Consider the following 49433-nt stretch of genomic DNA (forward strand, 5'->3'; position numbering starts at 1 on the left):
GTGCGTGACCACGAGCGCAACGCACGCCACCACGAAGCCTTCGTTTATCTGGCAATGATCGGCCATAGCGCTCGCCATCTGGCGTCTCAAAACTAGTGATTATGAAGTTTTAACGGACAGGCTCTTAAATCCTCTGGGTACCCGGTGCCTCTGTGATTCACCTTCTGCATGGCTACGGCTGAGGCAACTCCGCCCTCTGGCCGCACCGCAACGGCAAGGTGCAGCCGAAAGCCATGCGCACCAGCCACCAAATCAAACGCCTCAGCCACGCGCCATATCAACGTCCCGGATCAGGCGACGGCGAGCGGGAGGCGTTGATGACACGACAGATGCCATACGAGCCGTTGCCTGCATCCGTTTTGTTGTTCGTTAACTCCGCCATAGGCGTGCCAACCGACAGCCGATGCTCTTACGGACCGGGCGGTGGCGGGGCAGGGGGTGCAGGTGGCGGTGGGGATGACGGATTCTCCAGCAGGCTTTGATTCATGTAGAGGGGCAGCTTCTCGGGCTAGCGGGGGAACATCTCCATGAGCTTCACGAGATTGAGGAAGAGCATGAGCTGCAGATTTTCGCGGGCCTGTTTCTTGCCTTGCTCGGTCGTGGTCTTCACGCCGGTGGAGGTCTCGCTGGCGTTATAGACGGCGACCCAGGCGTTCAGCGATTCTTCCTGAAGTGACCCATGCTGCGCCCGGAATTCGCAGGGGCTCAACGGGAACGGGACAAATCAACCGCCAGGGGTCCGGCAGGTCCAGGCACCAGCCCGCTGGCCTTGAGATCCTCATCGCTGACCGCAATGTCAGGCATGGTAAAGCCTGTCCATTGACCGAACCGCCATTCCCTGCCGTCTTCGATCATGCCGCTGCTATTCATGAGCAAGGCGCCTTCCTTGAGGGTGGCAAACGGCGCATCGTCCTTCAGACTGCGGTTCGAGCGGAGTTTCAAGGTATTGGCTGACCAGGCACCTTCCGGGATTTGTTTGAGAACCCGCCAGCTTCCGTTGTTCAAGTCTTCGAGGAACGTCTTTCCCGAGCGTTGGTTTTTCTGCACCATCCAGCCAGCCAGCGTCACGTTGTACCAGGCAGGGTCTTTGCCATTCTGCACCACTTGCACCGCCTGTGGGTTGGCTTGCGCCTTCGGCAGCAGAATGCCGCAGGGCTTTCCTTCGCCATCATGCAGGTACACGGGATGCTTGAGAACCACGCTTGGCGTCTGCAGCAGTGGCTCTCGAAACCCATTGGGCGTCAGAACCACTTGGTCCCATTCGCCATCAGCTCGAAAAATAGTGGGCACCTGCTTGCCTCCGGTGCGGGTCGCGACCGTGCGTCGAACATGATTCAGGAGGGTGTCCACCGTCGCACCAGGCGTCCTCAGCCCGTCCAGCAGCGCTGCGGCAAACGGCCCATGCGCCGCCATCTTGCCGAAGTCGTGTGAATATTTCCCCTGGCCGGTCGCCAGGGCAATGCAGACTCTGTCCGAGAGCGGATAACTCGTGGACTTTTGTTGCGAAGCTCCGCCGTAGGACGGGCTGTTGCGGCACCCGTCCACCAGGAACAAAAAGCGCTGGCCTTTCAAGGCGCGCACTCGCTCGATGCAGCGCCTGAGTGGAAAAGCTTTGTCTTCGAAATCCTCGGCCGAGGTGATGCGGGCTTTGGCCGGCAGCAAAAACAGCTCGCCCGCATGCTCGACGCTATGTCCGGCAAAATAGAAGACCACCAGGTCCAGTGACGTCTCTTTGTAATCCCCGAGCCGCTCCAGACATTTGGCCATGCCGTCGTGGTCCAGATCCTCCACCTGCGAATTGATCACGGTGAACTGCCGCTGTTTCAATGCCTCGGCCACGGCCACGGCATCTCCAGGGGCGTTTTGGAGATTCTGCGTCGCCGGATAACTGCCATTGCCCATCACCAGAGCGATCCTGTTCGCGGCCTGGAGCGTTCCACCAGCGGCACAGCCCAGCAGCAGCAGCCAGACCAGCCGCCGCCACAGCGCACAATCATGCCACCTGAGCCTCATAACTGCTGCGGATTAGCGGGATACGGTGTGGCAGGCGCGGGATACAGCGGCACATGGGCCGGCGGGTAGGCCACCGGTGTGCCGGGGACCATCGCAGGCGGGATCTCCTGCCAGGACGGCAGCAAGAACTCGTTGGCGATGCTTTGAGCCATCATCTCGCGCTGCTGCTGCTGGACATAACCGCGCCCGGTGTTGAACAGATCACTTACTAGCAGGATCCCCAGATTTTTCACGTAGTCGGTCAAATCGCGATGATCGCTCAGGCTGTTGTAATGGGTGCGGAAGTCGTCCTGCGACTGCTGGGCCGACTGCATGGCGCTTTCAGCGGAAGGACTCAACGCGGCCATCCCTGCCACATAATCAGAAGCCACCGCCTGTCCCGCCGTTTGCCATTTGAAGCGTGCCTGGTCATACAGTGTTTGGGAATCGTTGCTAAAGTTCACCGGCAGATCGTTCCGCGATTTGATCGTGGAGACCATCAGCTTCATTTCATACTGGGCCTTCCGCACCTGGCTCATGTGCTGACTTAACGCCGGATTTGGGGTCGCCGTGGGCGACCATGACCCCGGAGATGAAATGAGGGAGTTCGGAGCAGTCACACAAGCGGAGAGGAATGTGAGCAGCAGCACACCAGTAGAGAAGGGCCAAACGAGTGATTTAATCATGCTTGATAATAAGTTATATTTGATAATTAACATATTGGCGCAGTGGCTTGCAATAAGAATCTGCCTGCCTGCGCAGGCACCTGGCCGCTCGTAACCTGGCCTGACCTGGCCGTGGCTCCTCGCTTCTCGCGGCTGAGGAGCCACTAATCCTCTCTTCTGCAGGCCAGAATTTGGGTGTCAGACGCTTCTTCGCGTCTTCAACGCTTCACTTCTCCGCCACTCCAAGTCTCGCTTGCGGCGTCATCACCGCTGACGAGAATGCCCTCAAGCACCAGCCGCCTAGCCGGTAATCCAAGGATGATTCTCCCCTCTGCTTCATGTCCTCCACGCCTCACTCCCAGGAAGCACAGGTTAATGCCATCCTCGATGCCTTCGCCAATGCCGCCGAGCACATCGTACCTGCACAAGCTCTCGCTGACGCACACGATCACCAGCAGGCGCTCATTCCGCATCTTCAGCAGGCCGTGGCCCAGGCTCACGCGCTCTCTGCCGCTGGCCGCCTGCAAGCCGAGGGCGACTGGCGGCTGCCCTCCTTTGCACTGCATCTTCTCGCCGCCTGGCGCGTACCGGGCACCTATGACCTCCTATGGAAGAGCCTCATGCTCGACGACCGCTATGACAGCCGCTGGCTCATGTCCGATGCCTACATGGAATGGCCGCATCTCCTGATCACCACCTTCGACGGTGACGTGGGCCGGCTCTTTCGCATCCTGTGGCAAAACGATCCTCCTTGGAACAGCGACCTGCGCGACTGCTGCACCATGGTGCTCGCCAGTGCCCACCACCATCACCTCGGTGATCGGGTCGCCATTGAGGCCGGCTTCGCCAAGATGCTCGACACCTGCGACGACGAGATGGTCCTGGGCACGCTCATGCTTTTCATCGCCCGTCTCAAACTTGCGCCACTGCTGCCTCGGCTTTGGCAGGTGCTCAAGACCCGTCGTGGCCGGCAGGCCATGAGCAGGCTGGATGTTGAAGAAGCGCTGGCCTCTCCGTGGAGGGAGGGTTTTGCTGTTTCCAACCCGACCCCTAATCCGATCAACCACCCACGGGAGGACCTGCTCGCCATCATCCGTGGCTGGCAGTACTTCAAACCGCCCTTGAAGCATGCAACCAAGGACAGGGAGAAGAGCCACACGTATCAGTACGAGAAGCGCGTGCATGACTTCACCTCTCGCCCCGGCGGTTTCATTCTGCCCAAACGCACCCTCCCCTGTGATTGCGACAGCGGTCTGCCCTATGGGGCCTGCTGCGGTCAAAAGTAAGCGGCGGAAGACGGTGAAACTTGGTTGTTTTCGCTGTGACTCAGCTCCTTCAACCGCTCCCCTCGCTCAAGGTTCTGAACTCCCCATTTCCAACGCTCCACTTCTCCGCCACTCCAAGTCTCCTCGTCTCGAATAACTGGCAGGGGAATGGTTGGGCAGGGAAATTTGTGTTCTGGCACATTCCTCTGCCCGAAATTCCACTGCCAAAATCAAGGCCACGCTGGTTCGCCCTGCTACTATACATCACATTCCGTGAAACGGAGGATTGGCCGCAGATTCAGGAAAACCGCAGATTACCAGACAAAAAACAATCGGTGGTTTCCCTGAATCTGCGGCAAAAACGCCCATCTTGATGACTTCAGGCCCAGGAGGAGAAAGGAAGGTTTGGAGGAGCATCGGCGGGAGTATGGGCGGAAGGAACGAGGACCAGATGATGGGCCGTGCGGAGCTGATTGCGACTTCTCACTTTTTACGTCTGACTTCCCACCGCTGGAGCTGCGAGAGCGGGTAGATCGAGGACGAGTTCGAGTAGGAGGACGACCCGCCCGCATCGCTGCGCGAAGCGTTGCGGGCAGGGGACGAAAGGTGGCCGCGCGGTGCTGGATTGGACTCTATGCGCTTGGATCTGCGCTCTCTGCCTGTACGCTGCCGCGCTTCAGCATCACCGCGAGCAGGGCAATGTCCGCCGGGTTCACGCCTTGGGCTCTCGCGGCTTGGCCGAGGGTGGCGGGGCGGAGGGCGGTGAGGCGGTGTTTGGCTTCGGTTTTGAGGCCGGGGATGGCGTGGTAGTCGAAGTCGGCGGGGATCAGCTTTTCCTCCATGCGGGAGGTTTTGGCGACCATGTCTTCCTGGCGGGTGATGTAGCCGGCGTATTTGACGTCGTTCTCAACCAAGGACCAGACCTCGGGGGTGAACTGGGCGTGGATCTCGACGGGCAGGGCAGCGGGCGTGTTTTCGGGCCGACGCAGCCATTTTTCCAGGGTGATGCCGTCGAGCCGGGCTTCCTGGAGAAGGAGGCGGGCGGCGGCGAGTTGGGCGATTTTTTCCTCGGTGTGCCGGACGCGGAAAGGGGAGGCGAGGCCGATGGCGGCGGCGAGGGGGGTGAGGCGGAGGTCGCAGTTGTCCTGGCGGAGGAGGAGGCGGTATTCGGCGCGGGAGGTGAAGAGGCGGTAGGGCTCGGTGGTGCCTTTGGTGACGAGGTCGTCGATCATGACGGCGAGGTAGGCCTGGCTACGCTGGAGCAGGAAAGGGGGGCGGCCCTGGGCCTTGAGGGCGGCATTGGCCCCGGCGATGAGGCCCTGCCCGGCAGCCTCCTCGTAGCCGGAGGTGCCATTGATCTGCCCGGCGAAGTAGAGGCCAGCAATACGCTTCGTTTCGAGAGTGGGGTGGAGTTGGGTGGGCGGGCAGTAGTCGTACTCCACGGCATAGCCGGGACGAACGATCTCGGCGTTTTCGAGGCCGGGGATGGACCGGATGAAGTCATACTGGACCTCGAAGGGCAGGGAGGTGGAGACGCCGTTGACGTAGAATTCGCGGGTGTGGCGGCCCTCGGGTTCGAGGAAGATCTGGTGCCGGTCCTTCTCGGCAAAGCGCACCACCTTGTCCTCCACCGAGGGGCAGTAGCGCGGGCCGACACCCTCGATCTTGCCCGAATACATCGCCGACTTGTGGATATTGGCCCGGATGATGTCGTGCGTCTGGGGGGTCGTGTAGGTGATCCAGCAGGGAATTTGTTCCACGTGGAACTTTTCGGGGGTCCAGGAGTTCAGGGTGAACTGGTTCGGGCCGGTCGTCGGAAGACTTGGAGAGGGGGAGACTGGGAGACTTGGAGAAGGGGAGAGGCCTTCGGATTCGTCCTCGGGGAGGACGCCGGAGAGGTAGCTGAAGCGCGGGGCAGGTTCGTCGCCGGGCTGGAGTTCGCACTTGGAGAAGTCGATGCTGCGGCTGTTGAGGCGGCAAGGGGTGCCGGTTTTGAAGCGCTGCACGTCGAAACCGAGGTGCCGGAGGCTGTCGGACAAGGTGGAGATGGCGTCGCCCATGCGGCCGCCGGCTTGGTTCTGCTGGCCGACGTGGAGGAGTCCGCGCATGAATGTACCGCTGGAGATGACGACGGCTTTGGCCCGGTAGATCATGCCAAGGGAGGTGCGGATGCCGATGATGGCATCGTTTTCGACCAAAAGTTCGGCGGCGTTGCCCTGATGGAGGTCGAGGTTGGGCTGGTTCTCGATCAGCCACTTCATACGGAACTGGTAGGCCTTCTTGTCGCACTGGGCGCGGGGGGCCTGGACGCTGGGGCCTTTGCGGGCGTTCAACATGCGGAACTGGATGCCGGTGGCGTCGGTGTTCAGGCCCATGACGCCGCCGAGGGCGTCGATCTCCCGCACGACATGCCCTTTGGCCAGACCACCGATGGCCGGGTTGCAGGACATCTGGGAAATGGTATCCAGATTTTGGGTGAGGATGGCCGTCTGGCAACCCAGCCGGGCCGCCGCCATCGCTGCCTCCACTCCAGCATGACCGGCACCGCAGACAATGACATCGTAGTGCTTGGGGAAGGTGTAGAGGCTCTCAGACATGGGGGCGCGAGGATAGCATACGGCGCCAATTGTTCCATGTGGAACGCGGATTGCCTGGAGGGCCTGAACAATCCTTTGCGTCCGTGGGGACGTTGGCTAGAATGAATTTTTCCACTCTGCCTGAACATGTCTAAAGCTAAAATCCCCGTCGCTGCGCACGCCGCCGATCCCATCAATCAGAAGCTCACCGCCGCCGACAAAGTGGGACTTTATCGCCAGATGGTGCGCATCCGCCGTTTCGAGCAGGTGTCACTCCAGCACTACCAAGCGGGGCGCATGGGCGGTTTCCTCCACCTTTACATCGGCCAGGAATCCGTCGCCGTGGGCACGGTTTCGGTGATGGGACCGAACGATCATGTGATCACCGCGTATCGCGACCACGCACACGCTTTGGCCGTGGGCATGGGCATGAACGAGTGCATGGCGGAACTCTTCGGCAAGGCCACCGGCTGCTCACGCGGCAAGGGCGGCTCGATGCACTACTTCGCGCCAGATAAAAACTACTGGGGTGGGCACGGCATCGTGGCCGGTCAGACACCGCTGGGTCTTGGACTCGCCTACGGTTTGAAGTACCGTGGCCTCAAAGGTGCGGCGCTCTGTTTCCTCGGTGATGGTGCGGTGAACCAAGGTGCCTTCCATGAATCTCTCAATCTCGCCGAACTCTGGGATCTGCCGGTGATCTACGTGATCGAAAACAACGGCTACTCGATGGGCACGAGCCAGCAGCGCTCGTCCGCCTACACCGACTTCCTCGCCAAGCGTGCCGAAGGCTACGGCATGGCTTGGGAGCAGTTCAGCGGCGAGGATGTCTATGCCGTGCGTGCAGGCGTGAGCAAAGCCATCGAACGAGCGCATAACGAATCGAAGCCCAGCATCATCGAAATCGCCACTTATCGTTGGGAAGGCCATTCCGTGGCTGACGCGAACAAGTTCAAGTACCGCACCAAAGAAGAAGTCGAGAAGTTCCAAAACGATCACGACCCGATCCAGGTGTGGAAGCGCAATCTCCTCAACGAAGACGTCGCCACCGAGGAGGAGTTGAAGAAGATCGACAAGGAAGCGCAGAAAGAGGCCGAAGACTCCGCCGAGTTTGCCAAAGCCAGCCCCTATCCAGAGCCGGAGACCATCTTTGAAGATGTGTACTGGGAAGTGGACAACAAGACCGAAGCCGGCCAGACCGGACGGCACTTCTTCAACGACTGAGCCGAGCCGCCAAGTCAGCTCAACTCACTCATTAAGAATCATTTAGGCGGCATCTACTTTGCGACCGCCGTGGAGGTAGTCGTATCAGCCTGAGTGCTCAGGATGACCGCATGCTTGTCATAGGTCGCCTTGGCTCCCACCAGTTGAGTGACGTAATTCAGCGCCTCCGTCAGCGGGACATTGGTGAGCGACAGGCTGAGCTTGCGCTGCGCCAGCTCCTCGCCCTTCACGATCACATTCGGCGTCACCTTGCCACCGCTGGCATTTTTCGACAACACCCGCAGGCCTTCGAGCGCTTCGGTGAGCGTCACGTCCGCCATTTCCACCTTCGGCAGCAGCACGGCGGCATACTGAGTCTTGAGCGTGTTCTCCTCCGGTTTGTGATGCGCCCGAATGTAGGCCAGCATGTTCGCCGTCTCTGTGTGTTTCGGATTCGCCGCCGCCACACGGGAGAGCAGTTGAAATGCGTTGGCCATGTCGCCGCGGTAATAGGCCGCGCGTCCCTGCTGATAGACTGCATTCAGATCTTCCGCCTTGGCCACAAAGGCCGCTACCAACATCAAACAGGCAGTCGTCATCACCACGACCGCCGTCGAAACCCTGCACCTGATCAAATTTATTTTCATGGGTGAATTTCATCAAATCCCGGCACGCATGTCAAGGCTGCGGCATTCGGTGTGCTTGATGAAGTGCGCATCCTGCTCCATCGGTGAACATGCCGCCGCCAAAAAAACCCACCGCCAGCCAGGTGAATGTGCTCCTTGGCAGCGATGAAGCTCGAGTGAAGGAATCTGCGCTGATGCTGGTGCGCAGCCTCACACCACCGGACGCAGGTGACTTCAGCAACGACATCATCGATGGCACGGCGGACAATGCCGAACACGCCGGCACCATCTGCTCCAATGTCTGCATGGCACTGCAAATGTTGCCCTTCTTCGGCGGCACGAAAGTGGTGTGGCTCAAGAACGCCAACTTCCTAGCCGACTCCGGTCCTGGTCGCGGTCAGGATGCGGTGAACGGCTTCGAGCGCATCCTTGATGTCGTCGAATCCGGCCTCGGCAGCGATGTGCGCTTCGTCATTAGCGCCACTGGTATCGACAAACGTCGCAGCGCTTACAAGCGCATCTCCAAGATCGCCAACTTTGAAATCTTCGACAAGCCCGACACCTCGAGAGCGGGTTGGGAAGGACCGGTGCTTGCCGTCGCCTCACGCAAAGCGAAGGAACTCGGCATCACCTTTGAAAGTGGGGCGCTCGAACTGCTTGTGCAGATGGCCGGCGATGACACACGGCAGATGGAGAACGAACTCGAAAAGATTGATCTTTACCTCGGTGAGCGTCGCCGCGCCGGACTCAAGACTGTGCAAGGACTCGTCTCCATGAGCCGTGCCGGTGTGCTGTGGGATCTCGGCAATGCCATTGGCAAACGTGATCTGCCGCGTGCGCTCGAACTGCTCGGCACGCTGATGTATCAAGGCCAGAACGCCATCGGGCTGCTGCTCGCCGCCATCGTGCCGCGCGTGCGCAGCCTCCTGCTCATCAAAGACCTCGGCTCACGCTACAAGCTCAACAAATTCAACTACGCCGGCTTCTGCACCTCGCTCGAAGGTCTGCCATCGTCCGCTACGTCGCACCTGCCACGTAAGAAAGACGGCACCGGCTTCAACGCCTACCCGATGTTTCTCGCCATTCCTGAGACTGGCAACTTCTCGCTCGAAGAACTGCATACCGCGTTCAAAGCCTGCCTCACTGCAAACACCAAGCTCGTCACCTCCTCGCTCGATCCCAAGCTCGTGCTCGAACGTCTCCTCGTCGGTATGCTCGCGAAGCAATCCCGCTGATCTCACCATGACGACCTCCGCCATCCTCACCTGTCTCGCCATCGGCATCGTCAGCGGTGTCATCGCTGCGCTGTGTGGTGTCGGCGGCGGTGTGGTGATGGTTCCTGCGTTCGTGTTCTTGCTCAAATTGCCGCAGAAGATGGCCGTCGCGACTTCACTGGCCATCATAATTCCCACGGCACTCATGGCCACAACGCAGAACGCACGCTCTGGCCTCGTCGATTGGAAAATCGCCGCCATCACCTCGATCTCCGCGTCGCTCTTTGCCTACTTCGGCGCTGGCTGGCTCAAGACGATGAGCAACGAAACACTCACGCGCATCTTCGGCACCGTGCTCGTCGTCTTCGGCCTGCGCATGCTGCTGCAAGGCAAGGCGTGAGCCTCACCACACCAGCGCATCGAGTAAAACCGTCGCCACCATTCCCAGGGCGACGATCAAGCGCAGCACTAGACCCACGCCCGTGCCCAGCAGCGATCCCCAGGCTGACTTGGCAGCCGGTTGCAGTCGCTTCTTGGCAAAGACCAGTTCAAACGCAATCCCGCCGATCAGTGGACCCAGAATCAAACCAAACGGCACAAAGAACATGCCTACAATGCCGCCGATGAACACCCCCGCGATGCCCCAACGGCTCGCACCAAACCAGCGCGCACCCAGCGCACCGCTCACGAAATCGATCACATAAGACAGCACGAGCCCGAGCGACAAAAGCACAAAGCCCCAGGCGCTCAGCGCGGATTCAGGACGCAGCAGCGTGTGAATGATGCCTGCAGCGAAGATGAGCAGCGGCCCCGGTAGAAACGGCACCACCGAACCGATGATGCCGATGATCAGCAGACAAATCGTCAGCGACCACACACCCAGTATGTCCCACGGCATCGCCGTGAAAAACTGCGCCGTCGCATTCCACGCGTTGGTGAGCCATTCAGTCATGCAGCAGGCAGGGTTCGTTCGTCATTAGGATTTACTCATTCGTCATTTTCAGACGTCGCACCACCTGGTTTTGGATTCGACCGGCTCGCGCGAACTCTGCGGCCACTTCAATCCTTCACGCGGCCAGCCGAGATAAATCAGAGCCATGCAGCGATCTTCGGGACCGATTTGCAGCCACTCCGCAAACTGCTGCGTCGCCAGCAATGGCGGCGTTGACCAATAGCAGCCCAAGCCGGCCGCTGTGGCCGACAGCATCAGATTTTGCAACGCACAGGCCACCGCTTCGATCTCTTCAACCTCAGGAATCTTGACACCACCACGTCGTACCATCACACCCGCGATCACCACCGGCGCGATGAGTGGATTCACACCCATCTTCTTCATCTTGTCCTCACGGAACTCCTGCGGCGGCGATGTTTCGCGATAGATCCGCTGCATCGCTTCCGCCAATCGCGCACGGCCCGCACCTTGATGCACCACAAACTTCCACGGCTCCGTCAATCCATGGGTCGGTGCCCACGTCGCATCTTCGAGCACCTGCATGAGCAACGAACGCTCCACCATTCGCGACGAATCCATGTCCACCGGCTTGATGGAGCGGCGGTGACGAATGAGCGCGCTGAGTTGCGAATGCGTGGCGATGTCAGTCATGAACACGCGACCCTTACACCATCGGCAGCCGTTTGCTCAAGAGGAGTGTGACCGCCACATATCACCAACCTAATCCCACGGCAGCTCACCAGGTTTGCGCCGTTTCCACAGACCATTGGCGGCAATGCCTGCCACCGCCACCAGCAGCATGATGACCACAATCAAGGTCTCCATGTTCCAGATACCGCTGAGCGGCTTCACGAGATCGGTGAAAAAACTCTTCACACTGTGGAAAAAATCAATCAGTGCAGAGAACATGCTGATGAGGGTTTCCATGCCGCAAGGTTGGGATGTACCGCCCTTCGTTCAAAACCTTCGCAGTGACGATTCACTCACTGACTTTTCGGTAACATTGGCTCACGCCCTCCTACGCCGCCCACCCCTCGAATTTTCGCTGGCGCAACCCCCGTGACCGGTTACTATCCGCGACTCTCGATTGAGATGGTGGCCGTAGTTCAACGGTAGAGCCCCAGATTGTGATTCTGGTTGTTGCGGGTTCGAATCCCGTCGGTCACCCCACTTTTAACACTGGAGCACAACGGCGGTTGATGGCTGCAAGTTGATGGTTGTAAGCCTGATGCAGCAGGCGGTACTGGTCTGCGGTGCCTCCTGTTCCGTCCATCAACAATCAACCAGCCACTATCAACTGAGGTTTGCAGATTCAATGGACGACTCGCTGGAAACCATTCTCGGACACACCTTTCGCGATCCCGCGCTGCTCCAGCTCGCGCTCACGCACGGCAGCATCGGCTACGAAGCCCAGCGCGCCCAGGCTGACAATCAGCGCCTCGAATTCCTCGGTGACGCCGTGCTGCAGCTCACGCTCTCCCATCTGCTCTTCCAACGACTGCCGCAGGCCGATGAAGGCGTGCTCACTCAGGCCCGCGCCCAGCTCGTCTCCACCAAGGCCCTTGCGCGCATCGCCCGCCGCATTAGTCTCGGCACCCATCTGCGCATGGGCCGTGGCGAAGAGGCCAACGGCGGCCGTGATCGCGAATCTACCCTCGCGGATGCCCTCGAAGCCATCGCCGGTGCCATTCATCTCGACGCCGGCAGCGATGCCGCACAGCGCTTCGCATCTCGTCTCTTTGCGGAAGACCTCGATGCCCTCAGCCACGGCCCGCTGGACACCAATCCCAAAGGCCAGCTCCAGGAACTCGTGCAAGCCGTCGGCACCACGTCACCCGTCTATCAGATCATCGGCGAAGAAGGCCCCGATCACGCCAAGAACTTCATCGCTGCCGTCGTGTGGCAGGGTGCCGAACTCGGGCGCGGCAGCGGTCGCAGCAAAAAAGAGGCCGAGGTGCAGGCCGCCCAAGCCGCGCTCGACCATCCCAACCTCCAAAAACAACTGCGAACAACCCGTGAACAGCCGAGCCAACAAAACAGCAAGCTCTGAGAGCAGCCGTGCAAAACCCCGGTTGTTCCTCCCCGCTCACAATTCCTGCCGAAAACATTCACACCCGCAGTGCCCGTGGAACCCGCACAATCAAAGGGTGGAACCCACTTGTTGCGCTTGTTCGCACTCCTTACGGATATGAAGATTTAGGCAACTCGACTCATCCCAATCATAAGAGATGAGAACAACTGCGTTTTCGCAATCAACATTGCTCTCGACATCAAGTTCCAAGTGCTTCTAAAATGTCGGAGATAAACGCGCTGGAACACAAACCGATACATTTGTTTTCCGACGTACTGTACGGCCAAGAAACGGAACCCTGAGAGATGAAAGCCAGTTCAGCTACGCCTTCCGCCCCTTCGTTCCTGTGGCGTGCAGCAACGCTCCTTGGCCTTTGGCTCCTGATCTTTGGTGCCATCATTGCCATCACACCTTTGCATATGGAAGGTGGGTATAACGTTACCTATGAAAAGCTGAAAGCGACCCTGTGCGCACCGTTTCTCGGATGGTTTGGCATGGCTGCATTTCTTGGCGGACATCGCCCTTCTTATGTTCCCGCTATTATTTCACTTTTGATTATCCTTGGTTCGACACTCTTGATGCTGTTTCGCTGCCGCACGACTCGAACATTCTGGATATTGACAGCGGTCCACATCATCATCGTCACTGTCTCCAGCATCGGATTCAGTCAGGTGACTCGATATTGGAACGAGAACCCTTGAAGAGATCGCTTTGCAGCGATGATCTAACACGACACTACAACGGATGCAGGCAACGGCACGCTGTCGCCTAATCCGGGACGTTAAATACCGCTCACCAGTGCCAGCCTGAACCGCCCATCATACTTGCCGCTGCTGTGCGTGTTGCAGCAATGCAGGCAGGCCGTGGGCCGACGGAACTTGCGGACGCGCGCCACCTGCACCTGACACGCGGGACACACATACGTGAGCTTGCGAGCGACTTCTTTGCGCGGCAGCGGCAGACGATGATGCGCCTTCTCTCCCGCAATGCCCAGATCCGCACACGCAAGCCGCCATTCATGACCATGTGGCTCAATACGGCGGCGTCCTGAACGATGGTAGGCGATGAGATGCGCGAGTTCGTGCTTCAACGTGCGGTCCACCTGGCCTTCAAACTCGCGCAGTCGCGGATTCAACTCGATGGCCCAGCTCGGATAGCGCGCATAGCCCGCCGTGCTGCGCAGCCGGGCATTCCACGTCACCGTGACGAGCTTTGCACCGCCGGGAAGATCCAGCGTCAGCAGCATGGCACGCGTCTGCTCTTCTAAGACCGCATCACGGCCATCCAACGCGGCTTCTTCTGCAGGTGCAGGCGTTTCTTCGACTTCGAGATCACGCACCGAGCGAAACGGCACCCAGCGTGGCAGCGCGGCGAAATCGAAGTTGAGCTGGGAGAGTCCGAACATGCGTCACTTCGGTTTTTTGACCTGCACCTTGTGCTCCTGCTCACCGAGCGCGAAAATCATGTCCGGCGCGACGCTTTCGAGAATGAACACGTTTGCGCCGATGGTGCTGCGTGCGCCGATGACCGTGTCGCCACCGACAATCGTGGCGTTCGCATACACGGTGACGTGATCTTCCAGCGTGGGATGGCGCTTCTTGCCACGCAGTGCCTGTCCGGCCGCCAGCGAGCGTGCCACGAGGCCCACGCCTTGATACAGCTTCACATGATGCCCGAGCTGCGCCGTCTCGCCGATCACCACGCCAGTGCCATGGTCGATAAAAAAATGCGTACCGATCTCTGCGCCGGGATGGATGTCGATGCCCGTGCGTCCATGCGCCCACTCCGTCATCATGCGCGGAATCAGCGGCACGTTCTCTTGGTAGAGCAAATGGGCCGTGCGCTGGATCGCAATGGCTTCAAGGCCAGGATACGCGAGAATGATTTCCTCAAAGCTGCGTGCGGCAGGATCACCCTCAAACGCGGCCTCGACATCGGTTTGCAGCAGCGCACGTACCTGAGGCAGCGCCAGCATGAAGCGGCATACCAGACCTTCGCTCTCGGCCGGTTCCGTGTTGCCGTTCAGCCGCACGGTGCGGCGTACTTCCAGGTTCAATCGCTGGCGGATGCCCGCGACGAGTTCATGCGTCATGAGCTGAAGTTCGTCCGATGACACCGCCTCCTCGGAGAAAAAGCCGGGAAACAGCAGTTGCAGCAAATCCTCGCACAGCGACGCAATCGCCTGCTTCGACGGCAGGTTCCCGCAATCGACATGGTTGATCCCGCCGACCTCGTCATACGAGGTCATGAGGCTTTTAACGATCTCTTCCTGGCGGCAGTCCTTCAATGTGCGTCAGCGATAACGCGGCGTGGCGTGGATTCAAGCGCGGGCCTCGCATAAACCGTTGTTGCGCATGGGTGAGGTTGTTCGTAACCAAGCGCGCGCAATGTGAACAACATGCTTCCGTCCCTCAATCAGCTCAAACTTCCCGATCCCTGGCAGCATCAGGCGGTGAATTTGTTGCGCACGGGCTGTGATGTCGTCGTCAGTGCGCCCACCGGAGCCGGAAAGACCTACATCTTCGAGCTGCTGCATCAAGGCCGCCATTTGACCGGCCCGGCGATCTACACCGTGCCGACGCGTGCTCTTGCGAACGACAAATACGCCGAGTGGAAGGAAGCGAAGTGGAATGTCGGCATCGCCACCGGCGACATCGCCGAAAATGTCGATGCGCCCGTCGTTGTCGCCACTTTGGAGACACAACTCGAACGCCTCGTGCGCGGCGAAGGCCCCGCGCTGCTCGTCATCGATGAGTACCAGATGATTTCCGACAACGCCCGTGGCGCGAACTACGAAGCCGCCATCGCACTCGCACCTGCGCACACACGCTTGCTCCTTCTCAGCGGCTCCGTGGCGAATCCCGAGGACATCGTGGCCTGGATGCAACGCTTGGGCCGCAAAGCCGAAGTCGTTGCCACGCGTGAACGTCCTGTACCGCTCGAAGAAGTGGCCCATGAGGCTTTGCCGCAGCGCACTCGTCAATTCGATCACTACTGGCCGCGTTTCGCCGCTGCCGTGATGCTCGCCGATCTCGCGCCGCTGCTCATCTTCGCGCCACGCCGCAAAGAAGCCGAATCCATCGCCCGCCGACTCGCCAACGATCTCCCGCAAGGCGATCCACTCGAACTCACGCCCGAGCAGCGCTCCGTGTGTGGCAAAGATCTCGCTACGTTGATCGAGCGCCGCATCGCCTTCCATCACAGCGGCCTCTCGTATGCGGCACGTGCCGGAATCATCGAGCCATTGGCCAAAGCGGGTCAACTGCGTGTCATCGTCGCGACGATGGGACTCGCTGCGGGCATCAACTTCTCCGTGCGCAGTGTCCACGTCGCCGCCACGACATATCACGACGGCACCAGCGAGCACAAACTCGCTCCCGACGAACTGCTGCAAATGTATGGCCGCGCCGGACGCCGTGGTCTCGATGACAAAGGCCACGTCATCACCTCACGCGACAGCCCCTCGCTCTCCGACGCACGTCCTGCGCGCCTGCACCGCAGCGCCTTGCTCCCTTGGCCGATCTTTGTGCGCGTGATGAAGCACGCTGCCTTGAAACAAGAAAATCCCTTCGATGCCGCCACCCGCTTCGCCGAGCGCATGTTCGCCAAAGTGCCGCCGCTGCTGGGTTTGGAGGCCAACGATTCATCCGTGCAGCCAGTGGAGATGAAAGCGTTGTTCGGTCTCGAAGCCACCGAGCGACAAATCTTGAACTCTCGCGGCGAATGGGAACGCAAACACCGCCACGCGCTTCAACGCGTGCCGCTTTCACGTGTTTGGATTACCAGCACGACTCAAATCGGCTCCGCGCTTACCATTCCTAGCTTCGCCGCGAAGTTCGCGCATGGCATCGGCCGCGTTGGCAAGATCAGACGCGAGAACGCAACGATCTATGGCGTCGAAATCAGCCTCGGCACGCCCGTGGACGAGCCAGCAGGCCACATCCGGCCCACGAAGACGATTCGCCGCCTGTTGAAGCTGCCGCGCAAAGCCGAAACCATCGCACTCGAAGAAATCACCATCCTGCATGCCGGTGAACTCGGCGCAGCGATCATTGAGACCGTGGATGACATCATCAAAGATGTCGCGCCTGAGTTCATCGGCACCGTGCAGAAAGAAAACCTCGTCTTCGCCTGCTTCGATCTCTCGCACATCGAAGTCATGGCCTACGAAGACAGTCACCAGCGGCTCCTCTTTGCGCCACAAGAGCGCGGCATCGTCGTGCGCAACGCCACCGGTGTCCATATGACCGAAACCGCCACGACCGACCGTGAACCGCGTGTCGGCTCACCCATTCACGCCTGGCGCACACTCGCCCTCATCGACGCCGCTGGCGTGCCGACACGTCGCGGCGAAATCTTCAGCTTCTTCCAGCACGGCGAAGGCCTCGCCATCTGCGCCGCGCTCGAAGACGAGAGCTATCACGCCGACGAACTCGTGAACCATCTCGCGAACCTCCGCAGCGGCTCCAAATTTGATCTCCCGCACGCCGCCGGCTCCGAACGCCTAGCTGCCGTGTGCCGTGGCACCTACGGCTTCATCAATCACCACGGCTATCTCGAAAACGGCCTCCCCACCGATTACGGCGAAGGCGCCGCCGAACTCCTCGACGCGTTGCTGCATCCCGAACGTCCCGGGTCGCACGATCTCCGTGCCGGCATCGCCGAAGGTGATATTTCGAGAGCCTATGTCGAATGGCTCAGTCTCCTGCGTCACATCACGCACGCTCCCGCTCACCCTTGGCGGCGCTGGACCGAGTTGAAGGAAGCAGCCAAGCAAACCCTCAAGCACCACACCAAAACACTCCGCCACTTCTTCCACCTCGACCTCCCGCCGCTGACGAACAAGCAACGGCATGGCAAGGTGCGGCATTATTTGATGGCGAAGTGATCGCCCAGCCATCTTTGTGCTGCGGACCGCCGCAACCGTGTGCTAGCTTTTCGCGTGACTCGTTTTGTCTTCGCCGCCGCACTTCTGCTCACGCTCGCCGCCTGCGGGCGTTCGCGGCCGCGTGCGGATCTCGTGTTCATCAATGGTGCCGAGCCGGAGAGCATTGATCCGGCCATTGTGACTGATCAGGTCGGCATGCGCATCGCGTCGGCGTTGTTTGAAGGGCTGTGCCGCATTGATGAGGCCGGCAAACCGCAGCCCGGCATGGCGGAGCGCTGGGACATGTCGCCTGATCGCAAGACTTACACCTTCCATCTGCGTTCGAATGCCACCTGGAGCGATGGCGTGCCACTCACGACGCAGGACTTCGTCTATTCGTGGCAGCGCGTGCTCAGTCCCGAGTTCGGGGCCGATTACGCCGGGCAGCTTTACGTCATCAAAAACGCCCGTGCTTTTCATGAAGGCACGCTCAAGGACTTCGCGCAGGTCGGTGTTGCCGCGCTCGATGATCACACGCTGCGAGTCGAACTCGAAAATCCCACGCCCTACTTCATCGACCTCTGCGCCTTCACCGTGTTTAATCCGGTGCCGCAGCGCATCATCGAGAAACACGGCACCGCGTGGATCAAACCGGGCGCTCTCATCGGCAACGGCTCCTACACGCTCGAAGACTGGCTGCTCGATGACCGCATCGTGCTGCGTCGCAACGAACGCTACTGGGATGCCGCGAACGTGCCGATGAAGAGCATCGAAATCCTGCCGATTTCCGAACCGAACACCGCGATCAATTACTTCCTCACCGGCCAGGCCGACCTCATCATGGACAAGGGCATGGTGCCCACCTCGCTCACGGCGAAGCTCAAGCAGCAGCCGTACTTCCACACCGGCCCGTTCCTCGGCAGCTACTTCACGCGCTTCAACGTCAACCGTGCACCATTCACCGATCCGCAGATACGCCTCGCCTTCTCGCTGGCGATTGATCGCAAACGTGTCACCGAAAAAATCACCCAACTCGGTGAACGCAATGCCTTCAGCCTCACGCCGCCCGGTGCCGGCCAAAACTACCAGCCACCACCCGGTCCCGAGTTCGATCCAAAGCGTGCACAGCAGCTTCTCGCCGCCGCCGGTTATCCCGGCGGCAAAGGCTTCCCACGCGTCGAATACCTCTACTTTCCGAAACCGGTCGAACGCAACATCGCTGTCGAACTGCAGGCCATGTGGCAGGAGCATCTCGGTGTCAGTGTCGATCTCGTGAAGCAGGAGTGGAAGATTTACCTCGCGTCGATGAAGGAGAAAAACTACCACCTCTGCCGCAGCAGTTGGGTGGGCGACTACAACGACCCTGGCACGTTTTTGGAGATGTTCCTCTCCACCAGCGGCAACAACCGCACCGGCTGGGCCAATGCGAAGTACGACGAACTCATCGCCGCTGCTGCCAGCGAACCCGATCTCAACCAACGCAACACGCTCTTCCAGCAGGCGGAGAAACTCCTCGTCACCGACGAAGCCGCCATCCTCCCCATTTACCACTATGTCGGCGTCCAATTCTACCACGCCGACCGCCTCACCGGCGTGCAAGCGAACATGATCGACGATCATCCCTTCCGCTGCATGCGGTGGAAAAAGTAGCCTTGTTGCTGTGCAACAAGGTCAGAGCCAGTTGCGCAGCAACTGGCCGCTGGCCTCAAGAAGATGCCTCACGCATGCAGCACCAGCGAGCTACGGCTCAGCTCCACAAAGTCCCCCTGGACTAGCATTTGCAAAATGCCCAACCAGTTTGCTTGCAGCAGCCGAACCAACTGGTCGTTCGGAATGTTTCCGGTGGTGATGAACAGCAGCTTGGCGGGTTCACCATGCATGAGGAAGCTGTCCACGAAGTCGCGGTCCTTCGTGACAACAATCCGCTGATCCGCAGCGGCGATGCGCCGAATTTCGCTGTCCGTGGTCAGATTGCCAGCAGGCAGATCAAGGGTGTGGATGGCATCAGCACCTAGCGCTGTCATTGCACGCGCCAGCCGTCGCGCATCCACCACGAATTTCATGCCAGCACAGGTTCGATCCGCTTCGTGCGCGTCAGTCTGGCTGACCAGGCGATGGCCGCGCGCAGGTCATCAGCTTCCAGGTCCTCGTAATCGGCCAGAATTTCCTCATTGGTCATGCCGCTACTGAGTAGTTCCAGCACAAACTCCACCGGATAGCGCAGACCGCGAATGCACGGCTTGCCATGACATATATCTGGCGCGGAGGTGATGCGGGAAAGCAGCAGTCGGTCACTCATGCCAGCAAACTATCACACCCAGCCCGCAGGAACAACATCAGCTTCGCTACCACGCCGACCGCCTCACCGGCGTGCAGCCCAACATGATCGACGATCATCCCTTCCGCTGCATGCGGTGGAAAAAGTAGCCTTGTTGCTGTGCAACAAGGTCAGAGCCAGTTGCGCAGCAACTGGCCTACTTCACCATCACTTCCGGCAGCAGCTCGCGCACGCGGAGCTGCAAATCACGGATTGTCGTGCATTGCACCTCGTCCTCGCCGGAGAACGTCGCATGCTCGGTGTAGTCGCCCTGCCATGGGCGGCGGAAGACGTGCAGCTCGCGGTCGTTCACATCCAGCACCCAGTATTCGGCGATCTCGGCTTTCGCATAGGTCTGGCGCTTCGTGTTGAGGTCATACTCCAGCGATGAATCGGAAATCTCGATGATGAGCAGCACGTCATCGGGACCGGGATGCGACAGCGTGTAGCCATCCTTGCGTTTCTCGACCACGGCGATGTCTGGCTGCGGCTCGTTGTGGCGGTTGATGCGGATCGGATTTTGACAGCGCACGCGCAACGCTTTGCCGACTTTCTCCCGAATGACCTCGTGAACTTCATCGGTGAATCCAGAGTGAAAAGGTCCAGGCGGCAGCATATCGACAATCTCCCCGTTGATGAGTTCCATGCGGCGCGTCTCACCCGGATCACGCTCGTTGAAGAGACGGTACAGTTCCTCCACCGTCGCCTGATGGCGCATGGGGGACGTGGGTTGCGGCAGTGGAGCGAGGACGGCCATGACGTGCGGATATTACCGGTCTGCATGGCGGAGTGCAAGCACTGCCATGCTCCAGTTGCGCAGCAACTGGACTACTTTGCTACGCCCGCCACGGCGATGCCGATTTCCACGGTCGGCTCCGTCGCATCGTTCATCGGCGGTTCGGTGAAGGCACCGCCGTTCGACTTGAGATCGTTGCCGACGGACCAGATCAGGCCGCGTGCGAGGCTGTATTGCAATGGTGCGCCGGTGTAGGGATCGACCGGCAGATCGAGCAGGAAATTGAAGGTGCGGAGCTGTTCCAAGGTGCCGGGTAGCGTTTTCTTTTCGGCAATGCAGCGGCGTACGGCGAACAGGGTGATGATCAGATTCCCCCGCGCACGCGCCAGCCCCAGGAACGCTGGCAGACGCGTGTACTGTTTCGAGCGTTGAAGGAAATACATCCGCCCGGCAGAGTTTGGCTGGTAGGAAGTCTCGGCTGCGGGAGTGTTTTTGAGCCGAACATCGGAAGTGAGCGCCAGCGGCGCCTTCATCTCATCCTTCAACTGCCGGAACGCGGCGGCAAAGTGTTGCAGAGTTTCATTCGGCTTGAAGAACAAACGTCCAGGCCGCCGCAACTGCACACCGCCGGGCATCGTGTCGAGCAGTTCACCGCTCTTGGGGCCGAGAATCAGTTTCTTCTCATGCACGTAGAACGCATTCAGCGCACGCTCCAGCATCTCGACGCTGGGCTGGCAGACGTTGAACTGGCGCTGAAATTGACGCAGCGTCGCTTCGGGCAGTTTCGTCTGCCGCAGCAGATCAGCGAGTGTTTGCGCGGCAAAGGCCTGTGCTTCCAGGGAGCGCTCATAGCACGAAGGCCAGGCCCAGACCTGCTCCAGGCGCCAGCCGAGTTCGGCGAGATCAATCGCCGCCGTAAACGCCTCCTCCTCCTGCATGCGCCGCGAAAGATAGGCTGCCTCCGCCTGCTTCAAACGCAGCGCCTGATGCCAGCGCGGATCGCTGCAAGTGTCCGTGACATGCCACGCTGCATGCGTTGGATGCCAATCGGCGTCTTCGAGCAGATCACGCAGATTATCGAGCGCGGCCCCGTTCGCCTGCACGATGCGCGACAGCGTGGGCGTGTCCCACAGCCACGGCGGCTTGCCATACAAGGTCGTGTTCTCGAAGGGCGCGATGGACTCCAGGAACTTCCGCAGCTTTTCCGGCGTCTGAATGGTCTGCGCCTGATCCACGGGTCGCTTCAGCAGCAGATCCTCATCCGCACCCAAAGCCGGATCATCCAGATACTGCCAGACGATGAACACAAACGCGAGCAGCCCCATGCTCAAGATGACCAGCGTGAACCAAGAAGCTTCGCGCTCGCGCGGCACACGCAGCCGCCGCGGTGGGGTCACCAGTCGTGACGGCGGTGCCACGTTGGGCAGCGCTGCCACCTGGTAGATGATTTCGGCAGGCGACGTCGGCACCATGGGCTTTGCTTTTGCTGCCGCCGCTCGGCGTGGTGGCGCAGGCTCCTGTTCTTCGTCCTGTATGAGCCGCTGTTTTTTCGCCGCTGGCGCATCCCGCCATTCGTGATCCAGATCCCACGGAGAATGCCACGCGCCACCGCCGTCGCCGTTGTGCGCGGGCTTGTCGGCGGGTGTTTCTGGCGGCGTATGGGGCCGGATCATGTGGCGCAGTATGAATGCACTCCTGCCTCACGGCAAACCATGTCATGGCTTCGCGTCACGCAGTTGCTTCGCCTTGCCGCCGAAATACGGATAGGTGTCCCACACATTCGTCGCGGGATCGACACGCGGATCATGGGTCTCGTGCATCCATGCCTCGACCCGGGCTCCAAGGGCGGTTTTGACCGGCTTGAGGTGCGGATCAGCCGCCAGATTCACGAGTTGCTCCGGATCGCTCTTCAAATCATACAACTCCTCGGCGGGTCGTTTCCCGAAGCTCAGCTCAAACAGAGCCTGCATCACCGGCTCTTGCGCATGTTCCATCAACGCCTTGGTGCGCGTGCCATCGATGTCACCATACGGCCCAACGGCAAAGTACAGCTCAGGATCGCCTGCGGGCCAGCGTTCCGGCCGCAGATTGCGCAGATACAAATAGTCGGCCGTGCGGATGCCGCGCACCGGATAGCTCAGATTGCCCTTCCGCACATTGGCATGTCGTTCACGCTCGATGAAGACGTGGTCGCGCTGCACGGCGGAAGGTTGGCCCGTCAGCACATCCACAAAGCTGCGACCCGTCATCTCCGGCCACGCCTTGAGTCCGGCAAGTTCGAGAAACGTCGGCGCAAAGTCCGTCAGCGAGATGAAATCAGCGCTCACCGCCCCCGGCTTGACCTTTCCCGGCCAGCGCACCGCCAGCGGGACATGCGTGCCGTCGTCATAGCAATGCGCGAGGCCGTGCGGCATCTGCCAGCCGTTGTCGCTGGTGTAAATGATCACCGTGTTCTCCAGGTCACCGCTTTTTTCCAACGCTGAGATCACTTCACCAAACGCCGCATCCATCAACTCCACCTGCGCGAGATAATCCGCGATTTCTTCGCGCACCACGGGCACGTCCGGCAGGCATTTGGGCACCCGCACCTGTGCCGAATCAATGCCGCGTGCTTTGCCGGTGCCTGCGCGCCATTGATGCAGCGCCGTGTGCGTCGAGCCGAACCAGAAAAAGAACGGCTGGCCCTGCTTGCGTTCGTTCATGAAGGCGGGGAAGCCTTCGAACTGCGCGCCCGCCGGATTCACCTCGCGGCCGAAGTCTTTGAAGTTTCCTGGCGACCAGCCTTTGCCCGTGAACCCGACCTGATAGCCCGCTTCGCTCAGCGCATCGCCGAAGACGCGAAACTTCGCGGGGAATTTACTCCAAAGACTCGCCGCATCCTCAAGCTGATGCGCCGCCCGCCCCGTGACGATGCATGACCGCGTCGGCGAGCATGACGGCACTGGGCAGAAGGCGTGTGTGAACCGCATGCCCTCGTGACAGACGCGATCAAACACCGGTGTGCGCACCACGAGATCGCCGTTGGCACCCGCATGAGCATAGGACCAGTTGTCAGCGATGAGCAGCAGCACATTCGGCGGTGCGGCTAGCAGCGATGATGAGACCAGCGTGAGAAACAGGAGCGGGCGAAGCATGCCCGTTGAAACGTGCCGCTTCCGCCGAACTCTCAGCGCTCCGCCATGAAGCGATACCCGCCCAGCGGATGCGATTGCACGCTCACCCGCCATTCCTCACCGAGGCCGAGCGCCTGGCGCAGCTCATCGCCACGAAAGCCGGCACGGATGCTCGCTTGCATGTCGTGACGCTGGACATGGTTCAATTCGGCGATCTCACAAAACAACCGGCCCATGATCGCGTGAATCCGCCATCGCGCTGGTTCAACGGCCACGAAGAGGCGTGTGACCGGTGAAATGCGTGAACCAAGCGTCCGCAGCTGCTCCGTCATGAAGTGATGCAGAAACAAATTCGCGATCACGATCTCGGACTCCGGCAGAGCCTGCGTCAAAACATCGCCGCAGCTCCACTGCGCCTCGTGCGGCCAATGTTTCGGTCTTGGGGCCAGATCCATCGCTTGCAGTGCTTCTGCGCGGCACAAACCAGCGTTCAGCAGCCGCAGTGACAGCTCACCATCGCCCGCGCCGAGTTCGGTGATGCGCCAGCCGGTTTCGCCATGTCTGCGGATCATGCGCTCGATCCAGCGATGATTGCCCATGATGCCGTTCACCAGCAGCATCTCCTCGCGCGCACGGATCGCAGCAGGATCGTTATGCGGCAGTGTGTCGAGCAGTTCGGGCTGAAGAAGGCGCTTCATGGCTGGTAGCGGTTGAATGGCAGACTCTGCATCGCAAACCACGGCGGCACATGATCTGACCGCAGGATGCTGCGTATGATGAAGTCACGCAGCAGGCTGCGCATCACGCCACGCCAGACGCCGAGGCCCATGCCCCACTCAGCGCGGCGTGCGGCGGTGCGTGCGGCGGTTTGACGGCAGTGTTCATACTGCTTGAACCAGCGTTCCGCGTTTTCACCATGGCGCAGGATGGCATGCAGCATGGCCGCCGCGAATTCGGCATCGGCAAAGCCGGTGTTCATGCCCTGGCCGCCGATGGGGCTCATCACATGCGCCGCATCGCCACACAGCAGCACATGGCCCAGATGGAGCCGTTCGCAATCCAGCCGCCATGGCGAAAACGCGCTGGCATTGAGCTGATCGGCCGCGTTGAGCAGCATTCCCGTGCGCTGGCGCACCTGCGGCACCAAATCGGTTTCGTCGTTCGTTTGCACGATCCAGCGCCGCTGTCCTTCCGGCAGCGGAAAACTCTCCACCGCGCCGGCTGCGGTGAAAAACAGATGCGCGTCATCCTGCATCGCGGTGCGGTCGATGAAATCGCCCATGACGAACTGGCAGCCGTACTCGCGCCGCCGCGTGCGGATGCCCAGCAGCTCACGCACGCGGCTGTGAGCGCCATCGCAGGCCACCACGAACGCCGCATGAAATTCGGCCTCTGCGGTCCGCACTATGACGCCATCCGCTTGTGATGAGAGCGCGGCGCATTCGATGCCACGCATCAATTTTACCGTGGGCTGTTGCATCAGCGCCTCCTCCAGCAGCCGCATGGTCTGCCGCTGCGGCAGCGAGAGGATGAAACGATGCGCTCCGGCAATGTCACGAAACGACACACCGCCAAGCCGTCCCGTGTGACCATGCACAAAACAGTCACGGATGCAGACACCGCTTTGCACAAAGCTCTGCGCCAGTCCCACCGTCGCGAGAATCTCCAGTGATGGCGGTGTGATGCCGATAGCCTGCGACTGCTGTGGCAGTTCCGTGCGTTGCTCCAACACCAGCACATTCAATCCACGCTGGCCGAGCAGCAGCGCGAGCAGCAAGCCCACCGGCCCGGCACCGATGATGATGACATCGTGTTTCATCGCAGAGGTTCGAGGCAGGCGGGCATAGGCGACGAGTTAACGGCGTCAGGCGCAACTGCGCGCGAGGATCAACGCCACATTCGCACCGCCGAAACCACTGGAGTTGCTCATGGCGACGCGTGGCGCTGCATCCACGCGCGTGGTGATGATCGAGACGCCTTCACACGCCGGATCGAGCTGCTGAATCTTCGCGGAAGCAGGCATGAAGCCTTCGCGCAGTGCCAAACAGCAAATGCCGGCCTCCAAAGCACCGGCGAGACTCAAACCATGCCCCGTGAGCGCCTTCGTGCTGCTCACTCGCGGCCTGGCTGCGCCGGTGAAAACCGCTTTGATCGCGTTCAATTCAGCGATGTCGCCCGCACTCGTCGCGGTGGCATGCGCATTAATGTAATCGACCTCTGAAGCATCGAGACCGGCATCTTGGAGGGCATTCGTCATGGCACGTGCCAGTCCGTCACCAGTGGGATCAGGCGCGACGACATCGTAGCCATCGGAAGCCTGCCCCCAGCCTTTGACCTCGGCATAAACCGTCGCGCCGCGAGCGGCGGCATGTTCCGCCTCTTCGAGCACGAGCACCGCACTGCCGCCAGTGATGACAAAACCATCACGGCTCACATCAAACGGCCGCGGTGCCAGCGCCGGGTCCGTGTGCGAACTCAGCGCCCGCAGTGAGGCAAACGGCAGGATGTTGTACGGATGACAATCCTCCGCACCGACCACGAACATGATTTTCTGCCGCCCCAGCCGGATCAAATCACACGCACTGCCCAGCGCATGCGCCGAGGACGCGCACGCGCTGCTAAACCCGACGGCGGCACCTTTGATCGCAAAGCGTGCCGTTAAATTGAGATGCAACGAGTTCGGCATGCACGTCACCACGGACTGAGCCGAGATGCGTGCGGGTCCGCGACTGAGCAGCGAATCCATCGTCACATGCGTCAGCCATGCCGAGCCTGCCGAAGCACAATACAAGCCGGTTTGTGGCGTTGAAACGAGCGCAGGATCGAGTTTGGCATCGCTGATGGCCTCTGCCATCGCGGCGATGGCGAAGACGGCGTTGGGAACCATGGTGCGCAGTTGCGCGCGGCTGATCTCGACGTTGGCGGGGAAAGTCCAGTCGAGTGGATCGGTGGTGGGAAACGCAAAACCCTTCACGGTGCCCGCCAGCTTCACGCGATCATTCGCGGCGGCGAGTTCCGGCATGAATTCGATGCCACAGCGGCTCTCGCGAAGGCTTTCCAGCACCGCCGCACGGTTGTTGCCAATGCTGGAGATGAATCCAAGTCCAGTGACGACGACGCGGTTCATGCGGCGAACTTGGTGCGCAAAAAGGCCTTCAACTGACCGAGTGTGCGGATGTCGTTCATTTCCTGATTGGCCACCGTGATGCCCAGCACTTCCTCCGCCGTCATCACGACTTCGATCATGCCGAAGGAATCCATGCCGATGTCTTCAATCAGGCGCGAGTCATCGGTGGCAGCGGCCACGCCTTCCGGCTTTGGATTCGCCGCATCACGCGCCAGCACGCCGAGGATGATGGCGGGCAGTTCATCCAAATTCCGCGACTCCTCAAAACGCAATGCGGCGTTCAGCGTCTCTGCGCTGCAACGTTTGAGGGACTTGGTGATTTCCTCGACCCGGGTTTCGCTGATCGGCATGGGGCGATTTAATCAATTCTGCGGCTGAAGCAACCTTGGCGCAGCATCAGGCGCACACGGCAGCCTGTTCAGATGTCCGGGCTTTCTGGGTGGCGGAAATCGCCGCACCGCAGCGTTCGAACACGGCGGTTTCCACGGTGAGTCCAGGACCGAAAGCGATGGCGCAGGTCATGGCACGATCAGTTTCGGCTTCTTCAAGCAAACCTTTGAGCACAAACAGCACCGTCGGGCTGCTCATGTTGCCGTAATCACGCAACACCCGGCGCGACATCTCCAAGGCATCGTCCGGCAGTTCCAGATGCTGCTCCACCTGCTCCAGAATGGCACGACCACCGGGATGCACCGCCCATTCGTCGATGTCATCGAGTTCCATCTCACGCTTGGCGAAAATGCCGACGAGCATCGCGCGGATGTTGCTGCCGATGAGATCGGGCACATAGGCGGAGAGCACCATGTTGAAGCCGTTGTCACCGATGTCCCAGGCCATGTGTGCCTCACTGGCGGGCACCAGTGCCGAGTGAAAGCCCTGCACCCGATAATACGGCCGGTCGCCTGACGGTTCGCGCGCACTGATGAGCGCCGCCGCCGCGCCATCGGCGAACAGCGCGTTCGCTACGATGCTTTCGGGCTTGTCGCTCACTTGCAGATGCAACGAGCAAAGCTCCAGGCACATGACCAGCACCACGGCCTGCGGATTCGCCTCACAGAACTGCGCCGCCATGCGCATGGCCGGAAACGCCGCGTAGCAGCCCATGAAGCCGATGGTGTAGCGCTCCACGCTCTCATTGAGCCCCAGATCGCGAATGATGTGATAATCCGGCCCTGGATTCGCGAAGCCGGTGCATGACGCGAACACGACATGCGTGATGTCACCCTTCGCAAACTGCGGGCACTCGGCGAGCGTCTTGCGAGCGAGCTTCACCGCGAGTTCGCGCGCGGCCTTGGCATACAGCGCGTTGCGCTGGCCGGTGGTGGGCGAATTGATCGTGCCGTCCGGCAGCGTGCGAAACAGCTCGCCATCGTCCTTCAAGAAGTCATCGCTCGCGCTGTAGCGCGTCTCGATGCCGGTGCGCTCGTAAATCATTTCGACCATGCGTTTCGCCCGTGGCTCGGTGACCCAGCCCTTCATGCGGCCGCAGGCGAACTCGTTGCTGTAAAGAAACGGCGGTGTGGCGGTGGCGATGTGATGAATGTAGGCAGGCATGAAATGGTTTACGCCGAATCGGTGCGCAAAGCCATGCAAACCCCATACCTCCATGCTGGAAACCTTTTGCGCCGTCACGGCCCGGCGGCTACACTCCGCGCATGATCAGCGTCCTCGACACCCACGAAGCGCGGCAGACGGTGTTTCCCGTCAGCGTGGCGTTTTACCATGAAGCCGGGCGGCTCGGCCTCATCGGCGAGGAGGTGGAGTTGCTGGAAGGTGTGCTTTTCAAAAAAATGGCCAAATCACCACTGCACCAATCCCTCGCCCGCAAATTGCAACGCTTGCTGGAAAGCCTGCTGCCATCAGGTTTTTTTGTGGATCGCGAATGTCCGATCACCTGCTCACGGTCAGAACCAGAGCCTGATGTGGCCGTGTTTGCGGGAACCATCGAAGACTACGAGCACGCACACCCCACCACGGCCGAACTCGTCATCGAGATCGCCATCAGCACGCAGCAGCGGGATCGCAGCAAGGCGGCGATCTATTCTGAAGCAGGTGTGAAGGAATACTGGCTCATCGAACCGGAGAGCCGTTCCGTCGTGTTGTATCAGGCTCCTGGCGTGGCCGGCTACGGCAGTCAGACCACTTTCACCGCCGCTCAAGAAATGCGCAGCAGCCTGTTCCCGGAGTTTGCGCTGCGGCTCGAAACACTGCTGGTGTGATGGCTCACGCCCGCCGCTGGAAATCCATCGCCCTGCGTCTCTGGCGCGTGGCGTTGCTGGCGGCGGCGGTGTTCGCGATCCGGCGTTCGCAGCAGCCTGAGGCGGTGGAACTCACGGTGGAGCGGGTGCGTGACTTTTTTCCCGCAGCGGCCGTTTTGATGCCGCAAAGTGGCATGCAGGCGGTGAAGGATGCTTCTGGCATCACGCTCGGGCATGTGATGCAGACTTCGCCGGAGGCGGATGACATCATCGGCTACTCGGGGCCGACGAACACGCTCATCGCGCTCGATGCACGCGGCAAGGTGCTCGGCCTGCGCATCCTGCACAGCAGCGACACGACCGATCATGTGGCTGAGGTGGTGGGCGAGCGTGCGTTCTTCAAGCAGTTCACTAACAAAAAGGCCGCTGAGATAGCAAACATGCCTGTCGATGCTGTTTCGGGCGCGACTTTGACCAGCAGCGCGATTGTGGAAGGTGTTCTGCGACGTCTGGGCAAGAGCGCGACGACTTCGCTGCGCTTTCCAGACGCGCTCACACTTGATGAAGTGCAGAAGCTGGAGCCGAAGGCCGCGAAGCTGCGCGAATCGAAAGCGCATCCGGGTTCGCAGGAGGTTCTGGATGCCAAGGATCAAGTGATCGCGCTGGCGGTGCGCACGGCACCGGCTTCGGACGGTGTGGTCGGCTACAAAGGGCCCTGCGACACCTTCATGCTGATGGATGCGACGGGTTCGACACTGCGCGGCATCGCCTTGCGGCGCAGCTACGATAACGAAGCCTATGTCGGCTACGTCACGGGTGATGCGGCGTTTTTGCAGACGTTTGATGGCATGGCGACCGAGAAGATCGCGAACATCGACTTCAATGCAGCGGGCATCGAAGGTGTTTCCGGTGCCACGCAGACGAGCTATGGCGTGGCGGAAGGTGTGCGCGTGCGGGCGCAGGCTTTGTTGAAGGAGAGAGAAGCGAAACGAGGCTGGTGGAGCCTGATTCGCTGGCGCTGGCAGGACACGGGGCATGTGATCGTCATTCTGGCGGCGTTCGTGATGGCGTTCACCTCGCTGCGGGGTCGTGCGTGGTGCCGGCATCTGCATCATGCGCTGCTGGTGATCTACGGCGGCTTCGTGGCGGGTGAACTGCTCTCGCAAGGACTGCTGGCCGGCTGGGCGGCGTATGGCATGCCGTGGCGTAATGTGCATGGCCTAGTGTTGTTGGCCGCAGTGGCGCTGCTGGGGCCGATTTTCACCAGCAAGCAGCTCTACTGCCATCACATCTGCCCGCATGGTGCGTTGCAGCAGTTGTTGGCAAAGCGGTTGCCGTTTCAATGGTCGCCACCGCGTTGGCTGGAAGCGCTGCTGTCGAAACTGCCGTTCGTGCTGCTCGCCTTCGTGCTGTTCAGCGTGGCGTTTGGCCTGCGGGTCGATTTGAACGCGCTGGAGCCATTCGATGCCTATCTGTTCCGTGTCGCGGGTTGGGCGAGCATCGTGCTCGCGGTGGTGGGTTTGGCGTGGTCGTTGATCACGCCACTGGCATACTGCCGCTACGGCTGCCCGACGGGTGCCTTGTTCAAGCTGCTGCGTTTCACCGGTGATGCAGATCGACTTGGCATGCGCGACTGGCTGGCGGCGGCGTGTGTTGTTGGTGTTCTTCTCTTTACTCACCCCTGAAAACTGAATACGGAAGACCATTCATGTCACTCATCCCCGGTTTAGAGTCCAAGTTCGGTCGTTTCGCCATCCCCGGCCTCGTGCAGGTCATCGCGATGTTTCAGTTGCTGGTGCTGGCGATGGTGATGTTCATGTCACCGGAGGGAGCGACGGCGTATTTGATGTTTCTCGATCTAAACCCAGCACGCGTGATGCAGGGCGAGGTCTGGCGGCTGATTACGCATGTGTTCATCCCCGGCAATTTCTCGCTCATCTGGGCGCTGATCGGCACGCTGTTCATGATGTGGATCGGCCGCAGCTTGGACGCGGCTTGGGGAGCGTTCCGAGTGAACCTGTATATTTTCGGCTGGATGTTCGTGGTCACGCTCGGTGCACTGGTGTTTGGCTGGCCGGCACCGGGCATGTTTCTTTATCAATCGCTGCTGTTCGCCTTCGCCACGCTATTTCCGAACGAGGAAATCTATTTGTACATGATCCTGCCGATCAAAATGAAGTGGGTGGCCTTTCTCGCCGCAGGCATGACGGTCTTCTTGGTGATGCGCGATCCTTCGATGCTGCTGCCAGTGCTGGCAGGGCATCTCAATTATCTCATCGCGTTCGGGCCGGGGTTTGTGAGCGAAAGGGCCAAGCAGGCACGCGTGCTGGCACGCCGCACCCGCTTTGAATCCGCGCAACTGCCGCAGGGCACGTTTTTTCATCAGTGCTCGGTCTGCAAAAAGACGGAGCTGGATGATTCGCATCTGGAATTCCGCGTGCTGGATTCAGGCGATGAAATTTGCAGCGTGTGCCGGGCAAAACGCGGCTGAGGCGTGCTTTAGAGGCGCTTGGCCTGTTGCAGCAACTCTTTGGCCCAGGCGGTGTCGGCGTCATTGAGCGGCGGCTCAGGCGGCAGCGAGTAATCGGTCTGCCAGTAGCCGCCGGTGCGGTAGCAGCGGTCAATGAGCGGTTGGAGATCGAGCACGACATCCGCGTCGGTGGGGCGCAGTGGGATGCGGATGGCCCGGAGGCGCTCACGCAGCGGCAGGTAATAGACCTCGCGGGCGGAGGGCTTCGCATCACGCACGACGCAGATGATGCCGCGGGCGCTGTCGCCTGGCGGGCGCACTTGATCCGGCGGCAGCGCTACGCTGTGTCGGCCACCACGGAGGAGGTCGATCTCAACGAGATTCACGTGGCTGTTCAAGTAGGTGCGCTGGCGGGCGTGGTAGTTCTCCTGGTCCCAGCCTTTGTTGGTGGGACTGAGCAGCTCGATCACCGTGACGAGCCGACCGCTACGGTCGCGGATTTCGATCCAGCGCGGCGTTTCAGCATCGACGTGCACGATTTTCGGCTCTGCGGTCCTCACCCCGCCCGGTGCCAGCTCAGGCGTCCACTGCGGCGGAACGCCGTGCTTCCAGGTTTCGCTGACGGCTGGCTGTTGAATGAGCGCTCGCAAATCGAGCGGCAGAGACTCCGAAATCACGTCGCTGATTGACACGGTCATTGAACCACGCACATCAGACCAGTCGGCTTCCATCCACGGGTCGATGCCTGGAAAGGGATTGTCGCAGCTTGTCATGCGCTGATTCTATCGCAGCAGCGGCATGCTGGCAAAAGTCATGTTTGGCAGCGGCCTGGGCTGCAAGTAGCCTGTGCCAATGCCTGCTGCCGACCCACTCGCCGACGACTTCCTGGAGTTCATGGAGGTGGAGCGCCGTTCGTCGGAACGCACGCTGGCAAACTACGAACTGGCGCTGCGGCAGTGCCGTGAGTGGCGCACGCCGTTCAAAGGCTGGAGCGAACTCACGGCGGATGACTTCCGCGCCTATTTGTTCGACCTCATGAAGAAAGAACGCGGTCGTGCGACGATCCGGCTGCAATTCGCGGCGATGCGCAGTTTTTTCAAATGGCTGACGCGGCGGCGTGGTTGGAAGGCGAATCCGCTGCTGGAGGTACAGCTGCCGAAGCGTGAGAAAAAACTGCCCGTGGTGCTCACGGTGACGCAAATCGAGACGATGCTGACGCTGCCGCTGACGCTGGAAAAAACCAAACGTGACGCGGTGTGGGCGCCTGAACGTGACGCGGCGATCCTGGAGCTGTTTTACAGCACCGGCATGCGTTTGAGCGAGCTGACGGCGCTGAACGTGGCGGACATCGACACCTACACCGAAACAGTGCGCGTGTTCGGCAAAGGGAAGAAGGAGCGGCTCTGCCCGGTGGGCAGCAAGGCGCTGGAGGCGGTGCAGCGTTATCGTGCGAAGGCTGGCGTGCATGACGGTGCGTTGTTTCTCAGCAAGCTGCGCAAACGCATCAGCATTCAGGGCGTGGATGATGTGGTGAACAAATACTGGCGTGCGTCAGGCCTGCCGGTGCATCTCACACCGCACAAGTTCCGCCACAGCTTTGCCACGCATCTGCTGAACAACGGTGCCGATCTGCGCAGCGTGCAGGAGCTGCTGGGCCATGCGAGTCTTTCGACGACGCAGATTTACACGCACGTCTCGACGCAGCGAATGAAGGAGGTCTATGAGGCTTCACACCCACGGGCGTGAGTCTGAGTTGATGGTGAATGGTTGATAGTTGATGGCCAGAGTAGCAACCTACGGGCGCTGCCCTCAGCCTCAGGCTATCAACCATCAACTCTAAACCATCAACTAAGTGCGGCGCTCACTTCGCCTTCACCCACGTCGCAATCGGCGTCGCCGTATGAGCGGGCGCTTCATCGAGGGCGAAGGTGATGCAGAGGCTCTGCGGGCCTTTCGCCTCGGCGAGGGCGACTTTGAGGATGTTTACTTTCTCCTTCACCAGATCACGCGCTTGTTCGCTGGCGGCCTCAGGAGGCTGGCCGGTGCTGAAGGTGGCTCCGGCAGGCGAAACGATCGTGGCCACGAGGGTTTTGCCCCCTTGGGCGAGTTTGGCCGTGGCACCCTCGGTGGTGATCTCCGCCTTGGTCTGCATGCTCCAGGTCAGCGTCTTGCTGTTCTTCACCTGCAAATCATCCTGGATCACTAGATACGGCTTGGCACCACGCACCACCATCACCCCGCGATGCACGTCCTTCGCGAACTTGTTGTAGGCTTTGGTCATATCGACCGCTGCCACGCCGCGTTCAGGCGTGGAGGCGTTGATCAGCACGCCGGCTTTCGCTTCCAGGTCCTGGTTGTCATCAAACATGAGCGTGTTCTGCCCTGCGGTTCCAGCGAGATAGAGCGCGAAACGCTTCGTGCGGTCGGCACCGGGCTTCACTTCATAACCGGCGACGCGATCTGCCTCCGGCCCAAGCTCCAGGCCCCAACGCTGGCCGCCGGCGTCCAGTACGAAGCTGCCGATGTCGAGCTGTGCCTTGTAGTCGTTGTTGTCACCGCCTTTGACGCCCACAAACAGATCGGTCTTTTCCCAGCCGGAGCGCACTGTGGCCACGATGCCACCTGGCATCGCGTATTCCAGGCTGTCCGCCGTGCCATCACCGGCGGCATGCGGGTTGTAGTAGATGTAGTTGCCGGCGTGGCCGAAAAACGACGCCGAAACTGGCATCTTGGCTCCGGCGCTTACGGCGGGGATGCCGGGATTGCCATGCACGCTGCACAGCCACGTCGCCACCCAAGGGCGTGTGCCGCCAGTCGCTGAGTTGTCACCAAAGTTAAACGGCTGGCCGGTGGGACCGTAAAGATGCATGCGCGCCACGCCGAACTGCGGGATGCCCTCCAGCATGCTCAGACCCAGGTCTTTGCCCGTCGCACTGCGCAGTGACTGGATCACCATCGCGGCGTAATCCATCACGGCATCACCGACCACCAAGCCTTCGGGCCACACGCCTGCCGGGGCAAAGCGCTGAATGCCTTCGCCAAAGACCTTGGCGCCAGCGGCAGCGGATTTCTTCGCGATTTCGGGATCCTCATCCGCGAAACAAATCGCGGCCATCAGCAGGGCAGATGCCACCGCCATTTTTTCGCTGCCGGGTGGCACATCGTCCGCCTTGGCAGGCGGTCCTTTGGCTTTGCCTTTGGCTGGGGCTTTGGCGGGTGCCGTCTGCCCGCCCGAGACGCCTTTCGTGCTCTCCGGCACCGGCTCATCATGAATGTGCGCCACCAGCGCATCGATCCCTTTCTCGTGGAGGAAGGTGCGAACCACCGTCGCCTGCTCCTGATTGAAACCATCGCGGAACCAGTCGTAGCCCAGGCAGACGGCGATCACCATGTCCGACACGGCCAGGCTCTCCTCAGGGTGCCAGTCGCGGAAATTGGCTTTGTCGCAGAGCAGGATCACCTCGCGCACGGCACGTTCTTTCCACTTCAAATCGCCATCGCCATAATGCAGCGCCCCCAGCAGGCCCATGCGATAGATCGCACGTGAGCCTTCGCTCACCTGGCCGCGCATTTCGCCGTTGATGCGGTTCAATTCGGGATCCTTGAGCAGATCTTCGCCGGAAGCCTTCAGGTTCGTCATCAGCTTCGTCAGCAACGGGTCCGTGGCCAACTGGCCTTTGATCGCCGCCCAGCCCGCCGCGTTTTGCAGCAGCCGTGGACGCACCTTCGCGATGCCGCTGAGGTAATCGTTCGTTGCAGGTGCCTTGTATTTCGACACCGGGATCACCGTGATCGCAGGTCGTGGCGGCGCAGGCTTGCTGACGACCTTCGTGGCGGCCGCAGGTGCTCCCGCAGGAGGCGTCGCTGGCGGTGCGCCGGGTGTGGCTGCTGGCGTGGCAGGCATCGCCACTGCCGGAGCTGCGGGTGCAGGCGCGGCCTGCATCGCGGCATAGCGTGCTTTGGCGTATTCAAAGTCCGCTGGACTCAACGTGGCGATCGCCACGTCGAACTCCTTGCCGTCCTTCATCTTGATCTTCAGTGTCTTCGTCACCGCATCGACGGACACCAGCGTCGCTTCGATCTGCTTGCCCGCCGTGTTGGTCCACAGGCGAAATTCCTCCGCGAGCTGAGCTTGAACAGCGGTGGCGGCGAGCAAACCGGTGGCGACGAAGGTGAGGAAGCACTTGGCGAATTTCATGGCAGGTGGTGGTTGTCTCTAAAGCAGCCGTTTCGAGAGCAATGGTCAAGCTCGAAACCGCAGGCGACATGAAACGCACCGCCACCCAAGAATCACGCATCTGCCGCGTGTTGCCCCTGTTCTTTACCGTGCCTTTACACATCCGTTCTCGTCAGCCGGAACGGAACCTGATAAGAATTTCACGAAATCCAACCCAACCGCCAATTCCATGCGTGCGCTGTTCTCCTCACTCCTCGTCTTGTGTTTTACCAACGCCTTCGCACAGGAGGTGCCGGACGACAAACTGCCCGTGCGCGAGCGTGAACGCCGCGTGTATGTGCCGTTCGATGAACTCGAAAAAGTTTTCAAAGACGGCGGCAAGGGCGTCTTCCTGCCGTATCGCGAATTCCTCGATCTCTGGAACGAATTGACCATCAAACGTGCGGAAGACGACAAACCGCCGCCCGCCGAGGCCGTTCTCGCTAAAGCCGAGTACACTGGCCACATCGAAGGCGACAGCGTCGTGCTCGAAGCGAAGATCACCGCCGAGTCCTTCAAAAAAGGCTGGGTGCTGCTGCCGCTGACCGACAAAGCCGCTCCCGGCATCGGCGAAGCGACCACCGGCAAGGCGGTGCTGCGCTCTCGTGCCGATGGCAGCGACCTCATGCTGCCGGACAAGGGCGTCTATGAGATCACGCTCAAGATTTATGCCCCCATCATCCGCAGTGACGGCAAATCACGTGTCACGCTGAATCTGCCGCGTGCAGCCGTCTCACGTCTCAACATCACCGTGCCGGGCGAAGGGTTGGAATTTGTGGTGAACCCCGCAGCGGCCTTCACGGCACAAGCAGCGGCTGGGCAGACGCAGTTCGCCTGTTTTTTCGGCACCACTTCGCAGCAGAGCATCTCCTGGGGGGCAGCGCAGGCCGTCACACAGATGAGTCCGCTGGTGCTGGCGCAGACGAAGCTCAGCACGCAAATCGGCACCGGCTCCGTGGCGACGACGGCGGACATCGCGCTGCGCATTTTGCGTGCACCGATCAGTGAATTGAAGATTGCCCTGCCCGCCGATCAGGAAATCCTCGGCGTCACCGGCGCGGGCATTAAAGAGTGGAAGATCGAGGAGCCACGAGTGGCGGGTGAGTTGTCGAAAGTCCGCCGCACGCTGATCATTCTGCCGGAAAAACCGCTGCGCGATGATTACACGCTCAAACTCCAGCTCGAAGGCCCCGTGGCCAAACTTCCCGCCGAAGTGAACGTGCCCGACCTCGAAATCATCGGTGCTGCGCAGGCGAACGGTGAAGTCACCGTCGGTGCCGAGTCACAACTTGATGTCACGCCGAAAACGCTGACCTCCACCGCACGCACGCAGGCCGGTGGCAATGCCGGCGTCGGCACGTTTCGCATTCTGCGCCAGCCGTACCAGCTCACGCTTGATGTCGCCGAGGCGAAACCGCAGGTCGAGGTGAACAGCCTCACACGGTTGAACGTGAAACGCGATGCCGCCACGCTCAGTGCCGAGTTGAAGTATCAGGTGCGTCGCGTCGGCATCTTTGAAACGCGTCTCACACCGCCCGCAGGCTGGACTGTGACCGATGTGAAGGGCCAGATCGACTCCTGGAACCTCGAAGGTGCCGATCTGGTCATCAAACTGCCCAAACAAACCGCCGGCGACTTCAAAGTGAATCTCACCGCCCGCCAAGTTCGTCCGCAGGCCACCGCCGATGTCGTGCTGCCCATTTTCGCGCCGCAAAACGTCACGCGGCATGAAGCGCTCGTCGGCGCGACGATTCATTCGAGCTTGGAGCCAAACACGAAGGAACTCGGTGATTTCCAGCAGGAAGACGTGAGCGCTCTCGGCGCTGCGCAGCAGCAGGAGGCGAATGCGACCGAGCTGGCCTTCCGCTATCGCGATGCAGCCAAGCCCGCGACCTTGAGCCTGAAAAGCCGCAGTTCGCAGGTCAGCGTGGAGGTGCTGACACTCGTCGAGGTGAAGGAGCAATCGACTCGCCACACCTGGACGCTCGCGTTCGATGTCGCGTATGCCGCCACGGATCGTTTCGTGCTCGCCGTGCCAAAGGAAGTGGCGGGCGAGATTCGCTTCGTCGATCCGCAGGTGAAGGAGATCAACAAGACCTACACGCCGCCGCAGCCGGTCACCTTGCCTGATGCGGCGAACTATGTGCTGTGGGAGGTCGTGCTGCGCAGTGAGCGGCAGGGCGCGTTCACGCTGAGCCTGAATCTCGAACGTCCCGTCGCTCTCGAAGCCGGAAAAACCGCCAAGCTGGATCTGCTGCATGTGCATGTGCCCGGCGCGTTCCAGGAAACCGGCCAGGTGGCCGTGGTGAAGGCTGACAGCCTCGAAATCCGCAAATCGGAGCCCGAAACGCTCGAAGAAATCGACGCACGCGAACTGCGCGGCGAATTGCAGCGGCCCGGCGTCTTTCTCGCTTACAAATACCGCTCGCTGCCGATCAAGCTCGGCGTCGAACTCGCGAAGAACAGCTTCATCGCCGTGCCGCAGGCCGTCATCACGCATGCCGATCTCATCACCGCCGTCGCCACTGACAAGGCGCAGACCACGGAGGTGATTTACTGGGTGAAAAACAACGACCTGCAGTTCCTCGTCGTGAGCTTGCCAAAGGGATCACGGTTGCAGTCGGATGTATTCGTCAATCGCGAGGCGCAGCAGCCGATGCGTCGCGAAGGCAGCGAGGACATGCTCGTGCGCCTGCCCAGCGGCGATGCCGCGCGTGTGGCGTTTCCGGTGCGCTTCGTATTTGAATCTCCGAGCGCGAATCCCGGCGAAAAACTCGGCTGGTGGGGCAGCATCGCCGTCAATGCGCCGCAGGTGGCCGATGTTGGCATCATGGAGACGCGCCACACCTTGTTCCTGCCGGAAGGCTGGCATTACACGAGCTTCAACGGCCCGTTGACGCCGGAATCGCGGGATCGCTCGTGGCGGACGATGCAGAGCCTCGTGAACGAGGTGTTGCCCGCGTTTGGTCCGCAGCTCGACACGCTCGATCAATCGCGCTGGGGCCAGGTTCCGGTCGTCGCGGGCGATGTGCGCACGCTGTATGGCTTCCAAGTGCAGCAGCAGGGTCATCACGAGGTATTGCATCGTCTCGGACCGCCTGCCGAGATCGGCGTGAGCTTCCGTGGCAAGCGTATCACGTTCTTCTATCAAGCACTGGCCTTCCTCATCGCCCTCGTGGCCGGTGTGCGCTGCTGGAACGGCAGCACGACCGACAAACTGCGCTACCTCGCCATCTTCGGCCTCGGGGCGATGCTTCTCACCGGCTTGTTCAGTGCTGCGAACGTCCCCGTACTCCTCGCCGCGATGCTGGCCGCGATGATGGTGATGTTCACCTGGCTGTTCCGCAGTGCATTGGGCATGGCCCTGCGCGTGTGGCAATTCGTTTATGCGTGGTGGACGAAACGGCACACGAAGCCACCTGCGCCCACCACACCGCCGCCTGTTCCGCCCACGAATCCAACCCCAGCCGCGAAGTGAGATGAAAACATCGCAATCGATGGCACTCACAAACCTCGCGCCAGCGTCCTGGAGTGCTCCAGCCCTCTGGAGCTTTGCGCAGGCCGATGAACGCTCGAAAGCGCCGGAGGGCCGGCGCACTCCAAGACGCTGGCGCGCACTCGCATTCGTCATTTGGCATTCGTCATGCGTCATTGCGGCGGAGCCGAGCCGTCAGGAGCTCTGGGTGCCGACGAAAAACCTCGACACGGTGCTCAAGGCGCATCCGAGCGCGGTGATGCTCGCGCCAGAGCAGTACGAGGCCTTGATTCGCGATGCGGGGAAGATCAAACCCGAAGACGATCCGGCCACGGCACCGCCGAAGCTCATTGCCATCGAAGGCTTGCGGCTGAATGGCAAAGTGGAGCCGAATGCCGCGAGCGTGAAGCTGCAAGGCGAACTCACGCTGCAACTGCCGTCGAAGGAATGGCTCAGCACGAAGATCGCATGGCCGTTTGCGATGAGCAGCGTGACTTCCGAAGGCAACGTGCTGGCCTACGTCGAGAAAGACGCGAAGGAACGCGAGCTGATCGTCTTCGCCAAAGGCCCGGGCGTCGCAAGGTTGCACTTTGAGGCCGTGGTGCCGGTGCATCTCCGACTGCGAGCGGGCGAGCACACGCTGGAGCTGCCGGACGTGCCGTTTGGCGGCGTGTTGAATCTCGAACTGCCTGCGGATGTGCAGTTGCTCGCCGGTTCAGCGCATGAGCGCAGCGGGAGCACGCTCAAGGTCGCCTTCGATCATCGCGGTTATGCTGACAACGAGTCGAACATCACACCCGGAATGCCACGTGCGTTCCGAGTGAGATGGATTGAAGCACAGCCGCAGATCGCACCACAGCCGTGGCGTTATTCGGAAACGGCGACAGCGGACGTGGCGGTGACGGAATCGAACGTGGCAACGACGCTGCGTTTCGGTCTGCGCGTGCAAAGCAGCGTGGCACGCGAGGTGGAGGTGGAATGGCAGCTCACGGGCAAGGACACGCAAGTCACCGATGTGACCGGCGCGGCGGTGCTCCAATGGCGGCAGGTTGGTGTGAAGCTGTTTGTGACGATGGAACGCGATGGCGGCATGCAGGACCTCACGGTTGGCTTGCGGCGTGCGATCAACTCGGCGGCGGAAGCTGGTGAATTGCCGGTGCTGGCGCTGAATCCGCCATTACGCGCGGTGGCAAAGCTCAATCTCGCTCCTGATCTCGATTTTCTCGATCTCGTGGGCGCGAAGCAGACGCAGCGGGATGCGTTTGAGTTCCAGCTCGGCGTGGACCAGCCGCGGGTCGTGCTGCGCACGTCGAAACCACGTCTGGAGTCGGACGTCGATGTCGTGGTGAAGCTGGACAAGGACAGTGTGCAGATTGAGCGCAAGGTCATGCTGCGCAGCAACCGGCCGGTGAACGAAATTAAGATCACGCTGCCTGCCGGGGAGGAGTTTAATGCGATTTTGTCGAAGCCGGTGGGTTCGGAAGCCCTGAGCAACTTATTGAACACCGGCAACGTGGCGCAGCAGGCGCAAGTCATTGGCACGCCGAACGTCTCCATCGCTAATGCCACCACACTCAACACGGCACAGCAGCAAGAGCGACTCATCACGCCGAACATCATCAGCCAGCCGATTTTCTCGGAGCGTGTCGTCACACCGGGCAACGGCAATGCGGTGCCGACGGGATCGCCGTTTCGCATGACGTGGCGTCGGGTGGGGCAGACGATTGCGATTTTGCCGGCGCAGCCGTTGTCGCCGACGAACGCGCTGGAGTTCAGCGTCACGTCACGTCTGAAGCTGGCGAAGGCATGGAAGGGACCACGCATCCCGGAGACGGTCACGGTGGCCCATTTGGAAATTCCCGAGGCGGTGAAGGTGGCGGGTTACACGGCGCTGGATTTCGATGATGCGTGGCGCGTGGCTTTGAAAGAAGCAAAGGGCCTCGAAGATCGCGATGCGCGGCTCACGCCGGTGAAGGGACGCATGGCGTGGTTCGGCCTGCGCGAGCATGCGCTGACGTTTGAGGTGGAACGTGCGGAAGCGGTGTTCTCCACCGAGGTCACGGCCTATGCGTTGCCGCGTGCGCGCACGATTGAGATCGAGGGGCAGTTCGCGCTCGACATCAGCGGTGCGCCGTTGCGCAGTTTTCAGGTGAAGCTGCCAGTGGAGAGCGCGAAGTTGCTACGTGTGACGTCACCGCTCGTCGGCGAGCAGCAACTCGATGAAAAGACCGGCGTGTGGACCTTCACGCTGCGGCAGGAATCGAAAGGACGGCAGAACGTGCGGTGGCGGATGAGTCTGCCTGCGGTAGCCCGACTTGCCAAAGTCGGGGTTCAGGGTGCCGACGCACCCCCAGCTCCCGAATCTGGCGATTCGGGCTACATCACCGCCACGCTGCCGCATCTCGAACTGCCGCAGTCGCGGCGCTTCGCAGGAACGTGGATCATTGAGGCGAACACGGACACGCAGCTTTTGACGAAGATGCAGAACATGCAGCCGCTGGACGTGCTGCGCGTGCCAGCAGTCGCCGATTATCAGCCACGACATCGCATCACGAGCGCGTTCACCTATGGCGCGGGTGAAAACGCGCTGACGATCACGGCGCAACGCCACGCGCACTCGGAACTAGCCGCGCTGGTGGTGAATCGCATGAGTTTGATCTCCGTGCTCGGCACTGACGGCCACAGTTTGCATGAGGCGACGCTGGATTTGAGTCATTCCGGCGAGCAGTTCGTGAGTTTGCATCTGCCCAAGGACGCGGAACTGCTCAGCACCTCGAGCGGGGGTCAGGCGGTGAAGCCGGTGCGTAGCGTCGAGGGTGCCATCGCCATTCCGCTTCCGGTTGGGTCCGCAAACGCGCCGCACACCGAAGTGCGCGTGCAGTTTCGTCAGCAGAGTGCGCCTTGGGACACCAGCGGCACGCAGAACCTCGAACCCGTGCGCATCGTCGGTAATGTGCCGGTCTTGAGCACCGACTGGGCGGTGCATGCACCGGCGGCGTTTGGGTATGGAAAGGTGGACACGACGCTGGAGCAGGAGGGTGGGTTGAAAACGCCTGCGCTAACGGAGGTTGGCACATACTGGCACATCATCGGGTTGCTGCGATCGACAAAGTTCAGTGGCATTTCAGATCCAGCCCCCGCTTATCGTGCCATGGCCGAGCTGGAGAAGCTCGGAGTGAACCTTCCCGAAGCTCCAATGGACGGTTCCAAACCTGCTAGCGGTCCACAAGGCTTGATGATCGCGGATGGAAGCGGCCAAATCGGCAATTACGACCTCGCCATTCGGCAGTATCAGGACGTTCTGCGCACCGATCCATACAATGCTGCGGCGCGGCGTGGCTTGGAAAGCACGGATCGGAAACGCATGGAGTATTTCAAGGCCGCCGCCAATCACCAGCGTGCCAAGATGCTGGCGGCGGTGGATGAGAAGTGGGAGGAGAAGACGGTGGTGACGGCTGAGGCCATGCCGGCAAGTTCTCCGGGAGCCCTAGACGAAGGATTGGGGAAATCGCCAGGAGCCTATCTGACGGAAAAGATGAGACATATCATTTTCCCCACGGTGCAGTTTCGGGGCGCAACCATTGAGGAGGCGATTGAATATCTGCGCGTGAAGTCGCGTGATTTGGATACTTTTACCGATGCCAGCGGGACCAAGGGCGTGAACATCCTTCTTCGGACCGGGGATGCACCGAGCAATGCCTCCATCAGCCTCGATCTCAAAGACGTGCCGATGAGCGAGGCGCTACGCTATGTGACTGAGCTGGCGCAGATGAGATACAAGGTCGAAGCGCATGCCGTGCTCGTGACCCCGATCACGGAGAACGCCAGCGAGATGTACACACGCACCTATCGTGTGCCGCAGGATTTTCTGGTGGCTGGCGGAGGAGACTTCGGCGCGGCAGCAGCTCCGGCTGATCCGTTTGCGGCTGGTGCGCCGGCCAATGGTTCTGGCCTGATTGCACGAAAGACCGCGAAACAAATTCTCGAAGCGCAGGGCATCACGTTTCCCGAAGGTGCGAGCGCGTCATTCAATCCAGCCACCGGACAGATCGTGGTGCGCAACACGCAGCCAAACCTCGATCTGGTCGAGGCCACGGTCGAGCCGCTGGCAAAATCCAAGCAGGAGGAGCTCGGTCTGAACCTCAATGTGGGTTACGACAGCTCATTCGTCTTCAAATCCGGCCTGATCCCGCTCGATGTGGTGCTGCCGGAGACGGGGCGGTTGCTGCGGTTTCATGGGGCGCAGCCGCCGGAGGTGCTGGCACTGCATTACACGTCGTGGTCGCAGCAGATGGTGCGTGCAGTGCTGGCGATGGCATTGGGCATGGCGCTGTTCTGGCGGTTTGGCAGACGGCGACCTTGGTTGACGTCGCTGCTGGTCGTGGTGCTGGCGGCGTGGGGTGCGCCGCTGATGTTTGAGGGCACCTGGCTCGCACTGACGAACGCGGTGGGGTTTGGCTGGCTGTGCGCGCTGGCGCTGCAGGTGCTGGGGCGGTTGTTTGCGTTTATCCGGCCTGCTCGGCCACGGATTTATCTCACCCGGAGGGTCATGGCATGAAGACGACGGCATTGTTTAACCACGGATGTTCACGGCTAAGCACGGATGGAACGGAGCGGAGGATAGGCCTCCGGCCTGTCGGCGGATCGGGGCGTCCCGCCTTGATCGGAGGGGAAAGGCTGGAAGCCTCGGTCCGTTGTCAGGCTGGAAGCCTGACCTCCGGTCGTGTGCCATTCGTCATTCGTCATTCTGCATGCGTCATTCTCTTCGCTCTTTGCCCTTCGCTCTTTGCTGAAGACAAGGCCGTGACGAAACAGCCAGCCGACCCTGCGGCGCATACGGTGATCATTCCGTATGATGCGAAGCTGCCGCTCGAAGGGCAGAAGGCGGAGCGGTTTTACCTGGGGTATGAGGAGTTTCAGCGGCTGTGGAAGACGGCGAAGGAGAATCGCCGGGCGCTGGCGGCGGAGACGGATGCGACGCAGCATGCGGTGATTCACAGCGCACTGTATCAGGGCCGCATCGAGGAACGCGGGATCGTTTTGGAGGCACGGATCACAGCGACGACGCGCGGGCAGTGGACGAAGCTGCTGCTGCCGTTTGCGCAGATGGTGGGCGGCAAGGACGCGGCGCAGGCTCTGGTGGGTGAGGTGCGGGTTGATGGCAAGGCGGCGGCGTTGAACGGGAACTGGCTGACACTGGAAAATCCGGGCACGCATGCGATTGAACTGACGGCGACATTGCCCCTGGCACGAGACTGGAATGATCTGACGCTGCGTTTGCCGCCATCGCTGGCCGGAATGCTGGCGCTGCGCACGCCGAAGTCGGATGGATGGCTGCGGGTGAATGAAGCGGCGGCAAGTACGGTGGAGGAGCTGGCGGAGGGGCGGTTGTTCACGCAGACGCTGGGGACGCATCGCGAAGTGCGGTTGCAACGCTCCGCACGCGGCCTGGAGCGCGGCGAAGGGCCGGTGCCGGCGGCGAATGTGCGTGCGACGCTGACGTTGCGCGAGCTGGAGCCGGAAGATGTGGATGCGGTGATCGAGTATGAGTTTCCGGGAGCGGTGCGGCGCACGCTGGAGTTTGCGGTGGAGGAAAAGAACGGGCTGGAGATCGGTGCGATGAATGTGTACACGACTATTCCCGGCGTGGGTGAAGTTCGCGTGCCGACGAACGTGACGCAGACGCGGCGTGAGGGCGGGCGGCTGATTTTCACGATCTCGCTGCGGCATGAAGTGAGTCATGGGGCGGTTTTGAAGATCTCCAAGGCGACGCGGCATCTGAATGCGACCGGTGTGCGCCAGATGCCGCTCGTTTATCCGCTGGCGCAACGCGTGAAGCAGGAGGTGGCGGTGCTGCATGATGATTCGATGAAGGTGCTGGTGCGCGGTGGCACGGCGCAGCGTTCGGCGAACAGCGAACGAGGTGTGTTGCTCGATGCGGGTCGCTGGCAGTGGAGCAGTGGCGCAGCGCCGACGTATGAAGTGACTCCGGCGGCGTTGTTTGCGGAGGCGGATGTGGGCTATGTGTTTCAGTTGAGCGAGCAGAAGGCGGAGCTGCTGGCGGCGCTGACGTTGAAACGCAAACGCGGGGCTTGGACGCGTGCGGTGGTGGGGCTGCCGGCGGATTACGAGGTGCAAGCGGTGCAGGGGCCGGCGCTGACGGCGTGGCAGCATGAAGGTGCGCAGCTTTATTTGCAGCTCGATCCGAACATCGCGGGCATGGATGCGCGCATCGTCGTGCATCTGGCCAAGGTGGTGCCGCAGGCGGTGACGACGTGGAAGCTGGAGCCGCTGAAGCTGGAGAATTACGAGAAGGTGGGCGGCAAGGCGTTGATTGTGGCGCATGCGGCGAATGAGGTGAAGCTGCCGGACCTCACGCAGCGCAGTGATTTGAAGGAGCTGGATGCTACGGTGCTGGACAGCGTGTTTGCCATCGCGCCGCCGCTGGAGAAGAAGCGTGCGGTGCAGCATGAAGGTGTGGCGTGGAGCCTGGAGGTGGCGCTGACGCGGCAGGCGTCGCGTTTTTCTGCGGACACGGTGCTGCTGGTGCTGGCATCGGATGCGGGCATTCGTGTGTCGCAGCAAGTCGCGGCGACGGTGGAGCAGGGGGCGATTCGGCAGATCAGCGTGCGGCTGCCTGCGGCACTGCCGGAGGCGGTGGTGAGCGGGCCGCTGTTGCGTGAGACGCGGTCGCGCATCGAGGGCGCGGAGCGCGTGTATGAGTGCTCGCTGCAAACGGAGGTGCTGGATCGTGCGGAGCTGACGTTTGACCTCGATCTGCCGCTGACAGCGGAGCTGGAGGTGCCGTTTGTGAAAGTGCCGGGCGCAGGGCGGCTCACGCGCTGGTTCGTGCTGGATAATTTCTCTGCACGCGAGGCAAAAATCACGACGCAGACAGCGCTGGAGGCCGCAGCGCGTGAGGCGGTGCCATATCTGCCGCTAGGACTCGCACGGCCGCAGTTTTTCCGTGCGACGGGCGATGGGGCGCTGAAGCTGGCGTATCAGCAGCTCACGAGCACGGAAGGGAATGCGGCGCTAGTGACGCTGGCTGATTTAACAACGGTGCTGCGTGCGGATGGCGAGCGCTGGGACATCGCGCAGTATTCGCTGATCAATCGGTCATTGCAGTTTTTGCCGGTGATTTTGCCGGAGGGCGCGGAACTGATCTCCACGAGTGTTTCCGGCGAACCAGTGCGTGCGGATGAGGAAACGCAGGGCGGGAAGCGCGTGCGGTTGATTCCGTTGATTCACACCCGGCCGGGGCAGCGGGCGTTGGAGGTGAAGATGATTTATCGGTTTGCGAAAGGGCCGGACGGGCTGAAACCCGGGAGTACTTTGGATGACCCGGAACTGGTCGGTTTGTCGGTGGAACGCACGACGTGGACGGTGTGGACGCCGAAGGGATGGAAACTCGATGATTTCGACGGCAACATGACGGCGACGGTGGAGGAAGGCCGAGAACTGCAACGACTCGAAGGCATGCTGAGCGAGCTGGGCGAGGTGAATCGGGCGCTGTCGTCGGGGAAACTCGACTACGATGATGCGGCAGCGGCGTATGGGGATGCGAATGCGCTGGCGGAGAAGGTGCAGGCGAAGAAGCAGGAGATCGCGAGCAAGGTGGGCCGGGGATCGCTGGTGCTCTCGGACAGCCGCTATCAGCAAGGTACGATGGACACTGAAGTGAGGCAGCAGCAGGAATTGTTGAAGGGCAACTGGGACAACAACTACGCGGGAAAGAATGCGATGAGGAAGGGCGGCAAGGATGTCGGCCAGATCGCGCAGGGGAACACGAACTGGGGCTCCAACAAGGCCGCACCGCAGGAGCAGCAGTTGCGACTGTCTGGCAACAACACCTTCACCGGCGCGGTCACGGTGAACGGCGGGCAGTTGTTCAATGACAACGTGGCGGTGGACAACACCTACTTCGCGAACGGTGCGCCGCAGCTGCAGTCAGCGATGCGTGGCGGGCAGGTCGCCATCACCAACAACTCGATTGACAATCTTTTGGTCAGCAACAACGGCGCTGCCGCTCAAGCGGCTCCCGCGCAGCCGATGGCGGGAGCAAATGGCGTCGTGAAGTTGGGAGCGGGAACGCTGGTGTTGAATGGTGGCACCACCACTTACACCGGCGAGACGGTGATCAGCGGCGGGGTGGTGACCAAGAGCGGTCAAAGGGCTGCGATGCAGCAAAATGACAGCAGTGCGTTTCAGACTTACAGCGGCACCGCCACGCAGGGAGCGCAGTCCTTGACGCAAAACGCCACCGGTTCGGTCAACATCGTGAATTCCAACGCCCGCAGTAACAACCTCGGCCAGATGCAGGTAGATGCGCCGCAGGGCCGCACGAGCCTTGCCACAGGTGCGCTTGGGATGAAGGATGGTCAGGAAGTGACGCTGGGCCTAGCGACGGCCACCACGGCACCCCAGCGTGTGGCCGGGACCAGCAGTCTCACGATTTCTAACGGAAGCAGCCTCACGTTTGGCGGAACGGCTGCGGTTGCAGCACCTGCTGCGCCGGCGATGGCCGCTGATCCCTTTGGCGCTCCGCCCGCCGCCACCCAACCGCCGCCACCCGCTGGTAAGCCGATGGAACTGCCTGTGTCGGGAGATGGAAAAAAGCAGGCAGAGGCCAAAGGCGAGCGGGATCGTGATAAAGAACGCGGAGACGACAAGGTCGCTAACCTCGTGCTGGCCCAAACCGTGGAATCATTGCGGCCAACGGGCCGTCGGGCGCTGGAGATCGAGCTGCCGATGGACGGCACGGCGCATCATTTCTCGAAGCTCAAGGACCACGCGGTGCTGAAAGTCGAGATCGAGCGGCTGGGTGATGCGCGGACGACGTCACGACTGCTCTGCCTCACTGGTGGCCTGCTGCTGTGGCTGGGCGTGTGGTGGTGGATGGCGCGGCAACAGAGCCGGATGATTTAACCACTGACTGGCACTGACTGAACACTGACAAGACCGGAATGGTTGGATCGGATCAGTGTCAGTCAGTGAAAGTCAGTGAAAGTCAGTGGTTCAAAACTCCTGCTTCCTCAGGCCTTGGCCTTTTTCTTCGCGGCTGCCTTGGGCCGCTCAGGCGGAGTGAGCGGTTCGGCCACCGGGGCCGGGGCCATGGGGATGAGCGGGAAGGGATTGGCCTGCGGCTCCATGGCGTATTCGCGATCCTTGAGGATGCCGGGCTGTGGGACGGGGTATTTGCCCTTTGCATCGGCGATGAGCGGGGCAGGGCCGTCGAGCGTGAGTTTATCGACGCCGGGGGCGAACTCGAAGGCGCTGTTGATGTAGTCGTCGTAACGAACGACCTGGCCGGTGTGCGCGGCGGCACGGCCCATGGCGGTGGTGACGCTGGATTTGATGCCGCGCTCGACCTCGTTGTAAGGCTTGTCTTTGATGATGGCCTCGATGAGATCCTGCCACTCCAGGTCGTATGGATTGGGCTCGGGCTGCTTGCCGCGCCAGATGATGTTCTCGCGCAGCATGTTCTGGCTGTTGAAGGTCATCGCTTTCGAGGGGAAGTGGCCGGCAGTGGAGACGATGGCGCTGCCCTTGGTGCCATGCACCTGGGTGGCGAACTGGTTGTGCGTGCCGATGGCGGTGCGGCCTTCGAGGAAGAGCTTCGCGCCGTCCTTGAAGGTGTATTCGCAGCTGTAGTGGTCGAAGTTTTGATCGATGTAATCGCCACGGTCGCTGCGGCCGCCGCTGGCCTGGACTTCGACGGGCCAGTCGTTTTTCATCCAGCAGGCTTCGTCGATGTTGTGGATGTTGAAGTCGCTGAAGCCGCCGCCACTGGCCCAGAGGAAGCTGTGGAAGCGCTGAATCTGCCAGGCGAGTTCACTCTTATCCACGTTCGGATCACGCGGGAGCGTGAAGGCGGAGCCGACGGGGCCCTGCATACGGTAGGCGCGCATCAGGAGAAGCTTGCCGATCTCGCCGTCCTGAATGCGGTTGAAAAGTTCGCCACGAACACGGCAATGGCGGCACATGAGGCCGACGCCGACTTTGAGATTTTTCTTCTTGGCTTCTTCATTCAGCGCGAGCAAACGACGTGCGGTGGGGCCGTCGGTGCAGATCGGCTTTTCCATGAAGATGTTCACGCCTTTCTCGATGGCGTATTTGAAATGCACCCAGCGGAAGGCCACTGGCGTGGTAAAGATCGCGACATCGCCTTTGCGCAGGGTGTCGATGGCGTTCTTGTAGGCGTCAAAGCCGATGAACTTAGCGTCTTCGGAGACGGACATGCGGTCGGGGTGCTTCGTGCTGAGCGCCTCGAAGCTGCCAGCGAGACGTTTTTCAGACACGTCCGCCATCGCCACGAGGCGGGTCATGCGCGACTGGATGCCCATCGCA

General features: G+C 61.0%; 39 protein-coding genes and 1 tRNA gene. 16 read left to right on the forward strand and 24 right to left on the reverse strand.

All coding sequences use genetic code 11. The annotated features are described in order from the left end of the window. Positions 1–508: 508 nt before the first annotated feature. Genes ACKVY0_RS20405 through ACKVY0_RS20415 form a run of 3 tightly spaced genes read right to left on the reverse strand, consistent with a single transcriptional unit; the run spans position 509 to position 2678 of the window. Complete coding sequence (locus ACKVY0_RS20405; protein WP_409216691.1) at positions 509–709, reverse strand: hypothetical protein; 201 nt, start codon at positions 707–709, stop codon at positions 509–511. Beyond that, positions 706–2013: a caspase domain-containing protein gene (locus ACKVY0_RS20410; protein WP_409216692.1), complete on the reverse strand. Its 1308-nt coding sequence runs from the start codon at positions 2011–2013 to the stop codon at positions 706–708. Before ACKVY0_RS20410 ends, ACKVY0_RS20405 begins: the two co-directional genes overlap by 4 nt. Beyond that, entirely contained in the window at positions 2010–2678 is a 669-nt protein-coding gene (locus tag ACKVY0_RS20415) for a hypothetical protein (protein ID WP_409216693.1), read from the reverse strand. Before ACKVY0_RS20415 ends, ACKVY0_RS20410 begins: the two co-directional genes overlap by 4 nt. A 317-nt stretch (positions 2679–2995) precedes the next feature. Between ACKVY0_RS20415 and ACKVY0_RS20420 the strand changes: the two genes are divergently transcribed. Further along, complete coding sequence (locus ACKVY0_RS20420; RefSeq protein ID WP_409216694.1) at positions 2996–3943, forward strand: hypothetical protein; 948 nt, start codon at positions 2996–2998, stop codon at positions 3941–3943. A gap of 243 nt (positions 3944–4186) precedes the next feature. Here ACKVY0_RS20420 and ACKVY0_RS20425 read toward each other — a convergent pair whose 3' ends face one another. Next, entirely contained in the window at positions 4187–4339 is a 153-nt protein-coding gene (locus ACKVY0_RS20425; protein ID WP_409216695.1) for a hypothetical protein, read from the reverse strand. Positions 4340–4554: 215 nt separating this feature from the next. Then, complete coding sequence (locus ACKVY0_RS20430) at positions 4555–6519, reverse strand: tRNA uridine-5-carboxymethylaminomethyl modification enzyme MnmG/GidA (protein WP_409216696.1); 1965 nt, start codon at positions 6517–6519, stop codon at positions 4555–4557. Between the two features lie 126 nt (positions 6520–6645). Between ACKVY0_RS20430 and pdhA the strand changes: the two genes are divergently transcribed. Beyond that, positions 6646–7722 (forward strand): pyruvate dehydrogenase (acetyl-transferring) E1 component subunit alpha, encoded by a 1077-nt coding sequence (pdhA, locus tag ACKVY0_RS20435; RefSeq protein ID WP_409216697.1) that lies wholly within the window; start codon positions 6646–6648, stop codon positions 7720–7722. A 53-nt stretch (positions 7723–7775) separates the two neighbouring features. On the opposite strand, the gene ACKVY0_RS20440 is transcribed toward pdhA, so the two are convergent. Next, positions 7776–8348, reverse strand: a complete 573-nt coding sequence (locus ACKVY0_RS20440) for a hypothetical protein (protein ID WP_409216698.1) — start codon at positions 8346–8348, stop codon at positions 7776–7778. Positions 8349–8437: 89 nt separating this feature from the next. On the opposite strand from ACKVY0_RS20440, the gene holA reads away from it, so the two are divergent. Both holA and ACKVY0_RS20450 read left to right on the forward strand, forming a co-directional pair. After that, positions 8438–9562, forward strand: a complete 1125-nt coding sequence (gene holA / locus ACKVY0_RS20445) for a DNA polymerase III subunit delta (RefSeq protein WP_409216699.1) — start codon at positions 8438–8440, stop codon at positions 9560–9562. 7 nt (positions 9563–9569) lie between these two features. Then, positions 9570–9941 (forward strand): TSUP family transporter, encoded by a 372-nt coding sequence (locus tag ACKVY0_RS20450; protein WP_409216700.1) that lies wholly within the window; start codon positions 9570–9572, stop codon positions 9939–9941. Between the two features lie 3 nt (positions 9942–9944). Here the strand turns inward: ACKVY0_RS20450 and ACKVY0_RS20455 are convergent, their stop codons facing one another. The 3 genes from ACKVY0_RS20455 to ACKVY0_RS20465 all read right to left on the reverse strand — a co-directional run bounded on the left by ACKVY0_RS20455 (position 9945) and on the right by ACKVY0_RS20465 (position 11420). Beyond that, positions 9945–10493: a DUF456 domain-containing protein gene (locus tag ACKVY0_RS20455; RefSeq protein ID WP_409216701.1), complete on the reverse strand. Its 549-nt coding sequence runs from the start codon at positions 10491–10493 to the stop codon at positions 9945–9947. Between the two features lie 48 nt (positions 10494–10541). After that, the gene (locus ACKVY0_RS20460) at positions 10542–11144 is read right to left on the reverse strand and encodes a nitroreductase (RefSeq protein WP_409216702.1); all 603 of its coding nucleotides are present in this window, start codon (positions 11142–11144) and stop codon (positions 10542–10544) included. Between the two features lie 69 nt (positions 11145–11213). Beyond that, entirely contained in the window at positions 11214–11420 is a 207-nt protein-coding gene (locus ACKVY0_RS20465; RefSeq protein ID WP_409216703.1) for a hypothetical protein, read from the reverse strand. Between the two features lie 168 nt (positions 11421–11588). Between ACKVY0_RS20465 and ACKVY0_RS20470 the strand changes: the two genes are divergently transcribed. The 3 genes from ACKVY0_RS20470 to ACKVY0_RS20480 all read left to right on the forward strand — a co-directional run bounded on the left by ACKVY0_RS20470 (position 11589) and on the right by ACKVY0_RS20480 (position 13265). Beyond that, positions 11589–11663, forward strand: a tRNA-His gene (locus ACKVY0_RS20470). A 145-nt stretch (positions 11664–11808) separates the two neighbouring features. Continuing rightward, positions 11809–12543, forward strand: coding sequence for a ribonuclease III (gene rnc, locus ACKVY0_RS20475; protein ID WP_409216704.1), 735 nt, complete (start codon positions 11809–11811; stop codon positions 12541–12543). 326 nt (positions 12544–12869) lie between these two features. After that, a complete protein-coding gene (locus ACKVY0_RS20480; RefSeq protein WP_409216705.1) occupies positions 12870–13265 on the forward strand; it encodes a hypothetical protein in 396 nt (131 codons plus the stop codon). An 80-nt stretch (positions 13266–13345) separates the two neighbouring features. Here the strand turns inward: ACKVY0_RS20480 and ACKVY0_RS20485 are convergent, their stop codons facing one another. Continuing rightward, positions 13346–13969 (reverse strand): SprT-like domain-containing protein, encoded by a 624-nt coding sequence (locus ACKVY0_RS20485; RefSeq protein WP_409216706.1) that lies wholly within the window; start codon positions 13967–13969, stop codon positions 13346–13348. Between the two features lie 3 nt (positions 13970–13972). Continuing rightward, positions 13973–14812, reverse strand: coding sequence for a serine O-acetyltransferase EpsC (gene epsC, locus ACKVY0_RS20490; protein ID WP_409216707.1), 840 nt, complete (start codon positions 14810–14812; stop codon positions 13973–13975). 150 nt (positions 14813–14962) lie between these two features. Here epsC and ACKVY0_RS20495 point away from each other — a divergent pair, with 150 nt between their 5' ends. Continuing rightward, the gene (locus ACKVY0_RS20495; protein ID WP_409216708.1) at positions 14963–17452 is read left to right on the forward strand and encodes a DEAD/DEAH box helicase; all 2490 of its coding nucleotides are present in this window, start codon (positions 14963–14965) and stop codon (positions 17450–17452) included. A gap of 54 nt (positions 17453–17506) precedes the next feature. Continuing rightward, a complete protein-coding gene (locus ACKVY0_RS20500) occupies positions 17507–19081 on the forward strand; it encodes a peptide ABC transporter substrate-binding protein (RefSeq protein WP_409216709.1) in 1575 nt (524 codons plus the stop codon). 68 nt (positions 19082–19149) lie between these two features. Here the strand turns inward: ACKVY0_RS20500 and ACKVY0_RS20505 are convergent, their stop codons facing one another. The 10 genes from ACKVY0_RS20505 to ACKVY0_RS20550 form a co-directional block, all read right to left on the reverse strand. Further along, positions 19150–19494, reverse strand: coding sequence for a DUF5615 family PIN-like protein (locus ACKVY0_RS20505; protein ID WP_409216710.1), 345 nt, complete (start codon positions 19492–19494; stop codon positions 19150–19152). Continuing rightward, complete coding sequence (locus ACKVY0_RS20510; RefSeq protein WP_409216711.1) at positions 19491–19730, reverse strand: DUF433 domain-containing protein; 240 nt, start codon at positions 19728–19730, stop codon at positions 19491–19493. Before ACKVY0_RS20510 ends, ACKVY0_RS20505 begins: the two co-directional genes overlap by 4 nt. Before the next feature lie 175 nt (positions 19731–19905). Further along, a complete protein-coding gene (locus ACKVY0_RS20515; RefSeq protein WP_409216712.1) occupies positions 19906–20505 on the reverse strand; it encodes a Uma2 family endonuclease in 600 nt (199 codons plus the stop codon). Positions 20506–20576: 71 nt separating this feature from the next. Next, positions 20577–22157 (reverse strand): hypothetical protein, encoded by a 1581-nt coding sequence (locus ACKVY0_RS20520; RefSeq protein WP_409216713.1) that lies wholly within the window; start codon positions 22155–22157, stop codon positions 20577–20579. A 42-nt stretch (positions 22158–22199) separates the two neighbouring features. Next, positions 22200–23618: a sulfatase gene (locus tag ACKVY0_RS20525; RefSeq protein ID WP_409216714.1), complete on the reverse strand. Its 1419-nt coding sequence runs from the start codon at positions 23616–23618 to the stop codon at positions 22200–22202. 32 nt (positions 23619–23650) lie between these two features. Then, a complete protein-coding gene (locus tag ACKVY0_RS20530) occupies positions 23651–24295 on the reverse strand; it encodes a hypothetical protein (RefSeq protein WP_409216715.1) in 645 nt (214 codons plus the stop codon). Then, positions 24292–25416: an FAD-dependent oxidoreductase gene (locus ACKVY0_RS20535; protein ID WP_409216716.1), complete on the reverse strand. Its 1125-nt coding sequence runs from the start codon at positions 25414–25416 to the stop codon at positions 24292–24294. The genes ACKVY0_RS20530 and ACKVY0_RS20535 overlap by 4 nt, the downstream gene beginning before the upstream one ends. Before the next feature lie 45 nt (positions 25417–25461). Next, the gene (locus ACKVY0_RS20540) at positions 25462–26724 is read right to left on the reverse strand and encodes a beta-ketoacyl-[acyl-carrier-protein] synthase family protein (RefSeq protein ID WP_409216717.1); all 1263 of its coding nucleotides are present in this window, start codon (positions 26722–26724) and stop codon (positions 25462–25464) included. Further along, positions 26721–27074, reverse strand: coding sequence for an acyl carrier protein (locus ACKVY0_RS20545; RefSeq protein WP_409216718.1), 354 nt, complete (start codon positions 27072–27074; stop codon positions 26721–26723). The genes ACKVY0_RS20540 and ACKVY0_RS20545 overlap by 4 nt, the downstream gene beginning before the upstream one ends. 46 nt (positions 27075–27120) lie before the next feature. After that, positions 27121–28278 (reverse strand): type III polyketide synthase, encoded by a 1158-nt coding sequence (locus tag ACKVY0_RS20550; RefSeq protein ID WP_409216719.1) that lies wholly within the window; start codon positions 28276–28278, stop codon positions 27121–27123. A 101-nt stretch (positions 28279–28379) separates the two neighbouring features. Here ACKVY0_RS20550 and ACKVY0_RS20555 point away from each other — a divergent pair, with 101 nt between their 5' ends. From ACKVY0_RS20555 to ACKVY0_RS20565, 3 genes are read left to right on the forward strand one after another with little or no spacing between them, the layout of a single operon-like run. Beyond that, complete coding sequence (locus tag ACKVY0_RS20555; protein ID WP_409216720.1) at positions 28380–28943, forward strand: Uma2 family endonuclease; 564 nt, start codon at positions 28380–28382, stop codon at positions 28941–28943. Continuing rightward, on the forward strand, positions 28943–30607 hold the full coding sequence (locus ACKVY0_RS20560; RefSeq protein ID WP_409216721.1) for an FMN-binding protein: 1665 nt from the start codon (positions 28943–28945) through the stop codon (positions 30605–30607). Before ACKVY0_RS20555 ends, ACKVY0_RS20560 begins: the two co-directional genes overlap by 1 nt. 23 nt (positions 30608–30630) lie before the next feature. Beyond that, positions 30631–31413, forward strand: a complete 783-nt coding sequence (locus tag ACKVY0_RS20565; RefSeq protein ID WP_409216722.1) for a hypothetical protein — start codon at positions 30631–30633, stop codon at positions 31411–31413. 8 nt (positions 31414–31421) lie between these two features. On the opposite strand, the gene ACKVY0_RS20570 is transcribed toward ACKVY0_RS20565, so the two are convergent. After that, on the reverse strand, positions 31422–32165 hold the full coding sequence (locus ACKVY0_RS20570) for a DUF4058 family protein (RefSeq protein ID WP_409216723.1): 744 nt from the start codon (positions 32163–32165) through the stop codon (positions 31422–31424). Between the two features lie 79 nt (positions 32166–32244). Between ACKVY0_RS20570 and xerA the strand changes: the two genes are divergently transcribed. Further along, positions 32245–33138: a site-specific tyrosine recombinase/integron integrase gene (gene xerA / locus ACKVY0_RS20575; RefSeq protein ID WP_409216724.1), complete on the forward strand. Its 894-nt coding sequence runs from the start codon at positions 32245–32247 to the stop codon at positions 33136–33138. 115 nt (positions 33139–33253) lie between these two features. Here the strand turns inward: xerA and ACKVY0_RS20580 are convergent, their stop codons facing one another. Next, entirely contained in the window at positions 33254–35590 is a 2337-nt protein-coding gene (locus ACKVY0_RS20580; RefSeq protein ID WP_409216725.1) for a heparinase II/III family protein, read from the reverse strand. 208 nt (positions 35591–35798) lie between these two features. Between ACKVY0_RS20580 and ACKVY0_RS20585 the strand changes: the two genes are divergently transcribed. The 3 genes from ACKVY0_RS20585 to ACKVY0_RS20595 all read left to right on the forward strand — a co-directional run bounded on the left by ACKVY0_RS20585 (position 35799) and on the right by ACKVY0_RS20595 (position 48011). Further along, complete coding sequence (locus ACKVY0_RS20585; protein ID WP_409216726.1) at positions 35799–39086, forward strand: hypothetical protein; 3288 nt, start codon at positions 35799–35801, stop codon at positions 39084–39086. A gap of 19 nt (positions 39087–39105) precedes the next feature. Then, positions 39106–43641: a tetratricopeptide repeat protein gene (locus ACKVY0_RS20590; RefSeq protein ID WP_409216727.1), complete on the forward strand. Its 4536-nt coding sequence runs from the start codon at positions 39106–39108 to the stop codon at positions 43639–43641. A 245-nt stretch (positions 43642–43886) separates the two neighbouring features. Further along, positions 43887–48011 carry an autotransporter-associated beta strand repeat-containing protein gene (locus ACKVY0_RS20595; RefSeq protein WP_409216728.1) on the forward strand — a complete coding sequence of 1375 codons (4125 nt, stop codon included), beginning with the start codon at positions 43887–43889 and terminating at the stop codon, positions 48009–48011. A gap of 107 nt (positions 48012–48118) precedes the next feature. Here the strand turns inward: ACKVY0_RS20595 and ACKVY0_RS20600 are convergent. Further along, positions 48119–49433: Gfo/Idh/MocA family protein (locus ACKVY0_RS20600; protein WP_409216729.1), on the reverse strand; the 1315-nt coding region annotated here is incomplete at its 5' end.

It is taken from the genome of Prosthecobacter sp. (genome assembly GCF_046154365.1).
Taxonomy (GTDB): Bacteria; Verrucomicrobiota; Verrucomicrobiia; order Verrucomicrobiales; family Verrucomicrobiaceae; genus Prosthecobacter.

Coding starts and splice junctions, on each gene's coding strand:
- ACKVY0_RS20495 (WP_409216708.1), top strand. CDS start 14,963: ATGCTTCCGTCCCTCAATCAGCTCAAACTTCCCGATCCCTGGCAGCAT.
- ACKVY0_RS20525 (WP_409216714.1), bottom strand. CDS start 23,618: ATGCTTCGCCCGCTCCTGTTTCTCACGCTGGTCTCATCATCGCTGCTA.
- ACKVY0_RS20480 (WP_409216705.1), top strand. CDS start 12,870: ATGAAAGCCAGTTCAGCTACGCCTTCCGCCCCTTCGTTCCTGTGGCGT.
- ACKVY0_RS20430 (WP_409216696.1), bottom strand. CDS start 6,519: ATGTCTGAGAGCCTCTACACCTTCCCCAAGCACTACGATGTCATTGTC.
- epsC (WP_409216707.1), bottom strand. CDS start 14,812: ATGACCTCGTATGACGAGGTCGGCGGGATCAACCATGTCGATTGCGGG.
- ACKVY0_RS20455 (WP_409216701.1), bottom strand. CDS start 10,493: ATGACTGAATGGCTCACCAACGCGTGGAATGCGACGGCGCAGTTTTTC.
- ACKVY0_RS20505 (WP_409216710.1), bottom strand. CDS start 19,494: ATGAAATTCGTGGTGGATGCGCGACGGCTGGCGCGTGCAATGACAGCG.
- ACKVY0_RS20550 (WP_409216719.1), bottom strand. CDS start 28,278: ATGCCTGCCTACATTCATCACATCGCCACCGCCACACCGCCGTTTCTT.
- ACKVY0_RS20515 (WP_409216712.1), bottom strand. CDS start 20,505: ATGGCCGTCCTCGCTCCACTGCCGCAACCCACGTCCCCCATGCGCCAT.
- ACKVY0_RS20420 (WP_409216694.1), top strand. CDS start 2,996: ATGTCCTCCACGCCTCACTCCCAGGAAGCACAGGTTAATGCCATCCTC.
- ACKVY0_RS20535 (WP_409216716.1), bottom strand. CDS start 25,416: ATGAAACACGATGTCATCATCATCGGTGCCGGGCCGGTGGGCTTGCTG.
- ACKVY0_RS20410 (WP_409216692.1), bottom strand. CDS start 2,013: ATGAGGCTCAGGTGGCATGATTGTGCGCTGTGGCGGCGGCTGGTCTGG.
- ACKVY0_RS20465 (WP_409216703.1), bottom strand. CDS start 11,420: ATGGAAACCCTCATCAGCATGTTCTCTGCACTGATTGATTTTTTCCAC.
- ACKVY0_RS20530 (WP_409216715.1), bottom strand. CDS start 24,295: ATGAAGCGCCTTCTTCAGCCCGAACTGCTCGACACACTGCCGCATAAC.
- ACKVY0_RS20440 (WP_409216698.1), bottom strand. CDS start 8,348: ATGAAAATAAATTTGATCAGGTGCAGGGTTTCGACGGCGGTCGTGGTG.
- ACKVY0_RS20540 (WP_409216717.1), bottom strand. CDS start 26,724: ATGAACCGCGTCGTCGTCACTGGACTTGGATTCATCTCCAGCATTGGC.
- ACKVY0_RS20555 (WP_409216720.1), top strand. CDS start 28,380: ATGATCAGCGTCCTCGACACCCACGAAGCGCGGCAGACGGTGTTTCCC.
- rnc (WP_409216704.1), top strand. CDS start 11,809: ATGGACGACTCGCTGGAAACCATTCTCGGACACACCTTTCGCGATCCC.
- ACKVY0_RS20585 (WP_409216726.1), top strand. CDS start 35,799: ATGCGTGCGCTGTTCTCCTCACTCCTCGTCTTGTGTTTTACCAACGCC.
- ACKVY0_RS20460 (WP_409216702.1), bottom strand. CDS start 11,144: ATGACTGACATCGCCACGCATTCGCAACTCAGCGCGCTCATTCGTCAC.
- ACKVY0_RS20425 (WP_409216695.1), bottom strand. CDS start 4,339: ATGCTCCTCCAAACCTTCCTTTCTCCTCCTGGGCCTGAAGTCATCAAG.
- ACKVY0_RS20565 (WP_409216722.1), top strand. CDS start 30,631: ATGTCACTCATCCCCGGTTTAGAGTCCAAGTTCGGTCGTTTCGCCATC.
- holA (WP_409216699.1), top strand. CDS start 8,438: ATGCCGCCGCCAAAAAAACCCACCGCCAGCCAGGTGAATGTGCTCCTT.
- ACKVY0_RS20560 (WP_409216721.1), top strand. CDS start 28,943: ATGGCTCACGCCCGCCGCTGGAAATCCATCGCCCTGCGTCTCTGGCGC.
- ACKVY0_RS20510 (WP_409216711.1), bottom strand. CDS start 19,730: ATGAGTGACCGACTGCTGCTTTCCCGCATCACCTCCGCGCCAGATATA.
- ACKVY0_RS20545 (WP_409216718.1), bottom strand. CDS start 27,074: ATGCCGATCAGCGAAACCCGGGTCGAGGAAATCACCAAGTCCCTCAAA.
- xerA (WP_409216724.1), top strand. CDS start 32,245: ATGCCTGCTGCCGACCCACTCGCCGACGACTTCCTGGAGTTCATGGAG.
- pdhA (WP_409216697.1), top strand. CDS start 6,646: ATGTCTAAAGCTAAAATCCCCGTCGCTGCGCACGCCGCCGATCCCATC.
- ACKVY0_RS20590 (WP_409216727.1), top strand. CDS start 39,106: ATGGCACTCACAAACCTCGCGCCAGCGTCCTGGAGTGCTCCAGCCCTC.
- ACKVY0_RS20485 (WP_409216706.1), bottom strand. CDS start 13,969: ATGTTCGGACTCTCCCAGCTCAACTTCGATTTCGCCGCGCTGCCACGC.
- ACKVY0_RS20570 (WP_409216723.1), bottom strand. CDS start 32,165: ATGACAAGCTGCGACAATCCCTTTCCAGGCATCGACCCGTGGATGGAA.
- ACKVY0_RS20520 (WP_409216713.1), bottom strand. CDS start 22,157: ATGATCCGGCCCCATACGCCGCCAGAAACACCCGCCGACAAGCCCGCG.
- ACKVY0_RS20450 (WP_409216700.1), top strand. CDS start 9,570: ATGACGACCTCCGCCATCCTCACCTGTCTCGCCATCGGCATCGTCAGC.
- ACKVY0_RS20415 (WP_409216693.1), bottom strand. CDS start 2,678: ATGATTAAATCACTCGTTTGGCCCTTCTCTACTGGTGTGCTGCTGCTC.
- ACKVY0_RS20580 (WP_409216725.1), bottom strand. CDS start 35,590: ATGAAATTCGCCAAGTGCTTCCTCACCTTCGTCGCCACCGGTTTGCTC.